General features: G+C 52.6%; 58 protein-coding genes (1 of these 58 running past the window's edge). 34 read left to right on the forward strand and 24 right to left on the reverse strand.

The genetic code is table 11. The annotated features are described in order from the left end of the window. Positions 1-171 precede the first annotated feature (171 nt). Genes kdsA through hemA form a run of 6 tightly spaced genes read right to left on the reverse strand, consistent with a single transcriptional unit; the run spans position 172 to position 5,475 of the window. Entirely contained in the window at positions 172-1,026 is an 855-nt protein-coding gene (kdsA, locus tag J4728_RS20210) for a 3-deoxy-8-phosphooctulonate synthase (protein WP_000811046.1), read from the reverse strand. 37 nt (positions 1,027-1,063) lie between these two features. Further along, complete coding sequence (gene sirB1 / locus J4728_RS20215) at positions 1,064-1,873, reverse strand: invasion regulator SirB1 (protein WP_001257065.1); 810 nt, start codon at positions 1,871-1,873, stop codon at positions 1,064-1,066. 3 nt (positions 1,874-1,876) lie between these two features. Then, positions 1,877-2,266, reverse strand: a complete 390-nt coding sequence (gene sirB2 / locus J4728_RS20220) for an invasion regulator SirB2 (protein ID WP_000150666.1) — start codon at positions 2,264-2,266, stop codon at positions 1,877-1,879. Further along, complete coding sequence (prmC, locus tag J4728_RS20225; RefSeq protein ID WP_208212330.1) at positions 2,263-3,096, reverse strand: peptide chain release factor N(5)-glutamine methyltransferase; 834 nt, start codon at positions 3,094-3,096, stop codon at positions 2,263-2,265. Before prmC ends, sirB2 begins: the two co-directional genes overlap by 4 nt. Then, positions 3,096-4,178: a peptide chain release factor 1 gene (gene prfA / locus J4728_RS20230; protein ID WP_000804703.1), complete on the reverse strand. Its 1,083-nt coding sequence runs from the start codon at positions 4,176-4,178 to the stop codon at positions 3,096-3,098. Before prfA ends, prmC begins: the two co-directional genes overlap by 1 nt. Before the next feature lie 40 nt (positions 4,179-4,218). Continuing rightward, the gene (gene hemA, locus J4728_RS20235; protein WP_000173208.1) at positions 4,219-5,475 is read right to left on the reverse strand and encodes a glutamyl-tRNA reductase; all 1,257 of its coding nucleotides are present in this window, start codon (positions 5,473-5,475) and stop codon (positions 4,219-4,221) included. Positions 5,476-5,788: 313 nt separating this feature from the next. Between hemA and lolB the strand changes: the two genes are divergently transcribed. The 4 genes from lolB (at position 5,789) to dauA (ending at position 10,283) form a co-directional block, all read left to right on the forward strand. Continuing rightward, positions 5,789-6,412 (forward strand): lipoprotein insertase outer membrane protein LolB, encoded by a 624-nt coding sequence (gene lolB / locus J4728_RS20240; protein WP_000174484.1) that lies wholly within the window; start codon positions 5,789-5,791, stop codon positions 6,410-6,412. Then, positions 6,409-7,260, forward strand: coding sequence for a 4-(cytidine 5'-diphospho)-2-C-methyl-D-erythritol kinase (ispE, locus tag J4728_RS20245; protein WP_000988258.1), 852 nt, complete (start codon positions 6,409-6,411; stop codon positions 7,258-7,260). Before lolB ends, ispE begins: the two co-directional genes overlap by 4 nt. 265 nt (positions 7,261-7,525) lie before the next feature. Beyond that, positions 7,526-8,473, forward strand: coding sequence for a ribose-phosphate diphosphokinase (gene prs / locus J4728_RS20250; RefSeq protein ID WP_001518537.1), 948 nt, complete (start codon positions 7,526-7,528; stop codon positions 8,471-8,473). A gap of 124 nt (positions 8,474-8,597) precedes the next feature. Continuing rightward, a complete protein-coding gene (gene dauA, locus J4728_RS20255; protein WP_001037188.1) occupies positions 8,598-10,283 on the forward strand; it encodes a C4-dicarboxylic acid transporter DauA in 1,686 nt (561 codons plus the stop codon). Between the two features lie 44 nt (positions 10,284-10,327). On the opposite strand, the gene ychH is transcribed toward dauA, so the two are convergent. Continuing rightward, on the reverse strand, positions 10,328-10,606 hold the full coding sequence (gene ychH / locus J4728_RS20260; protein ID WP_000823878.1) for a stress-induced protein YchH: 279 nt from the start codon (positions 10,604-10,606) through the stop codon (positions 10,328-10,330). 275 nt (positions 10,607-10,881) lie between these two features. Here ychH and pth point away from each other — a divergent pair, with 275 nt between their 5' ends. The 4 genes from pth to J4728_RS20280 all read left to right on the forward strand — a co-directional run bounded on the left by pth (position 10,882) and on the right by J4728_RS20280 (position 14,546). Continuing rightward, on the forward strand, positions 10,882-11,466 hold the full coding sequence (gene pth / locus J4728_RS20265; protein ID WP_000985595.1) for an aminoacyl-tRNA hydrolase: 585 nt from the start codon (positions 10,882-10,884) through the stop codon (positions 11,464-11,466). 116 nt (positions 11,467-11,582) lie between these two features. Continuing rightward, on the forward strand, positions 11,583-12,674 hold the full coding sequence (ychF, locus tag J4728_RS20270; protein ID WP_000505850.1) for a redox-regulated ATPase YchF: 1,092 nt from the start codon (positions 11,583-11,585) through the stop codon (positions 12,672-12,674). A gap of 757 nt (positions 12,675-13,431) precedes the next feature. Continuing rightward, complete coding sequence (locus J4728_RS20275; RefSeq protein ID WP_208212332.1) at positions 13,432-14,052, forward strand: hypothetical protein; 621 nt, start codon at positions 13,432-13,434, stop codon at positions 14,050-14,052. 38 nt (positions 14,053-14,090) lie between these two features. Beyond that, positions 14,091-14,546 (forward strand): hypothetical protein, encoded by a 456-nt coding sequence (locus tag J4728_RS20280; RefSeq protein ID WP_208212334.1) that lies wholly within the window; start codon positions 14,091-14,093, stop codon positions 14,544-14,546. 475 nt (positions 14,547-15,021) lie between these two features. Here the strand turns inward: J4728_RS20280 and J4728_RS20285 are convergent, their stop codons facing one another. Then, positions 15,022-16,287 carry a DUF4427 domain-containing protein gene (locus J4728_RS20285; RefSeq protein WP_000794384.1) on the reverse strand — a complete coding sequence of 422 codons (1,266 nt, stop codon included), beginning with the start codon at positions 16,285-16,287 and terminating at the stop codon, positions 15,022-15,024. A gap of 494 nt (positions 16,288-16,781) precedes the next feature. Between J4728_RS20285 and hyaA the strand changes: the two genes are divergently transcribed. The 11 genes from hyaA to J4728_RS20340 all read left to right on the forward strand — a co-directional run bounded on the left by hyaA (position 16,782) and on the right by J4728_RS20340 (position 28,736). Continuing rightward, positions 16,782-17,900, forward strand: a complete 1,119-nt coding sequence (gene hyaA, locus J4728_RS20290) for a hydrogenase 1 small subunit (RefSeq protein WP_001058311.1) — start codon at positions 16,782-16,784, stop codon at positions 17,898-17,900. Further along, the gene (gene hyaB / locus J4728_RS20295; protein WP_000070984.1) at positions 17,897-19,690 is read left to right on the forward strand and encodes a Ni/Fe-hydrogenase large subunit; all 1,794 of its coding nucleotides are present in this window, start codon (positions 17,897-17,899) and stop codon (positions 19,688-19,690) included. The genes hyaA and hyaB overlap by 4 nt, the downstream gene beginning before the upstream one ends. Positions 19,691-19,708: 18 nt before the next feature. Beyond that, positions 19,709-20,440: a Ni/Fe-hydrogenase b-type cytochrome subunit gene (hyaC, locus tag J4728_RS20300; RefSeq protein WP_000147036.1), complete on the forward strand. Its 732-nt coding sequence runs from the start codon at positions 19,709-19,711 to the stop codon at positions 20,438-20,440. Continuing rightward, positions 20,437-21,033 carry a hydrogenase 1 maturation protease gene (hyaD, locus tag J4728_RS20305; RefSeq protein WP_000993793.1) on the forward strand — a complete coding sequence of 199 codons (597 nt, stop codon included), beginning with the start codon at positions 20,437-20,439 and terminating at the stop codon, positions 21,031-21,033. Before hyaC ends, hyaD begins: the two co-directional genes overlap by 4 nt. Next, positions 21,023-21,427: a hydrogenase-1 operon protein HyaE gene (gene hyaE / locus J4728_RS20310; protein WP_208212336.1), complete on the forward strand. Its 405-nt coding sequence runs from the start codon at positions 21,023-21,025 to the stop codon at positions 21,425-21,427. Before hyaD ends, hyaE begins: the two co-directional genes overlap by 11 nt. Continuing rightward, on the forward strand, positions 21,424-22,272 hold the full coding sequence (locus J4728_RS20315) for a hydrogenase expression/formation protein (RefSeq protein ID WP_001525154.1): 849 nt from the start codon (positions 21,424-21,426) through the stop codon (positions 22,270-22,272). Before hyaE ends, J4728_RS20315 begins: the two co-directional genes overlap by 4 nt. A 74-nt stretch (positions 22,273-22,346) precedes the next feature. Continuing rightward, positions 22,347-23,891 (forward strand): cytochrome bd-II oxidase subunit 1, encoded by a 1,545-nt coding sequence (gene appC, locus J4728_RS20320; RefSeq protein ID WP_000263617.1) that lies wholly within the window; start codon positions 22,347-22,349, stop codon positions 23,889-23,891. An 11-nt stretch (positions 23,892-23,902) separates the two neighbouring features. Next, the gene (gene appB, locus J4728_RS20325; protein WP_000888110.1) at positions 23,903-25,039 is read left to right on the forward strand and encodes a cytochrome d ubiquinol oxidase subunit II; all 1,137 of its coding nucleotides are present in this window, start codon (positions 23,903-23,905) and stop codon (positions 25,037-25,039) included. Positions 25,040-25,051: 12 nt separating this feature from the next. Continuing rightward, complete coding sequence (gene cbdX / locus J4728_RS20330) at positions 25,052-25,141, forward strand: cytochrome bd-II oxidase subunit CbdX (RefSeq protein WP_000270301.1); 90 nt, start codon at positions 25,052-25,054, stop codon at positions 25,139-25,141. Between the two features lie 394 nt (positions 25,142-25,535). Then, positions 25,536-26,810 carry a Glu/Leu/Phe/Val family dehydrogenase gene (locus J4728_RS20335; protein ID WP_095471920.1) on the forward strand — a complete coding sequence of 425 codons (1,275 nt, stop codon included), beginning with the start codon at positions 25,536-25,538 and terminating at the stop codon, positions 26,808-26,810. A 213-nt stretch (positions 26,811-27,023) separates the two neighbouring features. After that, complete coding sequence (locus tag J4728_RS20340; RefSeq protein WP_208212360.1) at positions 27,024-28,736, forward strand: alpha,alpha-trehalase; 1,713 nt, start codon at positions 27,024-27,026, stop codon at positions 28,734-28,736. 62 nt (positions 28,737-28,798) lie between these two features. Here the strand turns inward: J4728_RS20340 and J4728_RS20345 are convergent, their stop codons facing one another. Continuing rightward, positions 28,799-29,053: a GlsB/YeaQ/YmgE family stress response membrane protein gene (locus J4728_RS20345; RefSeq protein WP_000511320.1), complete on the reverse strand. Its 255-nt coding sequence runs from the start codon at positions 29,051-29,053 to the stop codon at positions 28,799-28,801. A gap of 168 nt (positions 29,054-29,221) precedes the next feature. Here J4728_RS20345 and ycgR point away from each other — a divergent pair, with 168 nt between their 5' ends. Beyond that, positions 29,222-29,956, forward strand: a complete 735-nt coding sequence (gene ycgR / locus J4728_RS20350) for a flagellar brake protein YcgR (RefSeq protein ID WP_001525167.1) — start codon at positions 29,222-29,224, stop codon at positions 29,954-29,956. A gap of 13 nt (positions 29,957-29,969) precedes the next feature. Here the strand turns inward: ycgR and emtA are convergent, their stop codons facing one another. Then, the gene (gene emtA / locus J4728_RS20355) at positions 29,970-30,581 is read right to left on the reverse strand and encodes a membrane-bound lytic murein transglycosylase EmtA (RefSeq protein ID WP_000776974.1); all 612 of its coding nucleotides are present in this window, start codon (positions 30,579-30,581) and stop codon (positions 29,970-29,972) included. Between the two features lie 170 nt (positions 30,582-30,751). On the opposite strand from emtA, the gene ldcA reads away from it, so the two are divergent. Then, positions 30,752-31,666, forward strand: coding sequence for a muramoyltetrapeptide carboxypeptidase (ldcA, locus tag J4728_RS20360; protein ID WP_020438151.1), 915 nt, complete (start codon positions 30,752-30,754; stop codon positions 31,664-31,666). A 96-nt stretch (positions 31,667-31,762) separates the two neighbouring features. After that, positions 31,763-33,496 carry a potassium/proton antiporter gene (locus tag J4728_RS20365; protein ID WP_208212338.1) on the forward strand — a complete coding sequence of 578 codons (1,734 nt, stop codon included), beginning with the start codon at positions 31,763-31,765 and terminating at the stop codon, positions 33,494-33,496. Between the two features lie 62 nt (positions 33,497-33,558). On the opposite strand, the gene dadX is transcribed toward J4728_RS20365, so the two are convergent. Together dadX and J4728_RS20375 are read right to left on the reverse strand one after the other, a co-directional pair. Next, complete coding sequence (dadX, locus tag J4728_RS20370; RefSeq protein WP_000197909.1) at positions 33,559-34,629, reverse strand: catabolic alanine racemase DadX; 1,071 nt, start codon at positions 34,627-34,629, stop codon at positions 33,559-33,561. A gap of 13 nt (positions 34,630-34,642) precedes the next feature. Next, a complete protein-coding gene (locus J4728_RS20375; protein ID WP_208212340.1) occupies positions 34,643-35,941 on the reverse strand; it encodes a D-amino acid dehydrogenase in 1,299 nt (432 codons plus the stop codon). A 322-nt stretch (positions 35,942-36,263) separates the two neighbouring features. On the opposite strand from J4728_RS20375, the gene J4728_RS20380 reads away from it, so the two are divergent. Beyond that, positions 36,264-37,796, forward strand: coding sequence for a SpoVR family protein (locus tag J4728_RS20380; protein WP_208212342.1), 1,533 nt, complete (start codon positions 36,264-36,266; stop codon positions 37,794-37,796). Between the two features lie 46 nt (positions 37,797-37,842). Here the strand turns inward: J4728_RS20380 and fadR are convergent, their stop codons facing one another. Further along, the gene (gene fadR, locus J4728_RS20385) at positions 37,843-38,562 is read right to left on the reverse strand and encodes a fatty acid metabolism transcriptional regulator FadR (RefSeq protein ID WP_000234826.1); all 720 of its coding nucleotides are present in this window, start codon (positions 38,560-38,562) and stop codon (positions 37,843-37,845) included. 219 nt (positions 38,563-38,781) lie between these two features. Between fadR and nhaB the strand changes: the two genes are divergently transcribed. The 3 genes from nhaB (at position 38,782) to J4728_RS20400 (ending at position 41,448) form a co-directional block, all read left to right on the forward strand. After that, positions 38,782-40,326, forward strand: a complete 1,545-nt coding sequence (nhaB, locus tag J4728_RS20390; RefSeq protein WP_000406429.1) for a Na(+)/H(+) antiporter NhaB — start codon at positions 38,782-38,784, stop codon at positions 40,324-40,326. A gap of 141 nt (positions 40,327-40,467) precedes the next feature. Continuing rightward, on the forward strand, positions 40,468-40,998 hold the full coding sequence (dsbB, locus tag J4728_RS20395) for a disulfide bond formation protein DsbB (RefSeq protein WP_208212344.1): 531 nt from the start codon (positions 40,468-40,470) through the stop codon (positions 40,996-40,998). Between the two features lie 108 nt (positions 40,999-41,106). Next, positions 41,107-41,448 carry a DUF1971 domain-containing protein gene (locus J4728_RS20400; RefSeq protein WP_000018967.1) on the forward strand — a complete coding sequence of 114 codons (342 nt, stop codon included), beginning with the start codon at positions 41,107-41,109 and terminating at the stop codon, positions 41,446-41,448. Between the two features lie 71 nt (positions 41,449-41,519). Here J4728_RS20400 and J4728_RS20405 read toward each other — a convergent pair whose 3' ends face one another. The 5 genes from J4728_RS20405 to J4728_RS20425 form a co-directional block, all read right to left on the reverse strand. Further along, positions 41,520-41,693, reverse strand: a complete 174-nt coding sequence (locus J4728_RS20405; RefSeq protein ID WP_001083582.1) for a GnsA/GnsB family addiction module toxin — start codon at positions 41,691-41,693, stop codon at positions 41,520-41,522. Between the two features lie 191 nt (positions 41,694-41,884). Further along, a complete protein-coding gene (locus tag J4728_RS20410; RefSeq protein WP_001519337.1) occupies positions 41,885-42,022 on the reverse strand; it encodes a hypothetical protein in 138 nt (45 codons plus the stop codon). Positions 42,023-42,373: 351 nt separating this feature from the next. Beyond that, positions 42,374-42,820 carry a YcgN family cysteine cluster protein gene (locus J4728_RS20415; RefSeq protein WP_001285703.1) on the reverse strand — a complete coding sequence of 149 codons (447 nt, stop codon included), beginning with the start codon at positions 42,818-42,820 and terminating at the stop codon, positions 42,374-42,376. Between the two features lie 92 nt (positions 42,821-42,912). Further along, positions 42,913-43,572: a fumarylacetoacetate hydrolase family protein gene (locus tag J4728_RS20420; protein ID WP_001519895.1), complete on the reverse strand. Its 660-nt coding sequence runs from the start codon at positions 43,570-43,572 to the stop codon at positions 42,913-42,915. Positions 43,573-43,621: 49 nt separating this feature from the next. Continuing rightward, positions 43,622-43,915: a YcgL domain-containing protein gene (locus J4728_RS20425; protein WP_001670513.1), complete on the reverse strand. Its 294-nt coding sequence runs from the start codon at positions 43,913-43,915 to the stop codon at positions 43,622-43,624. A gap of 125 nt (positions 43,916-44,040) precedes the next feature. Here J4728_RS20425 and minC point away from each other — a divergent pair, with 125 nt between their 5' ends. From minC to minE, 3 genes are read left to right on the forward strand one after another with little or no spacing between them, the layout of a single operon-like run. Further along, positions 44,041-44,748, forward strand: a complete 708-nt coding sequence (gene minC / locus J4728_RS20430) for a septum site-determining protein MinC (protein WP_208212346.1) — start codon at positions 44,041-44,043, stop codon at positions 44,746-44,748. Between the two features lie 23 nt (positions 44,749-44,771). Continuing rightward, entirely contained in the window at positions 44,772-45,584 is an 813-nt protein-coding gene (gene minD / locus J4728_RS20435; protein ID WP_000101047.1) for a septum site-determining protein MinD, read from the forward strand. Between the two features lie 3 nt (positions 45,585-45,587). Beyond that, positions 45,588-45,854, forward strand: a complete 267-nt coding sequence (gene minE, locus J4728_RS20440) for a cell division topological specificity factor MinE (protein ID WP_001185666.1) — start codon at positions 45,588-45,590, stop codon at positions 45,852-45,854. Positions 45,855-45,975: 121 nt separating this feature from the next. Here minE and rnd read toward each other — a convergent pair whose 3' ends face one another. The 5 genes from rnd to J4728_RS20465 all read right to left on the reverse strand — a co-directional run bounded on the left by rnd (position 45,976) and on the right by J4728_RS20465 (position 52,382). Continuing rightward, positions 45,976-47,103: a ribonuclease D gene (gene rnd / locus J4728_RS20445; RefSeq protein ID WP_001109128.1), complete on the reverse strand. Its 1,128-nt coding sequence runs from the start codon at positions 47,101-47,103 to the stop codon at positions 45,976-45,978. Between the two features lie 72 nt (positions 47,104-47,175). Next, positions 47,176-48,861 carry a long-chain-fatty-acid--CoA ligase FadD gene (gene fadD / locus J4728_RS20450; RefSeq protein WP_000758418.1) on the reverse strand — a complete coding sequence of 562 codons (1,686 nt, stop codon included), beginning with the start codon at positions 48,859-48,861 and terminating at the stop codon, positions 47,176-47,178. Positions 48,862-49,065: 204 nt separating this feature from the next. Then, positions 49,066-49,647 carry a Slp family lipoprotein gene (locus J4728_RS20455; RefSeq protein WP_000290594.1) on the reverse strand — a complete coding sequence of 194 codons (582 nt, stop codon included), beginning with the start codon at positions 49,645-49,647 and terminating at the stop codon, positions 49,066-49,068. Positions 49,648-49,718: 71 nt separating this feature from the next. Beyond that, the gene (gene tsaB / locus J4728_RS20460; RefSeq protein ID WP_001221014.1) at positions 49,719-50,414 is read right to left on the reverse strand and encodes a tRNA (adenosine(37)-N6)-threonylcarbamoyltransferase complex dimerization subunit type 1 TsaB; all 696 of its coding nucleotides are present in this window, start codon (positions 50,412-50,414) and stop codon (positions 49,719-49,721) included. Positions 50,415-50,471: 57 nt separating this feature from the next. Further along, positions 50,472-52,382: an ATP-dependent DNA helicase gene (locus J4728_RS20465; protein ID WP_000128807.1), complete on the reverse strand. Its 1,911-nt coding sequence runs from the start codon at positions 52,380-52,382 to the stop codon at positions 50,472-50,474. Positions 52,383-52,513: 131 nt separating this feature from the next. Here J4728_RS20465 and J4728_RS20470 point away from each other — a divergent pair, with 131 nt between their 5' ends. Then, positions 52,514-52,858, forward strand: coding sequence for a RidA family protein (locus tag J4728_RS20470; protein WP_000029550.1), 345 nt, complete (start codon positions 52,514-52,516; stop codon positions 52,856-52,858). A gap of 5 nt (positions 52,859-52,863) precedes the next feature. On the opposite strand, the gene J4728_RS20475 is transcribed toward J4728_RS20470, so the two are convergent. Further along, positions 52,864-53,043 carry a YoaH family protein gene (locus J4728_RS20475; RefSeq protein ID WP_000457326.1) on the reverse strand — a complete coding sequence of 60 codons (180 nt, stop codon included), beginning with the start codon at positions 53,041-53,043 and terminating at the stop codon, positions 52,864-52,866. An 80-nt stretch (positions 53,044-53,123) separates the two neighbouring features. Here J4728_RS20475 and pabB point away from each other — a divergent pair, with 80 nt between their 5' ends. The 4 genes from pabB to J4728_RS20495 form a co-directional block, all read left to right on the forward strand. Beyond that, positions 53,124-54,488, forward strand: a complete 1,365-nt coding sequence (gene pabB / locus J4728_RS20480) for an aminodeoxychorismate synthase component 1 (protein WP_208212348.1) — start codon at positions 53,124-53,126, stop codon at positions 54,486-54,488. 3 nt (positions 54,489-54,491) lie between these two features. Beyond that, complete coding sequence (locus J4728_RS20485) at positions 54,492-55,070, forward strand: CoA pyrophosphatase (protein WP_000381531.1); 579 nt, start codon at positions 54,492-54,494, stop codon at positions 55,068-55,070. Positions 55,071-55,333: 263 nt separating this feature from the next. After that, positions 55,334-56,698 (forward strand): L-serine ammonia-lyase, encoded by a 1,365-nt coding sequence (sdaA, locus tag J4728_RS20490; protein ID WP_208212350.1) that lies wholly within the window; start codon positions 55,334-55,336, stop codon positions 56,696-56,698. A 137-nt stretch (positions 56,699-56,835) separates the two neighbouring features. Then, positions 56,836-57,671 carry the 5' portion of an EAL domain-containing protein gene (locus tag J4728_RS20495; protein ID WP_208212352.1) on the forward strand. It continues 766 nt past the right edge of the window, so only the first 836 of its 1,602 coding nucleotides appear in the window; the start codon lies at positions 56,836-56,838; its stop codon lies off the right edge, out of view.

Consider the following 57,671-nt stretch of genomic DNA (forward strand, 5'->3'; position numbering starts at 1 on the left):
GTTGAACTTTTGCAGTTGCCAGACCGCAAGATGTTTTAACAAATCAAAAGGGGTTTTAATAACTGGCTTAAAGCTGAAAGCTTTCCGGAACCCCCAGCCTAGCTGGGGGTTTTCCATAGACAAAAAAGCCGGATAGTATCTTATCCGGCCTACACAAGCTAAAAACCGCAATCAGTTCTCGGTATCCAGCTCGTCGAAGCTTTTCACCAAATCATCAATCGCTTTTATCTGGGTCAGGAACTGCTCCAGTTTCGCCAGCGGCAGCGCGGAAGGACCGTCGCACTTCGCGTTAGCCGGGTCCGGATGCGACTCCAGGAACAGGCCCGCCAGACCGACAGCCATACCGGCGCGCGCCAGCTCGGTCACCTGACCTCGACGACCACCCGAGGCGGCGCCAAATGGGTCGCGGCATTGCAGCGCGTGGGTGACGTCGAAAATCACCGGCGAGTTGCCGGAGACCTTTTTCATCACGCTAAAGCCCAGCATATCCACCACCAGGTTGTCATAACCGAAGTTCGCGCCGCGATCGCACAGAATCACCTTATCGTTACCACCCTCATGGAACTTATCCACGATATTGCCCATCTGACCCGGGCTTACGAACTGCGGCTTTTTCACGTTAATCACAGCGCCGGTTTTCGCCATCGCTTCCACCAGGTCGGTCTGGCGCGCCAGAAACGCCGGGAGCTGAATCACGTCAACCACATCAGCAACAGGCTGCGCCTGGCTGGCTTCATGGACGTCAGTGATCACTTTTACGCCAAATGTCTGCTTGAGTTCCTGGAAGATTTTCATCCCTTCTTCCAGACCCGGCCCACGGTAAGAGTGAATAGAGGAACGGTTGGCTTTATCAAAAGAGGCCTTGAACACGTAAGGAATACCCAGCTTCTGGGTAACGGTTACGTAGTGCTCACAAATGCGCATTGCCAGATCGCGTGACTCCAGCACGTTCATACCGCCAAACAGCACAAACGGCAGGTCATTTGCCACCTTAATGTCGCCAATGTTAACCACTTTTTGTTTCATAGGATCGCCTTACACTTATAGGTAAAATGTCGGTTAATTAATGTAGAACAATTTGCTTGTGCGCAATGGTGTTGATCTGCGCACGAATCATTTCGCTGATCGGGTCTTCCGGACACTGTTCAACGAAGTAGCTTAAATCAGTCAGCGCAACGTGTTCACACTCAAGCTGCGCGTAGATCAACCCGCGGTCACGGATTTCGTAAGGATCTTCCGGGTTAAATTGCAACAATGCTTCGCTAACGCGTAGCGCCAGCTCCATTTGCCGTTCCTCCATCAGCGAGGATTTCAGCGTATCCAGTAGCTTACGAATCACTTCGGCGTTATCCGCTTCGTCCAAATCTTCATTAAACAACTCGGCGACCGGACTAATATTGCCTTTTAACCAGACTTCCAGAGTATGTTCATCAAGCGTTTCACCGTTGAACGGGTTAATCAGCCACATTTCCCCTTCCAGCGATTCAATACGCAAAATCAACTGCGTTGGGAAGATAACGGGCACCAACGGCAAATCAAGACGGTTTGCTATCCATAATAAAATAGCGCCCAACGATACCGCGCTCCCCTGGCGTTTTTTCAGGACTTTATCGAGCCATAAAGCATCAGAAAGACGGTAGACGCCGCGGGAATCCGTGAACCCCCACTCGCCGTAAAAAAGTGCCAGCAATTTTTCCAGTTGCTCATCCTGAGACAGGAGCTGGCTAATTTCTTCCTGCGCCAGACTGACCAGACGTTCCAGTTCGTCGTAGACAAACTGCGTGGGAAAATCCAGGCGAATCATCTCTGATGCCAGGATCATGCCATCACACAGCGGCGCATTGTTAAATTCGAAATCAGCTAACGACCTCATGACTTACCCCAGTAACGGTATTTTTGTGGTGGCGAGTTTAATGATGATGTACAGCACCACCAGCGCCAGCGGGAAAGCGATAAAACGCGCCTGCTGGCTGCGCGCCTGACGATAATCAAGCGCAATAAAACCCAAAACGATGTAGATGATAACGCCAAACAGTTTTTCAGTCAGCCATGCGCCCGACTCCGTGAATGGCAGGATGTGCGTTTTAACGATTAACCCAATACCGCTAAGCAGTAACAGGGTATCTATGACGGGAGGCACGATTCGTGTCCAGCGCGCGGCGGCCAACGCATGGCCGCAATAGCGCCACCAGTAACGAGCGACAAACAAACTGACGGAGAGCGCAACACAGATAAGATGAAGCGTGAGCAACATTGCAATTGTCATGGCGTAAAACGTCCGCAGGTCACGCGTTCATTACCGCCATAATCACGACACGTTTCTACATCCGAGTAACCAGACCGCCTGAAAACCGCTCTTACCGCTTCGCCTTGCTGCCAACCGTGTTCCAGCAGCAGGAATCCGCCGGGCGTTAACATCTGGCGGGCGTTATCGATAATATGCGTAAGATCCGCCATACCGTTTTCGTCCGCCACCAACGCCGAGCGCGGTTCAAAGCGTACATCGCCTTCGCTAAGGTGCGGGTCCTGCGCGTCAATGTAGGGTGGATTGCTGACAATCATGTCGAACTGCTGCCCCGATAGCGCGCTGAACCAACAACTTTGCAGTATACGCACATTCCGGATAGCCAAATGTTCCGCGTTGCGTATCGCCAGCGCAACCGCATCAGGCATACGATCGACCGCAGTCACCTCGCAATCCGGTCGCTCGCAGGCCAGCGCCAGCGCAATCGCGCCGGTTCCGGTGCCTAAATCCAGAATACGACAGGTTTTTACCGGCAATAGCGCCAACGCCTGTTCAACCAGACATTCGGTATCCGGGCGCGGGATTAGCGTGGCGGGAGAAACGAAGAGCGGCAGCGACCAGAATTCGCGTAAGCCCGTCAGGTACGCAATAGGTTCGCCCTGTTTACGCCGCTGCAGCAGGTCCGCGAGCTGTTGTTGCTGGACGTCGGTAAGCGGCGTTTCGCCAAAGGCCATGATATACGTCCGCCCCTTGCCCGTAACGTACTCTAGCAGGATCTCGGCGTCGCGCCGGGGGCTGTCGCTGTCCCGGAGCTGGTTTACCGCCTCATGCAGCCAGTGCTGAAAATCCATTATTCCTGCTCGGATAAGGCGGCTAACAGGTCAGCCTGGTGTTCCTGAACAATCGGCTCAATCAGCATATCCAGCTTACCTTCCATCGTTTCATCAAGGCGATATAACGTCAGATTAATACGATGATCGGTCACGCGCCCCTGCGGGAAATTATAGGTCCGGTTACGATCGCTGCGATCGCCGCTGCCAAGCAGATTGCGTCGCGTTGACGCCTCGGCCTGCTGGCGTTTTGCCGTTTCGGCGGCGTGAATGCGCGCCCCGAGCACCGAGAGCGCTTTCGCTTTGTTTTTATGCTGCGAACGCTCGTCCTGGCATTCCACCACGATGCCGGTCGGCAAGTGGGTAATTCGGATAGCGGAGTCGGTGGTGTTAACGTGCTGACCGCCCGCGCCGGAAGAACGAAACGTATCAATGCGCAGATCCGCCGGGTTAATATCCGGCAGCTCGGCTTCCGGCAGCTCCGGCATCACGGCGACGGTACAGGCGGAGGTATGGATACGCCCCTGCGACTCGGTCGCCGGAACACGCTGTACGCGGTGTCCGCCGGACTCAAATTTCAGTCGGCCATACACGCCGTCGCCGCTGATTTTGGCGATGATCTCTTTATAACCGCCATGCTCGCCTTCGCTCATGCTCATGATCTCCACGCGCCAGCGGCGCGCTTCGGCATAACGACTGTACATGCGGAACAGATCGCCGGCAAACAGCGCGGCTTCGTCGCCGCCGGTGCCGGCGCGAACCTCAAGGAACGCGTTTCGTTCATCGTCCGGATCTTTCGGCAGCAGCAGTACCTGTAACTGTTGCTCCAGTTGTTCGCTTTTTTCTTTCGCTTCGCGCAGTTCTTCCTGCGCCATTTCTCGCATTTCAGGATCGTCGAGCATCATCTGAGCCGTCTCGATATCGTCCTGAACCTGTTGCCAGTCCGTAAAACAGCGAGAAACGTCGCTTAATTGCGCATATTCGCGCGACAATGCGCGAAAGCGGTCCTGGTCGGCGATAATTCCCGCATCGCCCAGCAACGCCTGAACTTCCTCATGGCGTTCGTGCAGGGCTTCCAGTTTGGCAACGATAGAAGGCTTCATAGGCGTAAATTCACCCTGTAAAAAAGTGTGGTGTGTGCTGCTACTCCAGCCCGAGGCTGTCGCGCAGAATATTCAGGCGTTCGTCATCCCCGTCACGGGCAGCCTGTTGAAGTGATTTCGTTGGCGCATGAATCAGGCGGTTGGTCAGTTTCCATGCCAGATCCTGCAAGATGGCTTGCGCATCACCGCCCTGTTGAAGGGCCGACAGCGCTTTGGTAGTCAGTTCGTCACGAATCTGCTCCGACTGACTACGGTATTCCCGAATGGTCTCGCTGGCCCCCTGGGCGCGTAGCCAGGCCATAAACTCGCTGGCTTCCTGCTCAACAATCGTTTCCGCTTCTACCGCCGCAGCCTGACGCTGCGCCAGATTATGCGAAATGATGCTCTGTAAATCATCGACGCTATAAAGATAAGCGTTCGCCAGTTTGCCGACTTCCGGTTCAACGTCGCGCGGTACGGCAATATCCACCAGCAGCATCGGCTGGTTGCGACGGCTTTTTAATGCGCGCTCCACCATGCCTTTACCGATAATCGGCAGCGGGCTGGCGGTCGAACTGATAATAATATCGGCATCCTGCAAACGGGCGTCGATATCGCTGAGCGAGATAACCTCAGCGCCTACCTCATCCGCCAGGGCTTGCGCGCGCTCGCGGGTTCGGTTGGCGATAATCATCTTTTGTACTTTATGCTCGCGCAGGTGACGCGCCACCAGTTCAATGGTTTCGCCCGCGCCAACTAACAGTACGGTGACCGTCGAGAGCGATTCAAAGATTTGGCGGGCGAGCGTACAGGCGGCAAACGCGACGGAGACGGCGCTAGCGCCGATATCGGTTTCAGTCCGCACTCGCTTAGCGACGGAAAAAGACTTCTGAAACATTCGCTCCAGCGCGCTGGCGTTAAGGTGGCCTTTTTGCGAATCCGCAAACGCTTTTTTCACCTGACCGAGGATTTGCGGTTCGCCCAGCACCAGTGAATCCAGACCGCTGGCGACGCGCATCAGGTGGCTGACGGCGTCATTATCCTGATGCCAGTACAGACTGTTGCGCAGATCGTCCTCGTTCAGGTTATGGTAATCGCATAACCAGCGGATCAGCGCTTCTTGCAGGTTATCCTGCTCTTCCACGCTCAGATACAGCTCTGTACGGTTACAGGTTGACAGCACGACCCCGCCCTGCACCATTGGCTGCGCAAGCAGGCTGTCCAGCGCCTGATCAAGCGTGTCCGGCGAAAACGTTACGCGTTCTCGCAGCGATACAGGTGCCGTTTTATGGTTAATACCGAGCGCTAAAAGGGTCATGTCTGCGGGAGTAGTACCAGCGTTGATATGGTTAGTCTGCTTGCATCATACAGGATGCGCGTGGTCAATAAAAGAGAGAGCCCCCTTTTGGAGTAATTGGCAGCGCTCGCTAATTTGATGATTTAAGACAACTTGAAAGTAGACGATGTCACCAGGCGGCGCTAGCATTAAAGGCTATAACTGTAACCGATAGCAAAAATTTGCCGAATCGCGACGCGAACGTTTTTACAGCCTGCAGGTTCAGTTTTCAGGCCTGATAAGCGTAACGCCATCAGGCAATTATTGCACCGTATCACAAGGATTCGTCATCACTATGACCCTGCCCGATTTTCGCCTGATTCGTCTACTGCCGTTAGCAAGCCTGGTTCTCACCGCCTGTACGCTTCCTGGGCATAAAGGCCCGGGCAAGAGCCCGGATTCCCCTCAGTGGCGCCAGCATCAGCAAGAGGTGCGTCATCTGAATCAATACCAGACGCGCGGCGCCTTTGCTTACATCTCAGATGATCAGAAAGTCTATGCGCGTTTCTTCTGGCAACAGACCGGACAGGATCGCTACCGCCTGCTGCTTACCAACCCGCTGGGCAGCACCGAGCTGGAGCTTAACGCCCAGCCGGGCAACGTCCAGTTGGTGGATAACAAAGGCCAGCGTTATACCGCCGATGACGCCGAAGAGATGATCGGCAAACTCACCGGGATGCCGATTCCGTTAAACAGCCTGCGGCAGTGGATCCTCGGTCTGCCTGGCGATGCCACTGACTACAAACTGGACGACCAGTACCGCCTGAGCGAAGTGAACTATCGCCAGGATGGTAAAAACTGGAAAGTGGTTTACGGTGGCTATGACAGCAAAACGCAGCCTGCCATGCCTGCCAATATGGAGCTTTCCGACGGCAGTCAGCGCATTAAGCTGAAAATGGATAACTGGATTGTGAAATGATGACCCATTGGCCTTCTCCGGCAAAATTAAATCTGTTTTTATATATCACCGGACAGCGTGCAGACGGCTACCACACGCTGCAGACGCTGTTTCAGTTTCTGGATTATGGCGACACACTCCACATCGAACCGCGTCGCGATGGCGAAATCCATTTATTAACGCCGGTTAACGGCGTTGAAAATGAAGACAATCTGATCGTCCGCGCCGCGCGGCTGTTGATGAAAATCGCCTCGGAGAGTGGACGCCTGCCCGCCGGAAGCGGCGCGGATATCAGCATTGAGAAGCGCCTTCCCATGGGCGGCGGTCTGGGTGGCGGCTCGTCTAACGCCGCGACCGTTCTGGTGGCGCTCAATCATCTTTGGCAATGCGGGCTTTCCATTGATGAACTGGCGACGCTCGGCCTGACGCTCGGCGCCGACGTCCCGGTCTTTGTTCGTGGCCACGCCGCGTTTGCCGAAGGCGTAGGCGAAATATTAACGCCGGTGAATCCGCCGGAAAAATGGTATCTGGTCGCGCACCCAGGCGTAAGCATTCCGACGCCGGTTATCTTTAAAGATCCTCAATTGCCGCGTAATACGCCAAAAAGGTCAATAGATACGTTACTAAAATGTGAATTCAGCAATGATTGCGAGGTTATCGCAAGAAAACGTTTTCGCGAGGTTGATGCGGCGCTTTCCTGGCTGTTAGAATACGCGCCGTCGCGCCTGACTGGGACAGGGGCCTGTGTCTTTGCTGAATTCGATACAGAGTCTTGTGCTCGCCAGGTGCTTGAGCAAGCCCCGGAATGGCTCAATGCTTTTGTGGCGAAGGGTGTCAACCTCTCCCCATTGCATCGAGAGTTACTCTAACGCATTCGGGTTTCAGGAAGATGGCGAAATGACGAATCGCCGGTCATATATGCCGTATTTGACCGGTGTGAGGCATCGATACCAGCGCACATGAAACGTGAATGAAGACGAGTAAGCCGGGCAAGCTGAGCTTCGGTGACAACGTCACCTTGTTCCAGACGTTGCATCGCGCTCTTTAATACACCGCCTGGATAGGATTTTGCCTGGCCCGCACAGTTTTCGGCAGATTCTTTCCACCAATGGACGCATGCCTGAGGTTCTTCTCGTGCCTGATATGAAGCTTTTTGCTGGTAACGCCACCCCGGAACTAGCACAACGTATTGCCAACCGCCTGTACACTTCTCTCGGCGACGCCGCCGTAGGTCGCTTTAGCGACGGCGAAGTCAGCGTACAAATCAACGAAAATGTACGCGGTGGTGATATTTTCATCATCCAGTCCACTTGTGCCCCAACCAACGACAACCTGATGGAATTGGTCGTTATGGTTGATGCCCTGCGTCGTGCTTCCGCAGGTCGTATCACCGCCGTTATCCCCTACTTTGGCTATGCACGTCAGGACCGTCGCGTACGTTCCGCCCGTGTGCCGATTACCGCAAAAGTTGTCGCTGACTTCCTGTCCAGCGTCGGCGTTGACCGCGTTCTCACCGTAGATCTGCATGCTGAACAGATCCAGGGCTTCTTTGACGTTCCGGTTGATAACGTGTTCGGTAGCCCAATCCTGCTCGAAGATATGTTGCAACTGAATCTGGATAACCCGATCGTGGTTTCTCCGGATATTGGCGGCGTGGTTCGTGCCCGCGCTATCGCTAAGCTGCTGAACGATACCGATATGGCTATCATTGATAAACGTCGTCCGCGCGCGAACGTTTCTCAGGTGATGCACATCATCGGCGACGTCGCTGGCCGTGACTGCGTGCTGGTTGATGATATGATCGATACCGGCGGTACTCTGTGCAAAGCAGCAGAAGCATTGAAAGAACGTGGCGCTAAACGCGTGTTTGCCTACGCGACGCACCCGATCTTCTCAGGCAATGCGGCAAACAACCTGCGCAACTCCGTCATTGATGAAGTCGTTGTCTGCGACACCATTCCGCTGACCGACGAAATCAAAGCGCTGCCGAACGTGCGTACTTTGACCCTGTCAGGTATGCTGGCCGAAGCGATTCGCCGTATCAGCAACGAAGAATCGATTTCCGCCATGTTCGAGCATTGATCGAACCCGGATCTGAAACCCGCTGCGGCGGGTTTTTTTGTCTGTAACACCCTTTTGTATGACTTATGCCTCCTTCACCTGCCATTTAGTTGACAGATGATGCGCTCATGGATGAAACATTATTGTGAACAAATTATTTTCCTCACATGTGATGCCTTTCCGCGCTCTCATCGATGCTTGCTGGAAAGAAAAATATACCGCCTCCCGGTTCACCCGTGATGTGATAGCCGGGATCACCGTCGGGATTATTGCTATCCCGCTGGCGATGGCGCTGGCAATTGGCAGTGGCGTTGCGCCGCAGTATGGCCTCTATACCTCCGCTGTCGCCGGGATCGTGATCGCGCTAACCGGCGGCTCGCGCTTTAGCGTTTCCGGCCCTACCGCCGCGTTTGTGGTGATTTTGTATCCGGTATCGCAACAGTTTGGTCTGGCGGGCCTACTGGTCGCCACGCTGATGTCGGGCTTCTTCCTGATCCTTTTCGGCCTGGCGAGACTGGGGCGATTGATTGAATATATCCCGGTGTCGGTCACGTTGGGTTTTACCTCAGGGATTGGTATTACCATCGGTACCATGCAGATTAAAGATTTTCTTGGTCTGCAGATGGCCCATGTGCCAGAGCACTATTTGCAGAAAGTCGGCGCGCTGTTTATGGCGTTGCCCACCGTCAATATTGGCGATGCCGCCATTGGCGTGGTAACGCTGGGAACGTTGATTTTCTGGCCGCGTCTCGGTATTCGTCTGCCAGGACATCTTCCCGCGCTGCTGGCCGGTTGCGCCGTGATGGGGATCGTTAATCTGCTGGGCGGCAATGTGGCGACTATCGGCTCACAGTTCCATTACGTTCTGGCTGACGGCACTCAGGGCAACGGCATCCCGCAGCTCCTGCCGCAACTGATGCTGCCGTGGAGTCTTCCTGGCTCCGATTTCACGCTAAGCTGGGATTCACTGCGCGCGCTGCTGCCAGCGGCTTTCTCAATGGCAATGCTGGGGGCAATCGAATCATTGCTCTGCGCCGTCGTGCTGGACGGCATGACCGGCACCAAACATAAAGCTAACAGCGAACTTATCGGCCAGGGGCTGGGGAATATGGTCGCGCCGTTCTTTGGCGGCATCACCGCCACCGCCGCGATTGCCCGCTCTGCCGCCAACGTCCGCGCTGGCGCGACCTCTCCCGTCTCAGCGGTAATTCACGCTATCCTGGTTATTCTGGCGCTACTGGTCTTAGCCCCGCTACTCTCCTGGCTGCCGCTTTCCGCGATGGCGGCGCTACTGCTGATGGTGGCATGGAATATGAGTGAAGCCCATAAAGTGGTGGATCTGTTACGCCATGCGCCGAAAGACGACATTATCGTTATGCTGCTGTGCATGTCATTAACGGTTCTGTTTGATATGGTCATCGCCATCAGCGTGGGGATTGTCCTTGCTTCCCTGCTGTTTATGCGCCGTATTGCGCGAATGACTCGACTTGCGCCGGTCAATGTCGATGTGCCTGAAGATGTGCTGGTGCTGCGTGTTATCGGTCCGCTCTTTTTCGCCGCGGCGGAAGGGTTGTTTACTGACCTTGAGTCACGTATTAAGGGCAAACGTATCGTCGTTCTGAAATGGGACGCAGTACCAGTGCTGGATGCAGGCGGGCTTGATGCTTTTCAGCGTTTTGTGAAGCGTCTGCCGGAGGGTTGCGAATTGCGTATCAGTAATCTGGAGTTCCAACCGCTGCGCACAATGGCGCGTGCCGGTATCAAACCTATTCCTGGGCGTCTGACCTTCTTCCCGAACAGGACGGAGGCGTTAGCGGATTTACTCAGTTAATGGACAATGCCCGGTGGCGATAACGCTTACCGGGCCTGAACCGGTTAGCTATGACGACGATTGTCGTTACGGCGGCAACGTTTGTCATAGTGACGTACCCACCAATATTTGTCGCTCACCTGCTCATGCCCCCCTACACGAGCCCCCGCCAGCCAAAGAACTGCCCCGACAAAAATGCTCAGTATTGCGCCATGCGCAAAAAATTGCGGCAAATTAAACTGCGGCAGTTGGTTTAAAATAGAGTAACCCACGCCGACAACCATCACGACCAGCCCCAACCCCATCAGCACGTTACCGAATAACGAAGCGTTTTTGCGTTTCATATGTCACCTCCGGAACTTTTGGGTTGTTTTTAGGAAATCCCCCTAAACTTTATGTGTAAAGTATAGACAACACTTCCGTTTGTAAGTGCGGTTGCGATCACAAATGTAAAGTTTCATTTAACAAAACTTTACAAATAACACACTGAACAGTTTACATTTTTAATAATCAATGCTGGCAATTATTTAATTTACTCCAGAGTGTCGCTGTGTTTTGTCAAGCGGGCAGACAGACAGTAAACTACGCGCCAGTTATGGATCTACTCAGGACAAAAAACGTGGCAATTAAATTGATTGTTGGTCTGGCGAATCCCGGTGCGGAATATGCCGCGACGCGACACAATGCAGGCGCATGGTACGTCGATTTACTGGCGGAGCGCCTGCGCGCGCCGTTGCGTGAAGAGCCTAAATTCTTTGGCTATACCTCACGCATCACGCTGGAAGGGGAAGATGTTCGCCTGCTGGTACCCACCACGTTCATGAACCTCAGTGGTAAAGCAGTTGGCGCAATGGCCAGTTTTTACCGTATTCAGCCGGACGAAATTCTGGTCGCTCACGACGAGCTGGATCTCCCTCCGGGCGTGGCGAAATTTAAACTTGGCGGCGGCCACGGCGGCCACAATGGTCTGAAAGACATCATCAGCAAGCTGGGCAATAATCCCAACTTTCACCGCTTACGCGTTGGAATTGGTCATCCAGGCGATAAAAATAAAGTTGTTGGTTTCGTGCTGGGTAAACCCCCTGTTTCTGAACAAAAATTAATTGATGAGGCCATTGACGAAGCGGCGCGCTGTACGGAATTGTGGTTCAAAGAGGGTCTGGCCAAAGCAACAAGCCGTTTGCATACCTTTAAGGCGCAATAACCAGTGATGTGCGGCATTTTTGCCGCACGCCGTGTATAATAGGCGAAGTTATTTCCATTTCTGCAATCTGTTTTCTATAACAGGTTGATTATTAAGATATTAAGGTGAGTTAAATCATGGGATTCAAATGCGGTATCGTCGGTCTGCCCAACGTCGGGAAATCCACCCTGTTCAACGCGCTGACAAAAGCCGGTATTGAAGCGGCAAACTTTCCGTTCTGCACTATCGAACCGAATACCGGTGTCGTGCCGATGCCCGATCCGCGTCTGGACCAGTTGGCTGAGATTGTTAAACCGCAACGCATTCTACCAACTACGATGGAGTTCGTGGATATCGCCGGTCTGGTAAAAGGCGCGTCCAAAGGCGAAGGGTTGGGTAACCAGTTCCTGACCAATATCCGTGAAACTGAAGCTATCGGTCACGTGGTTCGCTGCTTTGAGAACGACAATATCATCCATGTGGCGGGTAAAGTAAACCCGGCAGAAGATATTGATGTTATCAATACCGAACTGGCTCTGGCTGACCTCGATACCTGCGAGCGCGCTATCCATCGCGTACAGAAGAAAGCCAAAGGCGGCGATAAAGACGCCAAAGCGGAACTGGCCGCGCTGGAAAAATGCCTGCCGCACCTGGCCGAAGCGGGGATGCTGCGTTCGCTGGACCTGACGGACGAAGATAAAGCGGCTATCCGTTATTTAAGCTTCCTGACGCTGAAGCCGACAATGTATATCGCTAACGTCAATGAAGACGGTTTTGAAAATAACCCGTATCTGGACCAGGTTCGCGAAATCGCCGCGAAAGAAGGTTCGGTCGTGGTTCCAGTGTGTGCCGCCGTCGAAGCTGATATTGCTGAGCTGGATGATGACGAGCGCGACGAATTTATGGCTGAACTGGGTCTGGAAGAGCCGGGGCTGAACCGCGTTATTCGCGCAGGTTATCGCCTGCTGAACCTCCAGACCTACTTTACCGCCGGGGTGAAAGAAGTTCGCGCATGGACCATTCCGGTTGGCGCAACCGCGCCGCAGGCAGCAGGTAAAATCCATACCGACTTCGAAAAAGGCTTTATCCGCGCCCAAACTATCGCCTTTGACGACTTTATTACCTATAAAGGTGAACAAGGCGCGAAAGAAGCCGGTAAGATGCGAGCGGAAGGCAAAGATTACATCGTTAAAGATGGCGATATAATGAACTTCCTGTTCAACGTCTAAATAACATTTGTTGTCTTATGAGGTTTCATTGAATCTCAGAACAACGGTAAAACTCTATAAAATCCACGCCATTGCGTGGATTTTCATTTCACAATGTCTCAACTCATCTCGTAACAATGCTGTCAAAAATGAGTACAACATTCTTCCATCTTCATTTTAAGTAAATACAAGAACGGTATAATAAATAAACAAGGCCCCGTTATGCTCACCGATACGCAATGCCGCACTGCCAGGGCCATAGTGTGGATGTTGTTTCGTCTAAGGTTTTGACTCTATACCAGCGAAAAGCTTTTTAGAAAGGTATAGATACCGTATGGCCTGTTTGGGTTAACTCATATCACAGTATCGTACATAGCCTCAGATCTGGTTCAGGTGTTCCCCCCTACACTCACCACCGGGGCTCTTAGGGCAACTGCATGAACTACAAAATTATAATCATTTTGCAATTCTGAAACTAATTATAATTTGCGATTGCACTGCCATTAATTTAATACGTATAATGAATGAATAAAAAATCATTAAAATCGTAGACTGTAATACTCCAGAATCGCGTGAAGGAATTCATATTAAAATATTGAGATGATTTTTTAACAAAGAATCAACCCTGTTTGCTCTGTGACTATAGAGAAATACCGAAAGTTTTATTTTAGATCAAATCCAACCGGCTGGACGCACCATCATCAATTTTAGATTGACATTCATTAATAATAGTAGAATAGTGACCATAGAAATTTCGGTAGATATACAGGATGATGCCGTGGATAGTTTTATTTCTAATTTAATCATTTTCTTATTTATTGCCTTTTTGATAACGTTTTTTATATTCACACAAAGAATAAAAGCTAAAGCAATAGATAAAATTGACAATAGTTTGACGCTTTACAGCATTATCTTTAACAAGGGCGTTCAGGACCATGTCACATCTCCTCAGAATATCATATCACATTTAAAAATCGATCGTTTTTACCCGTTGGTCACTTACCTCCCTGCAATCCCACTCTTTTTTCTTATTTTATATTGCCAGGAAGGCTTGTCATTAGCAATATTAACAATTTCCATCATAGCATTACTTTCATTTGCTGCATTGAGTCTTACAATGTCACTTGATATATATGAAAATGCTATTGTTCATAATACTTTGCTAAGGAAAAGAGTCTTTTTATTTAGCCAACTTGACTCTATTGATGAAAAAATAGACTATGACGGTGTTCCAAACACAAAAGAAGAAGCGCTAATGTATCCAAGATATTATGCCATAGTAAAAAATGGGCGAGTCATCTTTTGCATACCGAAAACACTTAGCAATTACTCCAGTTTCAAAAAAAATTTCAATGAATCGTCTATTTTTATAAAAGAAATAATAGACAACGAATATTAACCAGATAATTAACCCAGTATTTATCAGGAAGGTATAAAATGTTTCAGAATTCAGGCGAAGTGATTATGTGCTTCGGTTGTTTTTTATTTTCCTTACCATTTATTCTTGTTTTAATTAGAAAAGTGCTTTTTTTTGTTGGGCTACAATATAATTTTCTTCATAGCCACAAAGCAGGTGTCGCTTTTGGATTGCTACTTATATATGGACTTATCATCGCATACATAGGGCAGTCGTATAAAGACAGGATCTGCAATGATGTGATGCTTTCTTATTATGAACAAGGTATAAATTATTCTGAGCTAACGCCATCGCAGAGGATAAATATATTATATGCGAGTATTCATATGCCTATAGATTTCAAAAAAGGTAACGACGTCTCTAAGTACTTACCTGCGTTAGAAAAATACACATACCAATCAAAAATATATAAACATAAATCAATAGAAAAGGCCAAAGAAGAGACAAATCAATTTATGAAAACATTCACACAATAATTATACATACTGCATACCAAGCCACAAGTGCGGTAAACACATCGATCTTTGGTGTACATTAACACTAAGAGCCTATCCCACCAGGCGTTATTGGCGCAGCCAGTTTGGACACGGACAGCGCGCAAAAACCGGAGCGTACACGTAGTACGTGAGGTTTGACTCGCTACGCTCGCCCTTCGGGCCTCCGCTAGCGGCGTTCAAAACGCTAACGCGTTTTGGCGAGCACTGCCCAGGTCCAAAATGGCAAGTAAAATAGCTCTAATGGGATAGGCTCTAAGCGTCAATCCCTCTTACACAGTTATAGCAGCGCACCAGGTACAATGCATTGATACTTAAAGACTGGTGTAGAAATTCATAATTGGAAACATCGAAGATTCAGAGTTTTCGTCAGAGATCGGGCCAGGGTCAATCTGGCCGGGATCTCAAAAATGCATGGAACTAAAACGAGTCTATTTACAGTAAGTTCTTTTCTTAATTACCAGTCGACATTCACTGTATGATTATAAAAAGGATGCTGGTCCTTTAGCGGCGTCTCATAACTTGGGATCGCATCATAATCATCTTTTCCCCGAACGGAATACCTTCCCGCTTCGATATCAAAACGATGTTTGAGCCATCCCGCGACATGACTTGCGAAAGCCTCTTTTCTTCTTAATGGCCAATCAACAGAAGCCAAATTAACATCTAATAAGTACCGCCCTTCTTTATTAACCTTGATCATTCCAGCCTGCAGTAACGCCCGTACCACCTGGGATTGGTTATCATGAATCCAGACCCAGGCATTTCCAAATTCCATTGCATAACTATCATTTAAAAAATCTTTTTTTGAATATAATTCACTTACATAATCATTGATAGAGTCAGCATAATTTTTTACTTTAGATGCAGATAAATCAAAAAAAGATTCAAATTCGAAAGTATTGTCATTAATACAGGACAGTAACGCCCCCGGTTCCGAGAGCTGGGTCCATGATTGTAAACTCTCTACAGCTATAATGAATTTGAAAGTATTTCTTCCAATGATACCCCGGTCAATTAAAGTTAAAATATCGTGAGCTACGGTAGGGATATCTTGTGCAAACGGGACGATTATTCCCGCACCACTTATTTCGCTTGATCTAAAATCAAACCCTGGGGTACTTTCAATGTTTTCCGGAATACCATACTCTTTAATATGATTAAGGAAACTTTTAATATCGCCACGATATGGCCAACGCCATTCGCGTTCATGTGTCCAGTCAATCTTACCTGGAACATAAGTAACATATCTATATTGTTCAATCAAAGGAAGAGCCGTTTCATCAAGAATACGCTCCCCGTTTCTGCCTTGCGAGCATCGAGCATTGTTATGCTCATCCAACCCATATATGACTGGCCTTGCCCCATAATTAAACATTTGCTCTTTAGGTAAAACGATTGCATATAAACCGATTTTTTCATTTCGTTCTAATCGGCGAACACCAGTTTCTAAATAAGCTGCAATCGGCATATCTGTAAAGCATACCACCGGGGAGTCACCATATACGGTTCGTTGCCCATTTCGGTATGACCAGGACGAGAAAATTTTATGACTGCGTAAAGATAATCGAAGTAAATATTTAGCATCAATGAAACATGCGTGGTGCTGATTATTAAAACCACAGTGCTCAGGCAAATAAATATGGCTACCGGTCTCTAAATTAACGTCCCGAAAAAAATGAATCAAATAATCGGATAAGTCAAATCTGATGTTATTTTTCATGGGACGCCCTCTTTCAAACAGTCTCTTTTTTGCATTCCTTTAAAACCAGCACCACTATTTTATATAAAAATCATCGCGAAGTATGCTTCTTTTAACGATGACATCAAATCCTCCCCCCTTTTGCATCAACTTACGCATCCCTGAAATGGCGAGAACAGGCTAAATCTACCCGAGGTCACTCGCTAAAAACCTCATCCTGGAACAAGCTCAACCGCCCTTCCCCGCCACAGCCCTTTCGCCGAAAAACCGATAATGGGTATAAATATACCGCTATAAGCTATACCCACACACTTCACATTGTTTCTTATCGTTAATCCGATACGCTTTTTTCACATTATTTCTGGCGATATACGCCGGTGCAAAGTGAATCGGGCTCGTTTCCGCGCTCGCGCGTAACACAATGGTTTACCTTGCTGGCGGAACGTCAACGGACCCGCAAAAGCGCCTTATGCCCCTGGCGGAGCGTGGTGCAAAAAGGAGAAAAAATACGCGTTATGAATAACGAGGAGACCTTTTATCAAGCCATGCGTCGTAAGGGAGTGACCCGACGCAGCTTTCTCAAATTCTGTAGCCTTGCCGCCACATCGCTGGGACTGGGCGCCGGAATGACGCCAAAGATCGCCTGGGCGCTGGAGAATAAACCGCGGATTCCGGTGGTCTGGATTCATGGACTGGAATGCACCTGCTGTACCGAATCCTTTATCCGTTCCTCGCACCCGCTAGCCAAAGATGTGATCCTCTCGCTGATTTCCCTTGATTATGACGACACCCTGATGGCCGCCGCCGGCGCACAGGCCGAAGAAGTCTTTGACGATATTACCACTCGCTACGCCGGGAAATACATTCTGGCGGTGGAAGGCAATCCGCCGTTAGGAGAGCAAGGAATGTTCTGTATCAGCGGCGGCCGCCCGTTTATTGAAAAACTGAAGAAAGCCGCCGCGGGCGCCAGCGCTATTATCGCCTGGGGAAACTGCGCCTCCTGGGGTTGCGTCCAGGCCGCCCGCCCCAATCCGACCCAGGCAACGCCTATCGATAAAGTGATCACCGACAAGCCGATCGTGAAAGTCCCTGGATGTCCGCCAATCCCGGATGTCATGAGCGCCATTATCACCTATATGGTGACGTTTGATCGTCTGCCGGAACTCGATCGCATGGGCCGTCCACTGATGTTCTATGGTCAGCGTATCCACGATAAATGCTACCGCCGCGCCCATTTTGACGCCGGTGAATTTGTCGAGAGCTGGGATGATGACGCCGCCCGCAAGGGATACTGCCTGTACAAGATGGGCTGTAAAGGGCCAACCACCTATAACGCCTGCTCCTCCACACGCTGGAATGACGGAGTCTCCTTTCCTATCCAGTCCGGTCACGGATGTCTGGGATGCTCAGAAAATGGTTTCTGGGATCGCGGCTCGTTTTATAGCCGCGTGGTGGATATTCCCCAGATGGGTACCCATTCAACCGCCGATACGGTGGGGCTGACCGCGCTGGGCGTGGTCGCGGCGGGCGTTGGCGGTCACGCTATCGCCAGCGCGCTCAACCAACGTAAACGCCACAAACAACAGTTAGCGCAAGCCGAACAACAGCCGGACAATGAGGATAAACAGGCATGAGTAACCAGTATCAAACCCAGGGTTATACCGTTAACGACGCCGGCCGTCGTCTGATCGTGGACCCGATTACTCGCATCGAAGGGCATATGCGCTGCGAAGTGAACATTGATGAGCAAAACGTCATTACCAATGCCGTTTCCTGCGGCACAATGTTCCGCGGGCTGGAGATCATTCTGCAAGGCCGTGACCCGCGTGACGCCTGGGCGTTTGTTGAACGTATTTGTGGTGTCTGTACCGGGGTACATGCTCTGGCGTCGGTGTACGCTATCGAAGATGCGATTGGTATCCAGGTACCGGATAACGCCAATATTATACGTAACATCATGCTGGCTACGTTGTGGTGCCACGATCATCTGGTCCATTTTTATCAGTTAGCCGGCATGGACTGGATTGATGTTCTGAATGCGCTGAAAGCCGATCCGCGCGCCACCTCGCAGTTGGCGCAAAGCCTTTCCGCCTGGCCGATGTCATCGCCGGGCTACTTCTTTGACGTACAAAATCGATTGAAGAAATTTGTCGATGGCGGCCAGCTTGGGATATTCCGTAACGGCTATTGGGGACATCCACAGTACAAATTGTCGCCAGAGGCTAATCTGATGGGTTTTGCCCACTATCTTGAAGCCCTCGACTTCCAGCGCGAGATCGTCAAAATCCATACCATATTTGGCGGTAAGAACCCCCATCCTAACTGGATCGTCGGCGGGATGCCGTGCGCGATCAATCTCGATCAAAGCGGCGCGGTCGGGGCTATCAATATGGAGCGCCTCAACCTGGTGCAGTCGATCATCACCCGCACCGCCGACTTCATTAACAACGTGATGGTTCCGGACGCGCTGGCTATCGGCCAGTTCAATAAAGCATGGAGTCAAATTGGCACCGGTCTGTCGGATAAATGCGTGCTGAGCTACGGCGCATTTCCGGACATTGCCAACGACTTCAGCCAGCAAAGCCTGTTAATGCCGGGCGGCGCGGTGGTCAATGGCGATTTTAAAAATGTCATGCCGGTAGATTTGGCCGATCCGCAGCAGATACAGGAGTTTGTGGATCACGCCTGGTACCGTTATCCGGACGATCGGCAGGGGCGTCATCCTTTTGACGGCATTACCGATCCCTGGTACAACCCGGGTGATGTCAAAGGCAGCGATACGCATATCCAGCAGCTCAACGAGCAGGAACGTTACTCCTGGATTAAAGCGCCGCGCTGGCGGGGTCATGCCATGGAAGTCGGCCCGCTTGCCCGAACGCTTATCGCGTACCACAAAGGGGATGCCGCCACTATAGAGTCGGTAGATCGCATGATGTCCGCCCTTAAACTGCCGCTCTCCGGTATCCAGTCTACGCTTGGCCGTATTTTATGCCGCGCGCACGAAGCGCAATGGGCCGTCGGTAAGCTGCAGTATTTTTTCGACAGGCTTATGACCAACCTGAAAAACGGCGACCTGGCCACCGCCAATACCGAGAAATGGGAACCGGCCAGTTGGCCGCAGCACTGCCGCGGCATCGGTTTTACCGAAGCGCCTCGCGGAGCGTTGGGGCACTGGGCGTCAATCCGCGATCAGAAGATTGAACTCTATCAGTGCGTGGTTCCCACCACCTGGAACGCCAGCCCGCGCGATCCTAAAAAACAGATCGGCGCCTATGAAGCGGCATTGATGGGAACGCAAATGGCGATTCCCGACCAACCGTTAGAAATCCTGAGGACGCTGCACAGCTTCGACCCCTGCCTCGCCTGCTCAACCCACGTGCTCGGCGACGACGGCAGCGAACTGATTGCCGTCCAGGTACGCTAAGCGTTAAGGAAAAGAACGATGACTGGAAAGCTATCTCCACGCGTCGGGGAGGCGCGTGATACTGCCGTCAGCCACTATGTGTTTGAAGCGCCGGTACGCCTGTGGCACTGGCTAACGGTGGCCTGCATGTTGGTACTGATGGTAACAGGCTACTTCATTGGCCGGCCCTTGCCGTCTGTGAGTGGCGAGGCGACCTATCTGTTTTACATGGGCTATATCCGGCTGATCCACTTTGCCGCCGCGATGATCTTTACCGTGTTACTGCTGGGGCGAATTTATTGGGCCTGTGTCGGCAACCGCTATTCACGAGAGCTGTTTATCGTCCCGGTCTGGCGTCGTAGTTGGTGGCAAGGCGCTTTCACCGTGGTCCGCTGGTATCTGTTTCTGGAGAAAAAACCGGGGAGCGACATCGGACATAACCCTGTCGCGCAGGCCGCGATGTTCGGCTATTTCCTGTTGTCGGTATTTATGATCCTCACCGGTTTCGCTCTGTTTGGCGAGCATAGCCAGTACGCCATCTTTGCGCCGTTCCGCTATGTGGTTGAATTTTTCTACTGGACCGGCGGCAACTCCATCGATATTCACAGCTGGCACCGACTGGGCATGTGGCTGATCGCCGCCTTCATCGTCGGGCACGTTTACCTCGCTATCCGGGAAGACATTATGTCCGACGATACGGTGATCTCCACCATGATCAATGGCTATCGCAGCCATAAATTCCCCAAACCGCACGACAAGGAGCCCTCATGAATGCGCAACGCATAGTGGTGATGGGATTAGGAAACCTGCTGTGGGCCGATGAAGGATTCGGTATCCGGGTCGCGGAGCGTTTGTATGCCCGATATCACTGGCCTGAAGAGGTGGAAATTGTGGACGGCGGTACGCAAGGGCTAAACCTGTTAGGTTATGTAGAGCAAGCCAGCCATCTCCTGCTCCTTGACGCGATCGATTACGGCCTGGCGCCGGGCAGCCTGCGAACCTATGCCGGCGAGAAAATCCCCGCGTATCTCAGCGCCAAAAAAATGAGTCTGCATCAAAACAGTTTTTCCGAAGTTCTGGCGCTGGCCGACATCCGCGGGCATCTGCCCTGTCACATAGCGCTGGTCGGTCTGCAACCGGCGCAACTGGACGACTATGGCGGTAGCCTGAGCGAAATAGCTCGCAGCCAGCTACCGGCGGCGGAACAGGCCGCCCTGGCGCAACTGGCCGCCTGGGGGATCGTACCGCAGGCAAACGAGGTCGCACGCTGCCTGAACTATAAATGCCTGTCGATGGAAAATTATGAGGGAGTGCGCATACGTCAGTATCAGACACGTCTGGAGGGCAAAAGAAGTGGCGAATGACACCCCGTTCTCTGCGCTATGGCAACGCCTGTTAACCCGTGGATGGCAACCGGCAGAGGCTTCCACGGTAGACGACTGGATCAAACGGGTTGGAGATGGCGTCATCCTGTTAAGTAGCGATCCGCGGCGTACGCCGGAAGTCAGCGATAACCCGGTGATGATTGCCGAACTCCTGCGTGAGTTCCCGCAGTTTGACTGGCAGGTGGCGGTGGCCGACCTTGAACAAAGCGAAGCTATCGGCGATCGCTTTAATGTTCGTCGGTTTCCGGCGACGTTGGTTTTTACAGACGGCGAGCTACGCGGCGCGCTCAGCGGCATTCATCCCTGGGCTGAACTGCTCACGCTGATGCGTTCGATGGTTGACACTCCCGCAGCGCAGGAGACAGTACAATGAGCAACGCCTTTTTTCATCTGCTGGGGCCAGGTACGCAGCCTGATGACGCTAGTTTCTCGATGAATCCCTTACCGCTCACCTGTCAGGTCAATGGCGACCCAAGTATGGCGGCGCTGGAGCGCTGCGCTCACAGCCCGGCGGTGATGGCATTGTTGACCGATCTGCGAGGTCAGCTTGCCCGGCGCATCCCGGAAGTCGGCGACGTGCTGGGATGGGAGTTATCTCCCCTGAATGCCGATGATCTCTCATTCCTCAATACGCTATTGGGCGAAGGCGAAGTCTCGGTACGCATTCAGCATCCGGACGGGAGTGAAAGCGAGATCCAGGAGACCATCTTCTGCGGCCTGTGGCGGGTACGCCATCTGCATAACCGACGTCTGCTGACGGATCGTCTGGAAGCGGGTAGCGCGCCCCTGACATTGTGGCAAGCGGCGACTGCCGATACGCTGCCTGACGACTCTCTGCTGCCTCCGCCTGTCGCTGGCCTGATGAATGGACTGCCGCTGGCCCATGAGTTATTGGCGCACGTACGCGATCCGGCGTCGCAACCTCACAGCATCAATTTGACCCAACTGCCGCTCAGCGAGGCCGATCGCCTTTTTCTGGCGCGTTTATGCGGACACGGGAATATTCAGATTCGCATCTCCGGGTATGGTGAAAGTCAAATCAACGCCACAGCATTGCGCCATCTCTGGCATGTGCGCTGTCTGGACGCGCTTAAAGGGCCGTTACTCGATAGCTATGAGATTTGTCCTTTGCCGGAGCTGGTACTGGCGGCCCCGGAAGATCTGGCCGATTCGCGCCAGCGCCTAGATGAAGTCTGCCGATGGCTGGAGACGCGCTAACGCTCTCAACAGGAACGTCACCGGTGTCCGGTACTGATTAGCTTTTTACTCTCTTTCTGCCTACAGGAGTTAGCATGTGGGATGTCATTGACTTATCGCGCTGGCAGTTTGCGCTGACCGCGCTGTATCACTTTTTATTTGTTCCTCTTACGCTTGGGCTGATTTTTTTGCTGGCCGTCATGGAGACGATCTATGTGGTGACGGGGAAAACCGTCTACCGCGATATGACGCGTTTCTGGGGCAAGCTCTTCGGGATCAATTTTGCTCTCGGTGTGGCTACCGGCCTGACCATGGAGTTTCAGTTCGGGACTAACTGGTCGCTCTATTCCAACTATGTGGGCGATATTTTCGGCGCGCCGCTGGCGATGGAAGCGTTACTGGCCTTTTTTCTCGAATCCACTTTTGTCGGCCTGTTCTTTTTCGGCTGGCAGCGGCTGAATAAATACCAACACCTGCTGGTCACCTGGCTGGTGGCCTTCGGCTCCAATATTTCAGCATTATGGATTCTGAATGCCAATGGCTGGATGCAGTATCCTACCGGCGCTCATTTCAACATCGATACGTTACGGATGGAAATGAGCAGCTTCAGCGATCTGGTCTTTAACCCGGTGAGCCAGGTGAAATTCGTCCATACCGTCATGTCCGGTTATGTCACCGGCGCCATGTTTATTATGTCCATCAGCGCCTGGTATCTGCTACGTGGCCGCGAGCGTGAGGTGGCCTTGCGCTCGTTTGCTATCGGCTCAGTATTCGGCACCCTGGCCATTCTGGGAACCCTGCAACTGGGGGACAGTTCGGCCTACGAGGTCGCCCGAATTCAGCCGGTGAAACTGGCGGCGATGGAAGGCGAATGGCAAACCGAACCCGCGCCCGCGCCGTTTCATCTGATTGCCTGGCCGCAGCAGGAACAGGAGCGTAATGCATTTGCCGTGAAGATCCCTGCTCTGCTGGGTATTCTGGCCACCCATTCGCTGGATACGCCGGTTCCGGGGTTAAAAAACCTGATGGACGACGCTCTGCCGCGCCTGAAGCGTGGCCGGGAGGCCTGGTTACTCATGCAGGAGATAGCGCAAGGCAATCGCTCGCCGCAGGTACTGAATGCGTTTCACGCCGTTGAGGGCGATCTGGGGTACGGCATTCTGCTGGCGAAATATGCCCCGGATATGAACCATGTGACGCCGGAGCAGTATCGTGCGGCCCAGCGTGGCGCTATTCCTCAGGTGGCGCCGGTGTTCTGGAGTTTCCGTATTATGGTCGGCTGCGGTTCGCTGCTGTTAGTGGTGATGTTGATTGCGTTGATACAGACGCTGCGAATGCGTATCGACCAGCATCGCTGGGTATTGCGTATGACGCTGTGGAGCCTGCCGTTACCGTGGATTGCCATTGAAGCCGGTTGGTTTATGACGGAGTTTGGCCGTCAGCCCTGGGCGATTCAGGACATTCTGCCGACCTGGTACGCTCACTCCGCGCTGACGCCGGGCCAGTTGGCCTTCTCAATGGGGCTTATCCTCGGACTTTACACCCTGTTTTTAATCGCGGAAGTCTATCTGATGCAGAAGTACGCGCGTCTTGGGCCAAGCGCCATGCAACATCAACAACAAGCGCAACAACAGGGATAAAGGAGACAATCATGTTGGATTATGAAACGTTGCGGTTCATTTGGTGGCTGCTGATCGGCGTCATCCTGGTGGCATTTATGGTAACTGACGGGTTTGATATGGGTGTCGGTTGCCTGCTCCCGCTGATAGCGCGCAACGATGACGAACGCCGGGTATTGATCAATAGCGTCGGCGCCCACTGGGAAGGAAACCAGGTATGGTTGATCCTCGCGGGCGGGGCATTATTCGCCGCCTGGCCACGGGTCTATGCCGCCGCGTTTTCCGGTTTTTATGTGGCGATGATCCTGGTGCTGTGTGCCCTCTTCTTTCGCCCGCTGGCCTTTGATTATCGGGGTAAAATCGCCAATGCCCGCTGGCGCGCGCTGTGGGATACCGGTCTGGTTATCGGCAGCCTGGTGCCCCCCGTTGTATTCGGCATCGCGTTCGGCAACCTGTTTTTAGGCGTGCCGTTTGCCTTCACGCCGCAGCTTCATGTTGACTATTTTGGCACCTTCTGGCAGTTACTCTCGCCCTTTGCCCTACTGTGTGGATTATTGAGTCTGTCGTTGGTGATTATGCAAGGAGGCGTCTGGTTACAGTTGAAAACGGAGGGCGTTATTCGTCAACGGGCTCTGTCGGCCACCCGCCACAGCGCGCTGCTGATCGTGATCTGCTTCCTGCTGGCCGGTTACTGGCTGTGGGCCGGCGTTGATGGCTTTGTCTTACTCACGCAGGATGCCAACGGCCCTTCCAATCCGCTCTTAAAAGGCGTGGCGATACTCCCTGGCGCATGGATGAACCACTTTATACGCTCGCCGCTACTGCTCATCATCCCGTTGCTCGGTATGATCCTGCCGATTCTGGCTTTCTATGCCTGCCTTCGCGGTCAGACTATTCGTGGATTTCTGTTCGCTTCCCTGACCCAGGCCTGCGTCATCTTTACCGCCGGCATAACGCTATTTCCTTTTGTGATGCCGTCGAGTGTTAGTCCTCTCTCCAGCCTGACGGTGTGGGACAGCACCTCCAGCCAGATGACGCTCGAAATCATGCTGGTGATTGTGCTGATTTTTCTGCCGATCGTACTGCTCTATACGCTATGGAGCTATTACAAAATGTTGGGGCGTATCAACCTGGAGACCCTCCGCCGCAACGATCATGAACTTTATTAGGGAGCGGGAGCGATGTGGTATTTACTGTGGTTTGTCGGCATTCTGCTGATGTGCTCACTGTCGACACTGGCTCTGGTATGGCTTGAGTCGCGTCAACAATAAAGAGGTAAACCGGGGCCAGCGCCGTCTGACTCCGGTTATTTTTATCTTTTTACGCGCCTGGCGAAGACGTTTCCCCGCCGACAGGACGACATAACATTGATACATGTCGTTATCATAACGTTTACTTTTAGAGGTGCGTCATAATTATGACAAATAGCCGCCTTGCACATGTTTCGCATATTTAAGCAAATAATTGCATAATTAGCGATATATCACCTCTTATAACGGATAGTTAACCACTTCTCATCCAAAAACATAACGAAAATCCAACTGCCTGCCATTTTTGATCTGAGTTAATTGTTTAAAAAAGTGTTAAATTTATCGCTACATGGTGTGATCTACTATGTACCACGGTCAATTAAAGAACATATTACTTTTATCACTAAGGTTTATCATGGATAAGTTATCTTACGCTTCAGATAGCAGCACATCTGCCTGGAATACCTACCTGCAACAAATCGAGCGTGTGGCCCCTTATCTGGGCGAGTTATCCCCCTGGGTGGATACTCTGCGCCACCCAAAACGCGCTCTGATCGTCGATATTCCGGTACAAATGGATGATGGCACTATTCGTCATTTCGAAGGATATCGCGTGCAGCACAACCTCTCCCGAGGTCCGGGTAAAGGCGGTGTTCGCTACCATCCTGACGTTGATCTCAATGAAGTGATGGCCCTGTCAGCATGGATGACCATCAAATGTGCCGCGCTGAATCTGCCGTACGGCGGCGCCAAAGGCGGCATCCGCGTCGATCCGTTCTCGCTGTCGGAAGGTGAACTGGAGCGTTTGACCCGCCGCTATACCAGCGAGATCGGCATTATCATCGGGCCGCAGAAAGATATTCCTGCGCCGGATGTCGGCACCAACGGTAAAGTGATGGCCTGGATGATGGATACGTATTCCATGAATCATGGCACGACGGTCACTGGCGTCGTCACCGGTAAGCCTATCCATCTTGGCGGTTCGCTGGGTCGTGAAAAGGCGACGGGGCGCGGCGTTTTCGTCAGCGGGCTGGAAGCCGCGCGTCGGGCGAATATCGCCGTTGAAGGCACTCGCGTTGCGGTTCAGGGTTTTGGTAACGTCGGCAGCGAAGCCGCGCGTCTGTTTGCAGGCGCTGGCGCCCGTGTCGTGGCGATTCAGGATCATACCGCGACGCTGTTTAACGCCACCGGTATTGACATGAAGGCGCTCACGGCATGGCAGACAGAACACAAACAGATAGCCGGTTTCCCGGGCGCGGAAACTATCGCCAGCGATGCGTTCTGGCGTCTGGAGATGGATATTCTGATCCCGGCGGCGCTTGAAGGCCAGATAACTCGTCAGCGCGCGGAAGCCCTGACGTGTAAGCTGGTGCTGGAAGGGGCTAACGGCCCGACCTATCCGGATGCTGATGATGTTCTGGCCAGCCGTGGTATCCTTGTGGTGCCTGACGTGGTCTGTAACGCAGGCGGCGTAACCGTCAGCTACTTCGAATGGGTACAAGATATGGCCAGCTTCTTCTGGAGCGAAGAGGAAATCAACGCTCGCATGGACAAAATCATGACCGACGCGATCGTCCATGTCTGGGAGAAAGCGGCTGAGAAATCCTGTTCTCTGCGCACCGCAGCCTATATTGTCGCCTGTGAGCGCATTCTGTTGGCCCGTAAAGATCGCGGTATCTATCCGGGTTAAGGCTACAAGTTATTGCGCTAAAATCCACGTCCCGGCGTGGATTTTTTGTCTGTATACCCCGTTTTCCACGCGCGCGCCGATAAATTCTGTCTCAATAAAATGTCTGTTTGTTCGCAAAATAGCGGTTCAATCACGCGTATCTGGTCATCGTAGACTAAGGTTTTGTCATGGTAAATGCCGTTGGCTTTGGCTCACCGCTAAGGAGATAACTTGATGATACCCCCAGAGATTCGCCGTTCTGTTCTACTGCAGAAAGCCATAAAACTGGCGCTGGCAGGGACGCTGCTGACGTTTGCATCGTTTTCGGCGACTGCCGCAGACCCGTCTTCCGACACTGAAACTCCGCAGCCGCCGGATATTTTGCTTGGCCCGCTCTTTAATGATGTCCAGAATGCAAAACTCTTCCCCGATCAGAAAACCTTTGCTGACGCTATACCTAATAGCGATCCGCTCATGATTCTTGCGGATTATCGTATGCAGCGGAACCAGTCCGGCTTCGATTTGCGTCATTTTGTTGATGTTAACTTCACCCTGCCGAAAGCGGGTGAAAAATATGTCCCGCCTGCCGGGCAGTCATTGCGTGAACATATTGATGGCCTGTGGCCGGTGCTGACCCGTTCAACTAAAAACGTCGAAAAGTGGGACTCGCTCTTGCCGTTGCCTGAATCCTATGTCGTGCCAGGTGGACGATTCAGAGAGATTTACTACTGGGACAGCTATTTTACGATGCTGGGGCTGGCGGAAAGCGGGCACTGGGATAAGGTGGCGGATATGGTGGCGAACTTTGGTTACGAAATTGACGCCTGGGGGCATATTCCTAACGGCAACCGTACCTACTACCTGAGTCGTTCGCAGCCGCCTTTCTTTGCGTTTATGGTTGAGTTACTGGCGCAACATGAAGGTGACGATGCGCTGAAAGAATACCTGCCGCAACTGCAAAAAGAGTACGCCTACTGGATGGAGGGCGTTGAGACATTGCAGCCAGGGCAACAAAACCAACGCGTCGTCAAACTGGAAGACGGTAGCGTTCTCAACCGCTACTGGGACGATCGGGATACGCCCCGCCCTGAATCCTGGGTTGAAGATATCGCTACCGCCAAAAGCAACCCCAACCGCCCGGCAACGGAGATCTATCGAGACCTCCGATCTGCCGCCGCCTCCGGCTGGGATTTCAGTTCCCGCTGGATGGATAATCCGCAGCAGCTCAGTACCATCCGTACCACCACGATTGTCCCTGTCGATCTTAACGCTCTGCTGTATCAGCTGGAGAAAACCCTTGCCCGCGCCAGCGCTGCGGCGGGCGATCGGGCCAAAGCCTCGCAATATGACGCGCTGGCCAACGCGCGGCAAAAAGCCATTGAAATGCATCTGTGGAATAACAAAGAGGGTTGGTATGCCGACTACGATCTGAAGAACAATAAAATCCGTGACCAACTCACCGCTGCCGCGCTGTTCCCGCTCTATGTAAACGCCGCCGCGAAAGATCGCGCCGCGAAAGTGGCGGCGGCGGCCCAGGCGCATCTGCTACAGCCTGGCGGGCTGGCTACCACCTCGGTTAAAAGCGAACAGCAATGGGATGCGCCAAACGGCTGGGCGCCGTTACAATGGGTCGCTGCCGAAGGATTGCAAAATTATGGGCAGGATGACGTGGCAATGGAAGTCACCTGGCGCTTTTTAACCAATGTGCAGCACACCTACGATCGCGAGAAAAAACTGGTCGAAAAATATGACGTCAGCAGTACCGGAACCGGCGGTGGCGGCGGCGAATATCCCCTTCAGGACGGCTTTGGCTGGACCAACGGCGTGACGCTGAAAATGCTCGATCTGATTTGTCCGCAGGAAAAACCGTGCGATAGCGTACCGTCTACTCGTCCGGCATCGTTAAGCGCAACGCCGACAAAAACGCCGTCTGCAGCGACGCAGTAACGCGTGTTTATAGTAGGTTGACCCGGCGCTGACCGGGTCAACGCTTACACGTTTTGCAGCGGTTAGCCGCGGCGCAGAAGGCGGAAAATCACCAGCACCACGATCGCGCCCACCACGGCGACCAGGAAACTGTGCAGATTGAAGCCGCTGATACTGCCGCCAATACCAAACATCGTCGCCAGCCATCCGCCAACGACCGCCCCGACGATACCGAGAATACAGGTCAGGATAAATCCCCCGCCATCGCGCCCCGGCATAAGCAATTTGGCGATAACGCCGGCAATCAAACCAAAAATAATCCAGGCGATAATTCCCATTTGCAAACCCTCTTTCCAGTAAAAACGTTTTAAGTATAGGCAAAGTCGAGCGTCGCATTTCTGAACACTGATTTATCTCGCGGACATAAAAATTTATTTATCGCTATTAAGTTCTTTCTACCGATGCCGATAACCCAACGATAGTCTGCGTATCAGGGGTTATTTCGTGTGAGTGGTTACAATGAGCAGTTCCTGAAAAAAAATCCATTAGCGATATTAGGCGTGCTACGGGATTTAAATAAAAATCAGGTTCCACTGCGTATTTCATGGGCGAATGGTCAATTCATCAGTAAAATTTTGGCGGTAGACCCGGAAAAACTCATCGTGGATTACGGCAGCCAGGAATATGAAAATAGCGCCGTATTACGCGCCGGGCAGGTAGCCATTATCGCAGAAACGCAGGGCGCAAAAGTCGAGTTCACGTTGCCGCAACTCGTTACAGGCGAATATCAGCGGCTGCCGGCCTTTATCACGCCCCTGCCGTCGTCACTGTGGTTTGTCCAGCGCCGGGAGTATTTTCGTATTGGCGCGCCGCTGTATCCGCCTTATTACGGCGTCACCACGCTACCGGACACCCGTACGTTACGTTTTCGCCTGTTTGATCTTTCCCTGGGCGGCATGGGCGCGCTACTGGAATCCGCCATCCCCGACGGACTAATCGAAGGCGCGCGCTTTTCGCAGGTTGAACTGAACATGGGGCAATGGGGTATTTTTCACGTTGACGCCCAGCTTATCGCCATCAGCGAGCGTAAGGTGATTGATGGGAAAAATGAAACGATCACCACTCCCCGCCTGAGCTTTCGTTTCCTTAACGTTAGCCCGGCGGTGGAGCGGGAGTTGCAGCGGATTATTTTTTCGCTTGAGCGCGAGGCCCGAGAAAGAGCGAATAAAGTGCGAGAATAATCTTCACGCTAAACTACATGGCGTCCAGCGCCTGCTGAAGCTTCCAGATATAGCGCGGCGCCTGCGGCGCGGGATGATTATCAACAACATGCTCAAAAAACTCGTCCGCATCCAGATCGTTAATTTTTTCTATCGCCTTCTTCCTGTCGGATGAAAAAGTACGCAATAACGCGCCTGCGCCGTTAGCATAAGAGACGACCAGCGCATATTGCATCACCTGCGGATCTTTGATGCCGGCCAGCGGCCCATTTTCCAGAATGCTCAGATACGCCGCGCCCATTGAGATGTTACGCTCAGGGTTTTTCAGCTCGCTGGTGGTCGGTTCGCCACGCCAGCCCATGCGACGGTAAACGTCGCGCCCGGAGGTCGATGCCTTTAACTGCATCAGGCCAATCGCATTGGATTTACTGACCGCGTTAGGGTTGCCGCCGGATTCAATGGCGATAATCGCGGTGATTAAATGCGGATCAACCCCCCATGCCGCCCCGGCTTTTTCACTGATGGGCATCCACTGCATCGCACGCTTTACAGGCACTTCGGCATTCCACGGCGGATTCCTGTAATCCTGTTTTGAGCTACAGCCAGCCAGTATTACTACCAAAAAAGCAAACCATCTTAATTTCACGTCATCTATCCTTATAGCCGTAACTTATCTGTCGAAGAGGTCATACCGCCCCGGCCAGGCACTTAGGTTGCATCCCTGGTGCGCATCCAGAAACGTCGCACAACGAGGGACATCGCCTAATATATGCGGCATGATATACATTTGCATTCTATTGTCAGCAAGGAATTACCATGTCTCTGTTTCATTTAATCGCCCCCTCGGGCTACTGTATTAACCAACAGGCCGCGTTACGCGGCGTTCAGCGCCTGACTGACGCGGGTCATCAGGTGGAGAATGACGAGGTGATTCGTCGCCGCTTTCAGCGTTTTGCCGGTACGGACGCGGAACGGTTGGCCGATGTTAATTCGCTGGCCTCGCTAACGTCGCCGGATACAATCGTCATGCCGGTTCGCGGCGGCTATGGCGCCAGCCGCTTGTTGGATCGTATCGACTGGCAGGCGCTCGCCTCCCGGCAACAGCGCGATCCCTTACTGATTTGCGGTCATAGCGATTTTACGGCGATTCAGGCTGGACTCCTGGCGCAGGCCAATGTCATCACCTTTAGCGGTCCTATGCTGGCGGCAAATTTTGGCGCCGAAACGCTGAATACGTTCACCGAGCAACATTTCTGGCTGGCGCTACGCAAGGCGCAATTTACCGTAGAGTGGCAAGGTGACGGCCCTCAGTGCGACGCACAGGGCACCTTATGGGGCGGAAATCTGGCGATGTTGATTTCCCTTATCGGTACGCCCTGGATGCCGACTATCGATAAAGGAATTTTAGTGCTGGAAGATGTCAATGAGCATCCTTTCCGGGTGGAGCGTATGCTTTTGCAACTGGAGTACGCCGGAATTTTAAACCGCCAGAGCGCCATCGTTCTCGGCAGCTTTAGCGGCGCGGCGCCCAACGAGTATGACGCCGGCTATTCTCTGGAGAGCGTCTACGCGTTTTTACGTTCCCGTCTGTCCGTTCCGCTGATTACCGGTCTCGACTTCGGGCATGAACAGCGTACGGTAACGCTCCCTATCGGGGCAAACGCGACGCTTAAAAATACGCGCCAGGGGACTCAACTCACTTTATCTGGTCATCCTACGCTGCAATTGTAAAAAAAGTCCCCGACAGGCTAAGTAAAACGCTGCCCTGGCCGTTATTATGTTAATGTTAAATAATACGAAGTCGTGTGAGTCAGGAGATATAAAACGTTGGATGCTGCAACAATTATTAGTCTATTTATTTTAGGTTCCATCCTTGTAACCAGCAGTATCCTGTTAAGTTCATTCTCATCGCGACTGGGTATCCCGATTCTGGTCATTTTTCTCGCCATTGGGATGTTAGCGGGTGTGGATGGCATTGGCGGTATTCCTTTCGATAATTATCCTTTCGCTTATATGGTCAGTAACCTGGCGCTGGCGATTATTTTACTCGATGGCGGCATGCGCACCCAGGCCAGCTCTTTCCGGGTAGCGCTGGGCCCCGCGCTGTCGCTGGCGACGCTCGGCGTACTAATCACGTCGGGGTTAACAGGTATGATGGCCGCCTGGCTGTTTCATCTGGATCTTATCGAAGGTCTGCTTATCGGCGCGATAGTCGGTTCCACTGACGCCGCAGCGGTCTTTTCTCTGCTTGGCGGCAAAGGGCTAAACGAACGTGTAGGCTCCACGCTGGAGATCGAATCGGGAAGTAACGACCCGATGGCCGTTTTTCTGACCATTACATTAATTGAGATGATCCAGAAGCATGAAACCGGCCTGGACTGGATGTTTGCCGTCCATATTATCCAACAGTTCGGTCTCGGTATTGTTTTTGGCCTGGGCGGCGGTTACCTGCTACAGCAGATGATCAACCGTATTTCTCTGCCCAGCGGCCTGTATCCGATGCTGGCGCTCAGCGGCGGTATTCTGATTTTTGCTTTGACGACCGCGCTTGAAGGCAGCGGCATTCTCGCGGTCTATTTGTGCGGATTCCTGTTAGGAAACCGCCCGATTCGCAACCGTTACGGCATCCTGCAAAACTTTGACGGACTGGCCTGGCTGGCGCAGATCGCGATGTTCCTGGTCCTGGGGCTGTTGGTGACGCCTTCCGATCTGTGGCCGATTGCCGTCCCTGCGCTTATTCTCTCTATCTGGATGATTTTCTTCGCCCGCCCACTGTCGGTGTTTACCGGCCTGCTGCCATTTCGCGGCTTCAATCTTCGGGAGCGCATTTTCATCAGTTGGGTCGGACTGCGCGGCGCGGTGCCGATTATTCTCGCCGTTTTCCCGATGATGGCCGGGCTTGAAAACGCTCGCCTGTTCTTTAATGTCGCTTTCTTTGTGGTACTGGTGTCGCTGCTCCTGCAGGGAACATCGCTGTCATGGGCGGCGAAGAGAGCTAAAGTGGTCGTGCCTCCGGTTGGCTGGCCAGTATCGCGCGTGGGGCTTGACATCCATCCTGATAATCCGTGGGAGCAATTCATTTATCAGTTGAGCGCCGACAAATGGTGCGTCGGCGCGGCGTTGCGCGACCTGCATATGCCGAACGAAACCCGCATTGCCGCGCTATTTCGCAATAATGAACTGTTTCACCCCACGGGTAGCACTCGCCTGCAGGAAGGCGACGTACTCTGCGTGATTGGCCGGGAGCGCGATCTGCCAGCGCTGGGCAAATTGTTTAGCCAGTCGCCGCCGGTTTCGTTAGATCAGCGTTTCTTTGGCGATTTTATCCTCGAAGCGAATGCGAAATTCGCCGACGTGGCGCTTATCTACGGGCTGAAAGAAGGAACGGAATACCGGGATAAACAACAAACTCTGGGTGAAATCATACAGCAGCTGCTGGGCGCTGCGCCGGTCGTCGGCGATCAGGTGGAGTTTGGCGGCATGATTTGGACGGTAGCTGAAAAAGAAGATAACGTGGTACGCAAGATTGGGGTACGCGTCGCCGAAGACGGAGCAGAATAAGGTCGCCTGGCAACGTCGACCCGCCCCCAGGTGGACCGGTCGACGCCTTAGTCTGAGTTAGGTTACGTTGTCACAAATGGCACGCGCGGCGCTACGGCGCACAGTAGCTCATAGCCCAGCGTGCCTGCCGCAGAGGCGACATCATCGACCTTAATTTCTTTGCCCCATAATTCAACCGGCGTGCCGATTCCCGCCTGCGGACACGGCGTCAAATCCACCGCCAGCATATCCATTGAAACGGTGCCTACTGTTCTGGTACGGATACCGTCCACCAGCACAGGCGTCCCGGTCGGCGCATGGCGTGGATAGCCATCGGCATAACCCGCCGCGACGATGCCAATGCGTTGTTCCTGAGTCACAGAATACCCTCCGCCATAGCCTACCCTTTCACCCGCGCTCAGCGTCTGCACGCCAATAATTTCGCTACTCAGCGTCATCACAGGTTTTAGTCCGGTATCGGCAATATCCCGCCACTGTCCTGACGGCGACGCGCCGTACAAAATAATGCCCGGCCTGACCCAGTCATAATGCGCCTGGGGATGCCACAGCGTCGCTGCCGAATTTGATAACGAGTATGAACATTGAAGGCCTTCCGTCGCCAGCGCAATACGCCTCATCGCCTCCCCGATACCTTCCGGATGATCGGCCTGAGCGAAATGTGACATCAGGGTCATTTCACCGACATTGCGCATTGCCCGCAATTGCTGCCAGACGGTCTGCGCCCGCTCAGGCTGAAAACCGAGTCGGTTCATGCCGCTGTTGACTTTGACATAGATATCCAGCGGCGCGTTAAGCCGCGCATTTTGCAGCGCTTTCAACTGCCAGTTACTGTGGATGCAGGTGGTCAGCCGATAAGTGTCATACGCCTCCAGGTCTTGCGCATGGAAAAACCCCTCCAGCATCAATATCGGCCCTTTCCACCCGCGCTCACGCAGGGTAATCGCCTCTTCAAGGTTGAGCATAGCGAAACCATCTGTGGCGCCCAGCGCGCTCCAGACGCGTTCAATACCGTGGCCGTAGGCGTTGGCTTTCACTACCGACCAGACGCGCGCCTCTGGGGCCGCCCGGCGCACAATAGCCAAATTTTGTTTCATTACCTGTAAATCAAGGCTGGCCTGTATAGGGCGGGTCATTTCACTTCCTTTATCAGTTATGCGCGCTATGCAAACGTTGCGGGGGGGGGGGCGTAAAATCGGAACGGTATCGCGCCACGCTCAGATCGTCGTAGGATATCGCTGGCGTGCGACCCGACAAGATATCGCTTAACAACTGGCCTGAACCGCAGGCCATCGTCCAGCCTAAGGTGCCGTGTCCAGTATTAAGCCACAGATTTTTATAACGGGTGCGTCCTACTACCGGCGTGCCGTCCGGCGTCATGGGGCGCAGGCCGGTCCAGAATGTGGCCTGCTCAATATGACCGCCGCGCGGAAAGAGATCGCGCACAACCATCTCCAGCGTCTCGCGGCGCGGTTGCAGTAAGTCGGTATTAAAGCCCACGATTTCCGCCATTCCCCCCACGCGAATACGCTTATCAAAACGCGTAATAGCGATTTTGTAGGTTTCATCAAGAATCGTCGATACCGGCGCGCCGTCTGGCTCGACGATTGGGATGGTTAATGAATAGCCTTTCAGCGGATACACCGGGATATCAACAATGCCTTTAAGCATCGCCGTCGAATACGATCCAAACGCCATAACATACGCATCTGCTTTAATGATCTCATCGGCGCATTTCACGCCGTAAATCTGATCATTTTCGTACAGTAATTTTTCCACGGGAGTATTAAAGCGAAAGGTTACGCCCGCCTGCTCCGCCATGCGCGCCAGACGCTGGGTAAAGAGCTGACAGTCCCCGGTTTCATCATTCGGTAAGCGCAGTCCGCCGGTTAATTTATGCGCAACCTCAGCCAGAGCGGGTTCAACTTCCGCCAGTCGGCTGGATTCCAGGAGCTGATACGGCACCCCGGCATCTTCCAGCACGGCGATATCACGGGTGGCGTTCTCATACTGTTGCGCGGTGCGGAAGAGTTGTAGCGTTCCCCCCTGGCGGCCTTCATATTCGATACCGGTCGCGGCGCGTAGCGTTTTCAGACAGTCGCGACTATATTCCGCCAGGCGCACCATGCGGCCTTTATTTTCCATATAATGCCGGGTATCGCAGTTACGCAGCATTTGCCACATCCACTTCAGTTGAAATGGGGTGCCATCCAGACGCACCGCCAGCGGCGCATGGCGCTGGAACATCCATTTTATCGCCTTCAGCGGTACGCCAGGGGCCGCCCAGGGCGCCGCATATCCCGGTGAAATTTGTCCGGCATTCGCCGCGCTGGTTTCTTGCGCCGGGCCGGATTCGCGATCGATGACGGTGACATCATGCCCCGCCTGACTCAAGTACCAGGCGCTGGTCACGCCAACTACGCCACTCCCCAGGATGACAACTAGCATAGCCACTCCGTTAATAGTAAAAGAACAATCTTCTGATTACATCTTGATAACCCAGATGAAAATATTATTCAACATATGACTTTTTTATGGTGACGTGCTTCACATATACCCTAAAGACAAGCGATCCCACTGGTTTGGGATCTCCTGCTACGCGGCATGGCTATACAGCATAAAATGATGCCAATACCCGATTTTTTGCCGTTCAATGTGGAGGAAATCGCAAAGAAAAGTTTTCACGATCAAGTCGTTTTTTAACATGGTGTTCTATGCTTGAAAGGAGGCGCTCCATACAGAGAGCGTCGCCAACAATGAGGGTGCGCGAATGGCAACGATTGATTCCATGAACAAGGACACCACACGTTTGAGCGATGGACCCGACTGGACATTTGATCTGCTGGATGTCTATCTGGCAGAGATAGACCGCGTGGCGAAGCTCTACCAACTGGATACTTACCCGCACCAAATTGAAGTCATCACTTCCGAACAGATGATGGACGCCTACTCCAGCGTCGGGATGCCGATCAACTATCCGCACTGGTCGTTTGGCAAAAAGTTCATTGAGACGGAACGTCTGTATAAGCATGGTCAACAAGGACTGGCTTATGAAATTGTGATCAACTCTAATCCCTGCATTGCCTACCTGATGGAAGAGAACACCATCACCATGCAAGCGCTGGTCATGGCGCACGCCTGTTACGGCCACAACTCCTTTTTTAAAAATAATTATCTCTTCCGGAGCTGGACGGATGCCAGCTCTATCGTCGACTACCTGATTTTCGCCCGGAATTACATTACCCGCTGTGAAGAACGCTACGGAGTGGATGAAGTAGAAAAACTGCTCGACTCCTGCCACGCGCTGATGAATTACGGCGTCGATCGCTATAAGCGCCCGCAGAAAATCTCGTTGCAGGAAGAGAAAGCGCGACAAAAAAGCCGGGAAGAGTATCTACAAAGCCAGGTGAATATGCTGTGGCGCACGCTGCCAAAACGCGAGGAAGAAAAAACTGTCGCCGAAGCACGCCGCTTTCCCGCTGAACCGCAGGAAAACCTGCTCTATTTTATGGAGAAAAACGCCCCGTTGCTCGAGCCGTGGCAGCGCGAAATTCTGCGCATCGTGCGTAAAGTCAGCCAGTATTTTTATCCGCAGAAACAGACGCAGGTCATGAACGAGGGCTGGGCGACCTTCTGGCACTACACCATCCTGAACCATCTGTATGATGAAGGCAAAGTGACGGAACGCTTTATGCTGGAGTTTTTACACAGCCATACCAATGTCGTATTTCAGCCGCCCTATAATAGCCCCTGGTATAGCGGAATTAACCCCTATGCGCTCGGCTTTGCCATGTTCCAGGATATCAAACGTATTTGTCAGTCGTCCACGGATGAAGATAAATACTGGTTTCCGGATATTGCCGGTTCCGACTGGCTGGAAACGCTGCACTTCGCCATGCGCGATTTTAAAGATGAAAGCTTTATCAGTCAGTTCCTGTCGCCAAAAGTGATGCGTGATTTCCGTTTCTTCACGGTACTTGATGATGACAGGCATAATTATCTGGAGATCTCCGCCATTCATAACGAAGAAGGTTATCGGGAGATTCGATCAAAACTGTCGTCACAGTATAACCTGAGCAACCTGGAGCCGAATATTCAGGTCTGGAATGTGGATTTACGCGGCGACAGATCGCTGACGTTGCGTTATATCCCGCATAACCGCGCACCGCTGGATAAAGGCCGCAAAGAGGTGCTGAAACATGTGCATCGGTTATGGGGCTTTGATGTGATGCTGGAGCAACAAAATGAGGATGGCAGCGTAGAACTGCTGGAGCGTTGTCCGCCGCGCATGAACATGCTGTAATCGAGATGCTGCCCGGTAGTGTTTGCGCTTACCGGGCATCGCGGGATTATCGTCCCTGAATCGCTAAATCGCCGGGCAGATTTTTCTGCATCCGATGCCAAATCTCGCCGCTGTCATGCCCGTAACGTCGCACCGTTTCATACACCTGGTCGTGCGCGCCCTGCTCGCATAACGACGATAATTTATGATAGAAACCCAGTGCCAGACTGCGCGCTTCCGGATTGGCGAAATAGTGGCGACCAATGCGGGTGTATAACCCTTTCATGCCGTTCAGGATCAAGCCGTAAATAGGATTGCCGGAGGCGAATGCCAGACCACGAAAGATGTTATAGTCCAGATCGGCGAATGCATCGGCATGGTCGGCCACTTCGTGGGCTGTGGCCAGCACTTCCTGCGCCTTATCCGGGTGTTGACGCAACGCGGTACGAATAAAGATAGTAGAAATATTGGTACGCACCGACAACAAATTGTCGATCAGTTGCGGAACGCTTTCATGATCAAGGCGGGCCAGCGTTTCAAGGATATTCAGCCCTGACGTTTCCCAAAAATTATTAACCTTTGTCGGTTTGCCATGCTGAATGGTCAGCCAGCCATCTCGCGCCAGCCGCTGTAACACCTCGCGTAATGTCGTGCGCGTCACGCCGATCAGTTCGGAGAGTTCTCGTTCTGCCGGTAAGATCGTGCCAGGAGGAAAGCGGTTATTCCAGATACTTTCAATAATATACTCTTCCGCGAAACCCGCCGGGCTCTGCGCCTTAATGACCATAGTGAGATTTCCATTACACAGCAAAACATAGTTGTACTCATCATACCAGACGGGCGTAACACCTGATAGCGGACGCAATGAAGAAAAAGGGGATCAAGGCACCATTTCTGATATCGCCTGCCAATATCGTTAAGGACTTGCTTGCATTCGTCGCGCTCGCTACTCTCTGTGTTTAAACATAAAAACGCTATTTCATTTTTCTAGGTAAGGAAAAATTTCATGGAGATCTCATGGGGTCGCGCCATGTGGCGCAACTTTTTAGGCCAGTCGCCCGACTGGTACAAACTGGCACTACTTGTCTTTTTAATTATTAACCCATTCATTTTCTTAGCTAATCCCTTTATTGCCGGTTGGCTGCTGGTGGCAGAGTTTATCTTCACCCTGGCGATGGCGTTAAAGTGTTACCCCCTGCTGCCCGGCGGGTTACTGGCCATTGAAGCCGTCATCATCGGCATGACCAGCGCCGCCCATGTACGTGAAGAGGTTGCCGCCAACCTGGAAGTCTTGCTGCTGCTGATGTTTATGGTGGCAGGCATCTACTTTATGAAGCAGTTATTGCTGTTTATTTTTACCCGTCTGTTACTCAGTATCCGCTCGAAGATGGTTCTGTCGCTGGCCTTTTGCGTCGCCGCCGCATTCTTGTCGGCTTTCCTTGACGCGCTTACCGTCGTTGCGGTGGTGATCAGCGTCGCCGTCGGTTTTTACGGGATTTACCATCGTGTGGCCTCATCGCGCGGCGAAGAGAACGATATGCTGGACGACAGCCATATCGATCCGCATTACAAAACGGTGCTGGAGCAATTCCGCGGATTCTTGCGTAGCCTGATGATGCATGCAGGCGTGGGGACGGCGCTGGGCGGTGTCATGACCATGGTCGGGGAGCCGCAAAACCTGATCATCGCTAAAGCGGCTGGCTGGCATTTCGGCGACTTCTTTTTGCGGATGTCGCCTGTCACCGTCCCGGTACTGGTATGTGGACTGTTAACCTGTATGCTGGTCGAGAAAATGCGCTGGTTTGGCTATGGCGAAACGTTGCCCGAAAAAGTCCGCGATGTTTTACAGCAATTCGACGATCAAAGCCGTAAGAAGCGCACCCGCCAGGATAAAATTAAACTAATAGTCCAGGCGGTTATTGGCGTCTGGCTGGTTACCGCCCTCGCCCTCCATCTCGCGGAGGTGGGACTGATTGGTCTGTCGGTCATTATTCTGGCCACCGCGTTAACGGGTGTAACCGATGAACACGCCATCGGCAAAGCGTTTACCGAGTCGCTGCCGTTTACTGCGCTGTTAACCGTTTTCTTCTCCATTGTGGCGGTTATTATCGATCAACATCTTTTCGCGCCGATTATTCAGTTCGTCTTGCAAGCCTCTGAACACGCGCAGCTAACGCTGTTCTATCTCTTTAACGGCCTGTTGTCTTCCATCTCAGATAACGTCTTTGTCGGCACCATTTATATCAACGAAGCGAAGGCGGCAATGGAAAACGGCGCAATCAGCTTAAAACAGTTTGAGCTGCTAGCCGTGGCCATCAATACCGGTACTAACCTGCCATCGGTAGCGACGCCAAATGGTCAGGCGGCATTCTTATTCCTGCTGACCTCCGCGCTGGCGCCGTTAATCCGTCTCTCCTATGGCCGTATGGTCTGGATGGCGTTACCGTACACTATCGTACTGACCCTGATAGGGCTACTGTGCGTCGAATTCACTCTTGCGCCGGCCACCGAATGGATGACTCAGGCAGGATGGTTAGCAACGCTTTCGTAACGTTTGGCCGGGCAATACACCGCCCGGCTCCGATTTTTGCCTGATAATTATCCAATTACACATTATTTCATTTCCCGCTAGTGGCGCACGAATTGAATTGGTTTACACTGCGGTCTCTACGCATGTTGCAGGGAAATTATTATGTTGCGATTTTTAAACCAGTGCTCACGGGGTCGGGGCGCATGGTTACTGATGGCGTTTACCGCCCTGGCGCTGGAAATGGTGGCGCTGTGGTTCCAGCACGTCATGTTACTTAAACCTTGCGTGCTATGTATTTACGAACGTTGCGCCCTGTTTGGCGTGATGGGCGCGGGTCTGGTCGGCGCAATAGCGCCGAAAACGCCGCTGCGATACGTGGCAATGGTTATCTGGATTTACAGCGCCTGGCGGGGTCTACAACTGGCGTATGAACATACGATGGTTCAGTTGCATCCCTCGCCGTTCATGACCTGTGACTTTATGGCGCGCTTTCCAGACTGGTTGCCGTTGGGTAAATGGCTGCCACAGGTGTTTGTGGCATCCGGTGATTGCGCCGAACGCCAGTGGTCGTTTTTAACGCTGGAGATGCCGCAATGGCTGTTGGGGATCTTTGCCGCTTACCTTGTGGTGGCGATAGCCGTCGTCATAGCCCAGGCATTTAAGCCTAAAAAACGCGACCTGTTCGGTCGTTGATACACACGCTCCTTCGGGAGCGTTTTTTTTGCCCGAAGCGTTGTTTGCCAGTGATTAAAAGGTGTATATTAAATACATCTTTTAATCACCACATCAGGGAGATGTCTTATGTCCCACTTACGCATCCCGGCAAACTGGAAAGTTAAACGCTCTACCCCCTTTTTCACCAAAGAGAATGTTCCGGCGGCACTGCTCTCTCATCACAACACAGCGGCAGGCGTTTTCGGACAACTCTGCGTGATGGAAGGCACCGTGACCTACTATGGCTTTGCGAATGAAACCGCGACAGAACCAGAAGTGAAAGTGGTGATTAATGCCGGGCAATTCGCCACCAGTCCGCCGCAATACTGGCATCGGGTAGAGCTGAGCGATGATGCGCGGTTCAACATTCATTTTTGGGTAGAGGAAGACCATCAGGGCGAGGAAATGTATCAACAGAAAAAAGCCTGACATCGGTAAACCAGTCACCACTGGGCGGCGTCCCGCCCAGTAGCCAGGTGATTAATGGCGCTAATTAAACGCTAGAGTAGTTTAATTTTAACGTGGTATCCCTCAAGCCCTTTCATCGTTTCTCGCGGCGCGAACTCTATTTCGGAAACCTCTTGCCCGGTTTTCTTCCGTAGTTCGGCGACCTTTTTGCTAATGAGTGCCGCGATTTCCTCTTCTGCTTTATGTGTCAACTCTTCGCTGTTCATTGATTTCCTCCTTTGAACTCGCAAACGGCTAAGCGCAATAAGACAGTGTCGTCATGGACGCGCTACTATTTTAACGTACAAAAAATTATAGGCTATCTTTCTGAGGATTATCAGGATGTTTCGCTTTAGAAGATGTAAAAAACCGCCTGGCACAGACGGTGCATCAGGCGGTTGGTTAATAGCACAAGACGCTATCTACGAGGATCTTCAACCTCATTCTGGGTATCCGGGTCGAGAGGATCGTCTCCCTCTGGCGTATCCGGAATATTTTCACCAGGAAGCGGCTCATCCTCTGGTAATGGATCGACTAAATCAGGACGTTCAGACATAAAGCCTCCAACGAACCATAGTTATTAAAGATACCCTACAGCACTACTTTTGGTTTTTCTTTGGATTTTTTCCTTCGTCTTCGGGTGTCTTATCAGGCTTCCTGGGCTGATCCTTTGAAACGCGCAACGGTTGGTTATTCATGGGGTAACTCCTCAGGATAGGCAGCGATATACTGCTTTGAAAGTATAGAGTCGCCGCCATACGTGCGCGAGCGCAGCGACAAGGCGCGTCAGGGAAGAATAGAAGGCAGTGATAACGCCAGGTGACGGAATTTGCACGCAATTCTTGGTTTCAGGGGCCGCCCGGCGTAAATTAAAGAATTGTAAACAATCAGCCGTTTTGCCGAAGACTTATTCTGCCCACGACGGTTTATTTAAAATATGATCCTGCCAGTCCCGTACTTCGGATTCTTTAACCGCGATATGACGGACAGAAATTCGCTCGCCATGCATAGCGGCTTTCGATCCAGTCAGCAGCGGATGCCACGTCGGCAAGGGCTTACCTTCCGCCAACAAACGGTAGGCGCAGGTCATCGGCAACCATTCAAAGTCTGGCAAGTTTTCGCGAGTGAGTTTGATACAGTCGGGTTCAAATTCAAAACGGCGTTCATAATGACGGCACTGGCACGTTTTGATATTTAATTGCCTGCACGCCACGTTGGTGAAGTAGATTTCATCTGTATCTTCATCCATCAGCTTATGCAGGCAGCATTGACCGCAGCCATCGCACAGCGACTCCCACTCGGCATCGGTCATTTCATCCAGGGTTTTACGTTGCCAGAAAGGTGTATCGCTCATTAAAGTATCCGCCATTGCACTAAAGCTGCACCTTATAACCAGTCTGGCCTGCAGATGCAAGTTTTACCGCCGCTGAAGGCGGCAAGCAGATTTTACAGAACGCGGGTAGACAACGTTTCGCCATTAAAACGAATGTCCAGCTCATCGCCGCTTAATAATGGCCCCACGCCTGCCGGCGTGCCGGTTAGCACCACGTCCCCGGCTTTGAGCGTAAAATAGCGGCTCATATAGGCGATAAGAGGCACAATAGGATGAATCATATCCGCGGTCGACCCTTGCTGGCGAACCTCGCCATTAACGTTAAGTCCGATAACCGTATTTTGCGGATCGCCGCAGAAGGCCGCGACAGGGATGAAGCCTGAAATCGGACATGCGTTATCAAAACCTTTGGCTTTTTCCCAGGGCTGTCCGGCCTTTTTCATTTTCCCTTGAATATCGCGCAGGGTTAAATCAAGCGCCACGCCATAACCGGCTATCGCTTTACGTACATGATCTTCGGTCGCCTGGCGGAGCGTTGCGCCAATCAGCACGGCAAGCTCAACTTCATGATGAACAGCGCCCATATCCGCCGGAATCGCCAGCGGCTGGCGAATATCACACAATGCGGTTTCCGGCTTGATAAAAAGCACGGGTTCTTCCGGCGTCGCGCTGCCCATCTCCTTGATGTGATTTGCGTAATTACTGCCCACGCAGACCACTTTACTTACCGGGTAATCAAGCAAGGCGCCTTGCCAGTTACGATGTTGATACATATTTTCCCCTAAGATCATGATGGAATTCAGGCGCGGCGCCGAATACCGTTTAACGGTCAGCGGACGACGTATTTTGTCCCACCGAAGAAAGATGTTGTTTCAGCAAATCTTCCGGCGGCGGCGGCAATTGTAAATAATAGCCCTGCTCGCTTAACGCCTGTTTTACTTTTTCGAGCTCGGCATTGACTAATTTTTTACGTCCATCAAGCGGCAGCATCATCGCTAACTGCGGCTGACCGAATCCTTTCATCAACGCTTCAGGCACCCGCGAAAAATCGTCTTTTTTTTCGACATACAAATAGGTTTGATCGCGCTTGCTACTTCTATAGATCACACAAAACATACTTTTACTCTGAATTAACGGGATGGTGACTTGCCTCAATATAATACTGACTATAACATGCCTTCTGGACTTCGGAATATCACTCCGTATCGGAGATGATAAATAGCAAATTGAGTAAGGCCAGGATGTCAAACACGCCAATCGAGCTTAAAGGCAGTAGCTTCACCTTATCAGTGGTTCATTTGCATGAAGCGGAACCAGAGGTTATTCGTCAGGCGTTAGAAGACAAAATAGCGCAGGCTCCTGCGTTTTTAAAACACGCCCCTGTCGTTATTAACGTTAGCGCTCTTGAAAGCCCGGTAAACTGGCCGGAACTGCATAAGATCGTGACCTCAACCGGCTTACGCATTATCGGCGTGAGCGGCTGTAAAGACGCCAGCCTGAAAGTAGAAATCGATCGGATGGGTCTTCCTTTACTGACTGAAGGTAAAGAGAAAGCGGTTCGGCCTGCGCCCGTTGAGCCGGCAACGCCCAGCGAGCCGCCGCAAAACGCTAATCCCATCACAAAAACGCGATTAATTGATGTTCCGGTTCGTTCCGGTCAGCGCATTTATGCTCCACAATGTGATCTGATTGTTACAAGTCACGTCAGCGCTGGCGCAGAGCTTATCGCTGACGGCAATATCCATGTCTATGGCATGATGAGAGGTCGCGCGCTGGCAGGGGCGAGCGGCGATCGGGAAGCGCAAATTTTTTGTACCCATCTGACGGCAGAACTGGTCTCTATCGCAGGTGTTTACTGGCTGAGTGATAAAATCCCGGCAGAATTTTATGGCAAAGCGGCGCGCCTGCGTTTAGCAGACAACGCTTTGACAGTTCAACCGTTGAATTGATCCCTTTTTAACAAGGAATTTTTATGGCACGCATTATTGTTGTTACTTCGGGTAAAGGGGGCGTTGGCAAGACCACCTCCAGCGCGGCCATCGCTACAGGTTTGGCCCAGAAGGGAAAGAAAACTGTCGTCATTGATTTTGATATCGGACTGCGTAACCTCGATCTGATTATGGGGTGCGAACGTCGTGTCGTTTACGATTTTGTAAACGTCATTCAGGGCGATGCGACACTGAATCAGGCGCTGATCAAAGATAAGCGTACTGAAAATCTCTTCATTCTTCCGGCGTCGCAGACCCGGGATAAAGACGCGCTAACGCGCGAAGGCGTCGCTAAGGTACTGGACTCACTGAAAGCGATGGACTTTGAGTTCATCGTTTGCGACTCGCCGGCGGGTATCGAAACCGGGGCGCTGATGGCGCTCTATTTTGCCGATGAAGCGATCATCACGACTAACCCGGAAGTCTCTTCTGTCCGTGACTCGGACCGTATTCTGGGTATTCTGGCATCGAAATCTCGTCGCGCAGAAAATGGCGAAGAACCGATTAAAGAACATCTCCTGTTGACGCGCTACAATCCAGGCCGCGTCAATAAAGGCGACATGCTCAGCATGGAAGATGTACTGGAGATTCTGCGTATTAAACTCGTCGGGGTGATCCCGGAAGATCAATCCGTACTGCGCGCATCGAACCAGGGCGAACCGGTGATTCTTGACGCCACTGCGGATGCGGGTAAAGCCTATGCAGATACCGTAGATCGTCTGTTGGGAGAAGAACGTCCTTTCCGCTTCATTGAAGAAGAGAAGAAAGGTTTCCTCAAACGCCTGTTCGGAGGATAAATTATGGCATTACTGGATTTTTTTCTCTCGCGGAAAAAGAGTACCGCTAATATTGCAAAAGAGCGGTTGCAAATCATTGTCGCGGAACGTCGCCGTAGCGATGCCGAACCGCATTATTTACCGCAGTTACGTAAAGATATTCTTGAGGTCATTTGTAAATACGTACAAATCGATCCGGAAATGGTTACCGTCCAGCTTGAGCAAAAAGATGGTGATATCTCCATCCTTGAACTTAACGTAACGCTGCCGGAAGCCGAAGAGTCAAAATAAGCTCTTTTATGGGAAAATTCCTGGATTAAAAAAGGCAGAAGAATCTGCCTTTTTTATTTTTTTACATTATTCCGAATACGGACATTTATTTCACTGGCCGTTTTCCCGGCAATTACCGTCGTTAACGCGGATACTCCTGCAACAGAAGAGTTAACTTCTCCGCCATCAGTTCGGCGCGCCAGCCGGAAATCAATTCCGGTTGCCCATTTTGCGGTTTTAATTTCCAGTGCCAGTTAAGCAACTGATTAATCTGCCGACGCGATGCCAGTAGCTCGCCGCTGACGTGATGCGACGCGCTCACCTCCGCCACCAGCGCTTTGATGGCCTTAAACGCTTTGCGATAGCCCGGCATGTCCATCAGATTCAACAGGGGTTCCGGCAATGCCTCTTCCGGTAGCGCCTGTGCTTTCGCCACCAGCGATATCAACGTCTTGCCGTGAAAACGAATCTCGCTGCCGGAAAGCCCCAGGCTATCCAGCTCACCGAGACTGCCCGGCATATAACGCGCGACCGCCCACAGGTTTTCTTCACGCACAACAAAGTTCACCGCCATATCGCGCTCACGCGCCTTACGTAGCCGCCAGTCAGCTAAAAGTTGCAGACAGGCTAACTGGCGAGTACGCAGTTGCCAGGCATTGGTGATATCCCGCCATGCTTCTTCCGGCGCCTGAATCTCCTGACGGCGCTGCTGCATCAACCGACACTCATCAAGCGCGGCAGGCAGCCATCCTGCGGCTTCAGTTTCAATCATCAGCTTTTTGGCGATCGGTAACAGATACCAGACATCCGCCGCCGCGTATTCACACTGACGTTCGCTTAAAGGCCGGGCTAACCAGTCGGTACGAGACTCGCTTTTGTCCAGCGCCACGCCCGTATACTCTTCTACCATCGACGCAAAACCCCACGACAGCGGACGCCCGCAAAACGCCGCCAGAATTTGCGTATCAATCAGGGGTTCCGGCAGTTCGCCAAACGCATTCAGAAATACTTCCAGATCTTCGCTACCCGCGTGCAGAAATTTGGTGATTCCCGTATCGCGCAACACCGCTTTTAACGGCGACCAGTCGCTGATGCCGAGCGGATCGATCAGGGCGACATTTGCCCCGTCAAATAACTGGATCAATCCTAACTGCGGGTAATAGGTGCGGGTACGGACAAATTCCGTATCTAAAGCAATAGCCGGACATGCGCGGACAGCCTCACACAGGCTCGCCAGCGCATCGTCCGTTTCAATCATTTGGTAATTCAAATCGTGTTCTCTTTGGTTCGCGCCAAAAAAAACGCCGGCTTAACCGGCGTCTCTCGTTAGCTGACTTAACGCTCAGGCTTTATTGTCTACTTTGCCACGGGCTTCGTCACGCAGTTCTCGTCGTAAAATTTTCCCAACGTTAGATTTTGGTAATTCCTCGCGAAACTCGACCTGTTTGGGCACCTTATATCCGGTCAGATGGCGACGGCAGAAGGTGATCAACGCATCGTCAGTCAATGCCGGATCTTTCTTAACCACAAAAAGCTTCACCGCTTCGCCGCTACTACCGGAAGGCACGCCAACCGCCGCGACTTCCTGCACGCCAGAATGCTGCATCACCACATCTTCAATTTCGTTTGGATAAACGTTGAAACCAGAAACCAGAATCATATCTTTCTTACGATCGACAATCCGCAGAAAGCCGTCTTCATCCATAACCGCAATATCGCCCGTATGCAGCCAGCCATCTTTAATGATTTCATCCGTCGCGTCAGGACGCTGCCAGTATCCCAGCATAACCTGCGGGCCTTTCACGCAAAGCTCTCCGGCCTCACCCGGCGCGACTTCGTTGTCATCGTCATCCACCAGTTTGGCTTCTGTTGACGGTACTGGCAGGCCGATACTGCCGCTGTGATAATCAATATCATGCGGGTTGACGCTCACCAGCGGGGCGCACTCGGTCAGCCCGTAGCCTTCCAGCAGGTATTGCCCGGTCAGCTTTACCCAACGTTCCGCAACGACGTTTTGCACCGGCATCCCGCCGCCGGCTGACAGATGCAGCGAAGAAAAATCCAGCTGTTGAAACTCTTTATTATTGAGCAGGGCGTTGAATAGCGTATTAACGCCAGTCATCGCCGTAAATGGATATTTCGCCAGCTCCTTGACCAGGCCGGGGATATCACGCGGATTGGTAATCAGCAGGTTTTGCCCACCCAGCTCGATAAAAAGCAGACAGTTCATGGTTAAGGCAAAAATGTGATACAGCGGCAGCGCGGTCACTACCAGCTCTTTCCCCGGGTGCAGCAGCGGCCCATAGGTCGCTTTCACCTGCTCCAGATTCGCCAGCATATTGCGGTGGGTCAACATCGCGCCTTTCGCCACGCCCGTCGTACCGCCAGTATATTGCAGGAAAGCCAGATCTTCAGCGACAACCTCGGGTTTGACATACTGCATACGGTAGCCATGCTGTAGCGCGCTGCGAAACGAGATCGCATCTGGCAAGTGGTATTTTGGCACCAGACGCTTGATGTATTTCACGACAAAGTTAACAACCGTACCTTTGGCGGTAGAAAGCTGGTCGCCCATCCGCGTCAGAATAACGTGCTGTACCGACGTTTTCTCGACCACTTTTTCCAGCGTATGGGCAAAGTTAGAAACAATAATGATTGCCGCCGCGCCGCTATCGTTAAGCTGATGCTCAAGTTCGCGCGGCGTGTAAAGCGGGTTAACGTTCACCACAATCATGCCGGCGCGTAAAATACCAAATAGCGCGACAGGATACTGCAACAGGTTTGGCATCATCAGCGCCACACGGTCGCCTTTTTTGAGTCCCAGCCCTTGTTGTAAATAAGCCGCAAATGCCCGACTACGTTCTTCTAATTTACGGAAGGTCATTACCTCCCCCATATTGACGAACGCAGGCTGATCGGCATAGCGCGTCGCCGCATGTTCAAACAGTTCAACCAGGGATTGATAACGGTCAGGGTTGATCTCCGCCGGAACATCAGCAGGATAACGGTTAAGCCAAACCTTCTTCAATGCATCACCTCTAAAATGAGTGTTCGTCGTCATCACAACCCCAGTTAATAAACAAGTCGTTAACATTATATTAACTCAGCGTACCAGTTTATTAATTACGCAACTGAAAGGTTGCGAAGCGCGTCACTATTTATTTTTATTATGTCTCTATGAATGCAGAAACAGCGGACCAGCCGCTGTTTCTTTTATTGATAAAACAAAGAGTTACTCTGTTACTATCGTCTGAACCTCCGCGGGTCCAGGGTTATACCATCCCCAACCGCCATAGCCATAAGGCCAGGCGCGTCCGCCGTAAAACCACGGATCGATCGGCTGTGGAGGCATGACGACCTGCTGAACAAGATGCCAGCGTTTATAGCCGGTAGCCTGCATCAGCATAAATTTATACGGCGTATTGCCGATTTTACCGTCAACCGTGCCGGTTATCGGGCCGACAACGGTAACTAACTGGCCACGGAAGTCCACCGGGTCCAGAAAACCGTTCACATCGGCAAAAATTCTGCCGCGCGAGGCTTCGCCCAGAACAGGACGCGCGCCGCTATCAAGCGGTACGGTCGCGATTTCAAGCCGGGTTTTTCCCTGCTGATTTTGCACCGCCACAACTTTGCCGCCAAAACGCGCCTCTTGCCCGATATAGAGCTGCGGCGCATTCATCACCCGCACCAAATCCTGCTGCGGCGTCGGACTCGAACCTTTAATGGCATCCGGGATAGTCACGCAACCGCTCAGCATAAGCGCAAAAGCGCACGCCAGCGCCCCTTTTATTAACCGTTTTTGAACCGCCATGATGCGACTCCTTTTTCTCGACCTCTATTCCACCCCACAGCATAAAGTATGGGGGGTAATAGTAGTGAGAGTCATTCTTTGCCGGGAAGTTTCTTCCACGCCACTTCGTTACGCAAATAAACCGGCTCGGCATGTTCCACGGCAACGGTCTCTCCTGCCGCCAGCTTTTGACTGGCGATGGGCAACATATCTTCCGCTGCCGGGAGCGACACCTCCCCATCATGAAGCGTCAGGCCGCATTCCTTCGCCAGATCGGGCCACGCGGACCAACCCGTTCCTACGGTCGCCCACTCGCCGGAAAGCTGTTTCAACCGCTCGCCGACCCGTTCCGGTTTCAGCACCGCTTCCGTCTCTTCGCCCTGCCAGACGCCCTGCGCATCACGCTGGTATTCCGCCCAGTACACTTCGCCCATCCGCGCGTCAATCGCGGCGAGTACGCGGGTCGCGCCAGTTTTACGCCATGCGCCCTGCGCCATCGTGGCAAGCGTCGAAACACCGATCATCGGCAGATTTGCCCCTAACGCCAGCCCTTGCGCAATCCCAATGCCGATACGCACGCCGGTAAAGCTGCCCGGACCGCGCCCAAACGCCAGCGCATCTATCTCATTGAGCGAGGCGCCGCTGGCGGCCAGAATCTCCTGCACCATGGGCAGGATACGTTGAGTGTGTTCTCGTGGACAAAGCTCAAAGTGAGCATTGATAGTACCGTTGTTCCACAGGGCGACAGAACAGGCCTCTGTGGCGGTATCGATAGCCAGAATTCGCATGAGGTTTCGTGCTTAGATCAATAAAATAGCGCGCATCTTACCATACTCCGTAACAAATTACTCGGCGGATGGAATCGCAAGAAAGCGAACGGCACGGGCGATATCACGCGTGCGAGGCGCAGGAGGCAGGCTGGCGAGAAACGTGGCGCCATAGGGCCGCATCACCAGCCGGTTATCACAAATCACTAACACCCCGCGATCGTCCGCATCGCGAATCAGCCGCCCCACCCCCTGCTTCAGCGTAATCACCGCGTCGGGCAGTTGAACCTCATCAAACGGATCGCCACCGCGCAAACGACAGTCTTCCATTCGCGCTTTTAACAGCGGGTCGTCCGGGGAGGTAAACGGCAATTTGTCGATAATCACCAAAGATAACGTATCGCCGCGCACGTCCACCCCTTCCCAGAAGCTGCTGGTGGCGACGAGCAGCGCGTTGCCGGCGCTAACAAATTGCTGTAACAGTTGGCCTTTACTGGTTTCCCCTTGCAACAATACCGGCAGCGTCATGGTGGCGCGAAACTGCTCCGCCAAATCGCGCATCATGGCGTGTGAGGTGCACAGCATAAAACATCGCCCGTTATTGGCTTCGATAATCGGCCTGAGCATAGCCGCCAACTGTCGCGCCGCGCCGGGCTGGTTGGTTTGCGGTAGGTTACGCGGTACGCAGAGTAACGCCTGGCGCGTATAGTCGAATGGGCTGGGCAGCAGCATGGATTCTGCCTGTTCAATTCCCAGACGGGCGGTAAAGTGGTGAAGATCATCATTTACCGACAACGTGGCCGAGGTAAAAATCCAGCTACCGGGCTTCTGTTCCATCACCTCTTTGAATTTGTCCGCCACGGTGAGCGGCGTCAGCGCCAGGGTGAAATGGCGCGAGGTGCACTCATACCAGTAGCTGTATCCCGGCTGATTGATCTCTTTTAAGCGTTTCAGCCGTGAACGGTATAGCGTGGCGCGTTCAAAAGCCGCATCCAGCAGCGCTGAACGGCCCAGCGACAGCTTCGCCACGTCGTAACAAAGCTCCAGCGTATCATCCAGCAGTAAAAATGCCCGTTGGATACGTGAATCGGCTAACAGTTCACGCAAATTTCCCCGGTAGCCGGGCTCCCCCAGTTGCAGACGAAAATCCTGGGCGCTCTGGGCAAGGCGATCGGCGCATTTTTGCAACTGTTGAGTGTCTTTCAGTTCCGTCCGGTAGGCGATGGTGATGTCTTTTGCTAAATCCAGCAACTGACGGCTGGAGAGCGATTGTCCGAAATACTGGCTGGCGATGTCAGGCAGTTGGTGGGCTTCATCGAAGATCATTACTTCAGCCTGAGGGATAAGTTCGCCAAACCCGCTCTCTTTAACCACCATATCCGCAAGAAAAAGGTGGTGGTTTACAATCACCACATCCGCGTCCATCGCCTTTTTACGCGCTTTCACCACAAAGCACTCTTTGTAGAGCGGGCAATCGCTGCCAAGGCAGTTGTCGTTGGTACTGGTGACCAGCGGCCAGGCCTGGGAATCTTCCGCCACGCTGACGCAGGTGCTGATATCGCCATCCCGCGTCTGATTTGACCAGGAGCGCAGCAATATCACGTCGCTTAACGTTTGTACCGGTAAATCGCCGCCCGCCAGCGCTTGTTGTTCCAGCCGCTCCAGGCAGAGGTAGTTTGAACGTCCTTTCAACAGGGCCGTCTTACCGGTAAACGCCAACGCTTTTGCTACCGTCGGCAGATCGCGACTGTAGAGTTGATCCTGCAACGCTTTCGACCCGGTCGAAATAATGACTTTTTTCCCGGCGCGCAACGCCGGAGCGAGGTAAGCATAGGTCTTCCCGGTTCCGGTGCCGGCTTCAACAACCAGAGGCTGCGCATTTTCAATCGCTTGTGTTACGGCAACCGCCATTTGCCGCTGTGGTTCGCGCGGTTTAAAGCCGGTTATCGCTTTGGCCAGTTGGCCATCTGCTGCAAAATCGTCCGTCACACTGCCCCCTGTTAATTTGCACAGGGGATTATGTCAGGGTAGAAAGGCTTACGCCAGTTACAGAGGTGACGGCGGCGCCACATTGTGGCAGTCTTGAGCCATTCAAATGGAAAGCAAATGAGGAATAAGTGATGTCTATCGTGCGTATTGATGCCGAAGATCGTTGGTCAGACGTGGTGATCTACAATAATACGCTGTGGTATACCGGCGTGCCGGAAAACCTCGACGCCGATGCTTTTGAGCAAACGGCGAATACTCTGGCGCAAATTGATGCGGTGCTGGAAAAACAGGGCTCCAGTAAGTCACGTATTCTGGATGCCACTATTTTCCTGAGCGATAAAGCGGATTTTGCCGCCATGAATAAGGCGTGGGATGCGTGGGTCGTCGCAGGCCATGCGCCGGTACGCTGTACCGTACAGGCCGGGTTAATGAATCCGAAATATAAAGTTGAGATTAAGATTGTCGCGGCGGTATAAGCCGGTTATTCGTCTTCATCCTCAAAACGCGCCACTATCCGTTCGCCGGTATGGTTGGCGCGAAGTTCGCCCGCCACCAGGGCAATCGCTTCTCCGCTGCTCATACCTTGCGACATCAATTCCTGGATACGTTCTACGGCTTTTTGCTGTTGTTCATGACTGAGTGAAGGTAAACCTGCAAACATGATTAACTCCTGCTAAATTGTTAGCGCTAATTATTTCACGCTACCCGGCGGTAAGCCAGTAGTGTTGTAACGAGTCAGGAATGATGAAGACGTTATCTCCCACTGTTATCACCTTACCCTGGCGTCCGGACGCCGCTGAACACTATTTTGCGCCCGTAAATCATTTGCCCTGGGCGATGCTGCTGCATTCAGGTGATGCTATTCATCCCTATAACCGTTTTGATATTCTGGTCGCCGATCCTGTCACCACACTGACCACGCGCGCCCAGGAAACCACGGTATGTACTGCGCGCACGACTACCGTCACTCTCGACGATCCGTTACACGTTTTGCAGACTCAACTGGAGGCGCTGCCTTTTCATCCTCAGCCTGACCCTGACTTACCCTTTCAGGGCGGCTCGCTGGGTCTGTTTGGTTATGATTTAGGGCGGCGTTTCGAAATTCTGCCCGATACTGCCGCGCGCGATATCGCTTTACCCGATATGGCGATTGGCCTTTACGACTGGGCGCTGATTGTCGATCACCAAAAACAGGTGGTGTCGCTGATAAGCTATCACGATGCAGACGCCCGATATCGCTGGCTCACCAGCCAGCGCGCGCCAACCCGAACGCCCTTCAGGCTTACCTCGGCCTGGCAATCCAATATGACGCGTTGCGAGTATGGCGAGAAGTTTCGTCAGGTGCAGGCCTGGCTGCACAGCGGGGACTGCTATCAGGTCAATCTTTCCCAGCGTTTTCAGGCGAGCTACGAGGGTGATGAGTGGCAGGCTTTCGAACGCCTTAACCGCGCAAATCGCGCCCCGTTCAGCGCCTTTCTTCGTTTACATGACGGCGCCATATTGAGCCTTTCTCCCGAGCGTTTTATCCAACTGGAGAATGGTCATATCCAGACGCGCCCGATCAAAGGTACGCTTCCACGGCTTAACGATCCGCAGGCGGATCGTCAGCAGGCGCAGAAACTGGCCAACTCAATGAAAGATCGCGCTGAAAATTTGATGATTGTCGATTTGATGCGTAACGATATTGGCCGGGTCGCCGTACCAGGTTCGGTGAAAGTGCCGGAACTGTTCGTCGTCGAACCATTTCCAGCCGTTCACCATCTGGTTAGCACCATTACCGCCCGTTTACCGGACTCGCTTCATGCTACCGACCTGCTGCGCGCGGCTTTCCCCGGCGGCTCCATTACCGGCGCGCCTAAAGTGCGGGCAATGGAAATTATCGACGAACTGGAGCCGCAGCGACGCAACGCCTGGTGCGGTAGCATCGGTTATCTGAGTTTCTGCGGCAAGATGGATACCAGTATTACTATCCGCACCGTCACGGCAACGCAGGGCCAACTCTATTGCTCAGCCGGCGGCGGTATCGTGGCCGATAGCAACGAAGAAGCGGAATATCAGGAAACTTTTGATAAAGTTAATCGTATCCTGCACCCACTGGAGAACTAATACGTGGATACCAGCCGTCTGACGCTCGATCATTTCTTATCGCGCTTTCAGCTTTTGCGCCCGCAGATAACTCATGAAACGTTAAACCAACGTCAGGCCGCCGTACTGATCCCTGTGGTTCGCCGCCCCCAGCCGGGGCTGCTGTTGACCCAGCGGGCTATTCATTTGCGCAAACACGCCGGACAGGTCGCCTTTCCCGGCGGGGCCGTGGACAGTACCGATGCTTCGCTTATCGCCGCAGCGCTTCGCGAAGCGCAGGAGGAAGTCGCCATCCCGCCACAAGCCGTGGAAGTGATTGGCGTTTTACCGCCGGTAGACAGCGTGACCGGTTTTCAGGTCACCCCGGTGGTCGGCATTATTCCGCCAAATCTCCCCTGGCGCGCCAGTGAAGATGAAGTGTCTGCGGTGTTTGAAATGCCGCTGGCGCAAGCGTTGCAACTGGGTCGATATCACCCGCTTGATGTTTACCGTCGCGGCAATTCGCACCGCGTATGGCTCTCCTGGTATGAGCATTATTTCGTCTGGGGCATGACCGCAAACATTCTTCGTGAGCTGGCGCTGCAAATTGGCGTAAAGCCCTGACTGTACACAACGCCATTCACGTTGCCTCAAGGCGGTAACAATCGCCTCCCCCAAAGAGGCAGCCTGAAGGGCAACGTGTATATACTTAACTTTACGCGCGTAAGACACGACTTGAGATTACTGTCGCAATATTAGTAAAAACGCGGTTATTCATTAGTTTAATTCATGTGAATAGTTAAGCTGATGCCAGCGTTCCCTCTTACACTATGCGCAGTTATAACATCGTAACCGGAAGCCCCGGTTGCCCTGTCAGGAGTATTATCGTGATTAGCCTATTCGACATGTTTAAGGTAGGGATTGGTCCCTCCTCTTCCCACACTGTTGGCCCGATGAAGGCCGGTAAACAGTTCGTCGATGACCTGGTCGAAAAAGGATTACTGGATAACGTTACCCGCGTCGCTGTCGATGTCTACGGCTCGCTGTCGCTGACGGGGAAAGGTCACCATACCGATATCGCCATTATTATGGGTCTGGCGGGTAATGAACCCGCTACCGTGGATATTGATAGTATCCCCGGTTTTATTCGCGACGTCGAAACGCGCGAGCGTCTGTTACTGGCCCAGGGACGTCACGAAGTCGACTTCCCGAAAGATGACGGAATGCGTTTTCACAACGGCAATTTGCCGCTGCATGAAAACGGGATGCAGATCCACGCCTGGCATGACGACACGGTCATTTATAGCAAGACGTACTATTCCATCGGCGGCGGCTTTATCGTTGATGAAGAGCATTTCGGCCAGGAAGCGACGAATGAGGTTGCTGTACCTTATCCGTTTAAATCGGCGAAAGAAATGCTGGAGTATTGCAACAGTACCGGCCTTTCACTCTCCGGCATGGTGATGCAAAACGAACTGGCGCTGCATAGCAAGAAAGAGATTGAAGAGTATTTCGGTCACGTCTGGCAGACCATGCAGGCCTGTATTGATCGTGGTATGAATACCGAAGGCGTGCTGCCGGGGCCGCTGCGCGTACCGCGTCGCGCCTCTGCGCTGCGTCGTATGCTGGTTTCCAGCGATAAGCTTTCCAACGATCCGATGAACGTCATTGACTGGGTGAACATGTTTGCTCTGGCGGTGAACGAAGAGAACGCCGCAGGCGGCCGCGTCGTGACGGCGCCAACCAACGGCGCGTGCGGTATCGTTCCTGCGGTACTGGCTTACTACGACCATTTTATTGAGTCTGTCAGCCCGGATATTTACACCCGCTACTTCCTGGCGGCAGGCGCTATTGGCGCGCTGTATAAGATGAACGCGTCTATTTCCGGCGCGGAAGTCGGCTGTCAGGGCGAAGTCGGGGTCGCCTGTTCGATGGCGGCGGCAGGCCTTGCTGAACTGTTGGGCGCCAGCCCGGAACAGGTTTGCGTTGCCGCTGAAATCGGCATGGAGCATAACCTGGGGCTGACCTGCGACCCGGTTGCCGGTCAGGTGCAGGTGCCGTGTATCGAACGTAACGCCATTGCTTCGGTTAAAGCGATCAACGCTGCGCGTATGGCCATGCGTCGAACCAGCGCGCCGCGCGTCTCGTTGGATAAAGTCATCGAAACGATGTACGAGACCGGAAAAGACATGAACGCAAAATACCGCGAAACGTCGCGCGGCGGGTTGGCTATTAAAGTCCAGTGTGATTAAACGCCGTTTCCCCTCCCTTCGCCCATCTGCTACGGATGGGCGAAATTTTTATCTCTTCCTCGTCGACTCCACGTTTCCCCACTACACTTGCTGTGTCGCGGTTGGCTTTTGTCGCCAACGCTTATTGGGCGGCCCGCATGCAAACAGCACAACGGATCATCAATCATTATCGCCGTAATCGTTTCATTGTTTGCACGATTTGTGCACTGGTCACGCTCATTCTTACGCTGAGCATCCGATTTATTTCGGAGCGGAACTTAAATCACCATCGCACGGTTGCATTCGCGAATCATGCCGTTGATGCGCTGGATAATGTTTTGCATCCTCTCCAGGTCGGACGAAACGTACTGCTCCCCTTGCTTGAGCTTCCGTGCGCGACCGCGCATCTGCCGTTGCGTAAGCAAGCCGCCCGTCTGCAAACCGTTCGTTCTATCGGGCTGGTGAAAGAGGGAATTCTCTATTGCTCAAGCATTTTTGGCGCCCGTAATACTCCCATACGCCAGCTTCAGCCCGATCTTCCCGCAGTCGGCGATCTGCTGCTACTTTCCACAGACCAATCGTTACTCAAGGGAAGCCCGATCCTCATTCAGTGGTATCCCGCCTCTGCCGATGGCCAGGATGGCGTGATGGAAATTGTGAATATTGACTTGCTGACGACTATGCTACTTGAGCCGCAGCAGCCGCAAATTACCAGCGCCAGCCTGACGGTCGGCAAACGGCACCTGTTATATGGTCGGGGCGTGGTCGATACTCTTCCGGAATTAAAAAAAGATGAAGAGCGTTACCAGCTTTCATCGCGACATTTCCCTTTTACTATCAGCGTCAGCGGGCCGTCGGCAGGCGTACTGGCGTTCAAACATCTCCCGACGCAGTTACCGCTGGCCGTATTGCTTAGCCTGTTGATCGGTTATATCGCCTGGCTGGCAACGGCCAGCAGAATGAGCTTTTCCTGGGAAATTAATCTGGCCCTTGC

This window comes from Salmonella sp. 32070601201500089SM (assembly GCF_017573605.1).
Lineage (GTDB): Bacteria > Pseudomonadota > Gammaproteobacteria > Enterobacterales > Enterobacteriaceae > Salmonella > Salmonella enterica.

Bases quoted from the DNA above. Each gene is read 5' to 3' on its own strand.
- kdsA (WP_000811046.1), bottom strand. From the start codon at position 1,026: ATGAAACAAAAAGTGGTTAACATTGGCGACATTAAGGTGGCAAATGAC.
- sirB1 (WP_001257065.1), bottom strand. From the start codon at position 1,873: ATGAGGTCGTTAGCTGATTTCGAATTTAACAATGCGCCGCTGTGTGAT.
- sirB2 (WP_000150666.1), bottom strand. From the start codon at position 2,266: ATGACAATTGCAATGTTGCTCACGCTTCATCTTATCTGTGTTGCGCTC.
- prmC (WP_208212330.1), bottom strand. From the start codon at position 3,096: ATGGATTTTCAGCACTGGCTGCATGAGGCGGTAAACCAGCTCCGGGAC.
- prfA (WP_000804703.1), bottom strand. From the start codon at position 4,178: ATGAAGCCTTCTATCGTTGCCAAACTGGAAGCCCTGCACGAACGCCAT.
- hemA (WP_000173208.1), bottom strand. From the start codon at position 5,475: ATGACCCTTTTAGCGCTCGGTATTAACCATAAAACGGCACCTGTATCG.
- lolB (WP_000174484.1), top strand. From the start codon at position 5,789: ATGACCCTGCCCGATTTTCGCCTGATTCGTCTACTGCCGTTAGCAAGC.
- ispE (WP_000988258.1), top strand. From the start codon at position 6,409: ATGATGACCCATTGGCCTTCTCCGGCAAAATTAAATCTGTTTTTATAT.
- ychH (WP_000823878.1), bottom strand. From the start codon at position 10,606: ATGAAACGCAAAAACGCTTCGTTATTCGGTAACGTGCTGATGGGGTTG.
- ychF (WP_000505850.1), top strand. From the start codon at position 11,583: ATGGGATTCAAATGCGGTATCGTCGGTCTGCCCAACGTCGGGAAATCC.
- J4728_RS20280 (WP_208212334.1), top strand. From the start codon at position 14,091: ATGTTTCAGAATTCAGGCGAAGTGATTATGTGCTTCGGTTGTTTTTTA.
- J4728_RS20285 (WP_000794384.1), bottom strand. From the start codon at position 16,287: ATGAAAAATAACATCAGATTTGACTTATCCGATTATTTGATTCATTTT.
- hyaA (WP_001058311.1), top strand. From the start codon at position 16,782: ATGAATAACGAGGAGACCTTTTATCAAGCCATGCGTCGTAAGGGAGTG.
- hyaB (WP_000070984.1), top strand. From the start codon at position 17,897: ATGAGTAACCAGTATCAAACCCAGGGTTATACCGTTAACGACGCCGGC.
- hyaC (WP_000147036.1), top strand. From the start codon at position 19,709: ATGACTGGAAAGCTATCTCCACGCGTCGGGGAGGCGCGTGATACTGCC.
- hyaD (WP_000993793.1), top strand. From the start codon at position 20,437: ATGAATGCGCAACGCATAGTGGTGATGGGATTAGGAAACCTGCTGTGG.
- J4728_RS20315 (WP_001525154.1), top strand. From the start codon at position 21,424: ATGAGCAACGCCTTTTTTCATCTGCTGGGGCCAGGTACGCAGCCTGAT.
- appC (WP_000263617.1), top strand. From the start codon at position 22,347: ATGTGGGATGTCATTGACTTATCGCGCTGGCAGTTTGCGCTGACCGCG.
- appB (WP_000888110.1), top strand. From the start codon at position 23,903: ATGTTGGATTATGAAACGTTGCGGTTCATTTGGTGGCTGCTGATCGGC.
- cbdX (WP_000270301.1), top strand. From the start codon at position 25,052: ATGTGGTATTTACTGTGGTTTGTCGGCATTCTGCTGATGTGCTCACTG.
- J4728_RS20335 (WP_095471920.1), top strand. From the start codon at position 25,536: ATGGATAAGTTATCTTACGCTTCAGATAGCAGCACATCTGCCTGGAAT.
- J4728_RS20340 (WP_208212360.1), top strand. From the start codon at position 27,024: ATGATACCCCCAGAGATTCGCCGTTCTGTTCTACTGCAGAAAGCCATA.
- J4728_RS20345 (WP_000511320.1), bottom strand. From the start codon at position 29,053: ATGGGAATTATCGCCTGGATTATTTTTGGTTTGATTGCCGGCGTTATC.
- ldcA (WP_020438151.1), top strand. From the start codon at position 30,752: ATGTCTCTGTTTCATTTAATCGCCCCCTCGGGCTACTGTATTAACCAA.
- dadX (WP_000197909.1), bottom strand. From the start codon at position 34,629: ATGACCCGCCCTATACAGGCCAGCCTTGATTTACAGGTAATGAAACAA.
- J4728_RS20375 (WP_208212340.1), bottom strand. From the start codon at position 35,941: ATGCTAGTTGTCATCCTGGGGAGTGGCGTAGTTGGCGTGACCAGCGCC.
- J4728_RS20380 (WP_208212342.1), top strand. From the start codon at position 36,264: ATGGCAACGATTGATTCCATGAACAAGGACACCACACGTTTGAGCGAT.
- fadR (WP_000234826.1), bottom strand. From the start codon at position 38,562: ATGGTCATTAAGGCGCAGAGCCCGGCGGGTTTCGCGGAAGAGTATATT.
- nhaB (WP_000406429.1), top strand. From the start codon at position 38,782: ATGGAGATCTCATGGGGTCGCGCCATGTGGCGCAACTTTTTAGGCCAG.
- dsbB (WP_208212344.1), top strand. From the start codon at position 40,468: ATGTTGCGATTTTTAAACCAGTGCTCACGGGGTCGGGGCGCATGGTTA.
- J4728_RS20400 (WP_000018967.1), top strand. From the start codon at position 41,107: ATGTCCCACTTACGCATCCCGGCAAACTGGAAAGTTAAACGCTCTACC.
- J4728_RS20405 (WP_001083582.1), bottom strand. From the start codon at position 41,693: ATGAACAGCGAAGAGTTGACACATAAAGCAGAAGAGGAAATCGCGGCA.
- J4728_RS20410 (WP_001519337.1), bottom strand. From the start codon at position 42,022: ATGTCTGAACGTCCTGATTTAGTCGATCCATTACCAGAGGATGAGCCG.
- J4728_RS20415 (WP_001285703.1), bottom strand. From the start codon at position 42,820: ATGAGCGATACACCTTTCTGGCAACGTAAAACCCTGGATGAAATGACC.
- J4728_RS20420 (WP_001519895.1), bottom strand. From the start codon at position 43,572: ATGTATCAACATCGTAACTGGCAAGGCGCCTTGCTTGATTACCCGGTA.
- J4728_RS20425 (WP_001670513.1), bottom strand. From the start codon at position 43,915: ATGTTTTGTGTGATCTATAGAAGTAGCAAGCGCGATCAAACCTATTTG.
- minC (WP_208212346.1), top strand. From the start codon at position 44,041: ATGTCAAACACGCCAATCGAGCTTAAAGGCAGTAGCTTCACCTTATCA.
- minD (WP_000101047.1), top strand. From the start codon at position 44,772: ATGGCACGCATTATTGTTGTTACTTCGGGTAAAGGGGGCGTTGGCAAG.
- minE (WP_001185666.1), top strand. From the start codon at position 45,588: ATGGCATTACTGGATTTTTTTCTCTCGCGGAAAAAGAGTACCGCTAAT.
- J4728_RS20455 (WP_000290594.1), bottom strand. From the start codon at position 49,647: ATGGCGGTTCAAAAACGGTTAATAAAAGGGGCGCTGGCGTGCGCTTTT.
- tsaB (WP_001221014.1), bottom strand. From the start codon at position 50,414: ATGCGAATTCTGGCTATCGATACCGCCACAGAGGCCTGTTCTGTCGCC.
- J4728_RS20470 (WP_000029550.1), top strand. From the start codon at position 52,514: ATGTCTATCGTGCGTATTGATGCCGAAGATCGTTGGTCAGACGTGGTG.
- J4728_RS20475 (WP_000457326.1), bottom strand. From the start codon at position 53,043: ATGTTTGCAGGTTTACCTTCACTCAGTCATGAACAACAGCAAAAAGCC.
- pabB (WP_208212348.1), top strand. From the start codon at position 53,124: ATGATGAAGACGTTATCTCCCACTGTTATCACCTTACCCTGGCGTCCG.